The sequence below is a fragment of the Streptomyces sp. SM18 genome, assembly GCF_002910775.2.
GTDB lineage: Bacteria > Actinomycetota > Actinomycetes > Streptomycetales > Streptomycetaceae > Streptomyces > Streptomyces halstedii.
In genome coordinates, this window is the sequence record NZ_CP029342.1 from 2,862,131 (window position 1) to 2,919,801 (window position 57,671).

Annotated in this window: 46 protein-coding genes, 1 tRNA gene and 1 riboswitch (2 of these 48 running past the window's edge); of the genes, 12 read left to right on the forward strand and 35 right to left on the reverse strand. The window is 72.1% G+C overall.

Going from position 1 to position 57,671, the window contains the following annotated elements:
- The 4 genes from B9S64_RS12590 to B9S64_RS12605 all read right to left on the reverse strand — a co-directional run.
- Positions 1–101 carry the 5' end (the start) of a Bax inhibitor-1/YccA family protein gene (locus B9S64_RS12590; protein WP_103493479.1) on the reverse strand. The gene continues 760 nt to the left of window position 1, outside the view, so only the first 101 of its 861 coding nucleotides appear in the window; its start codon is at positions 99–101; its stop codon lies off the left edge, out of view.
- Between the two features lie 205 nt (positions 102–306).
- Positions 307–843 (reverse strand): hypothetical protein, encoded by a 537-nt coding sequence (locus tag B9S64_RS12595; RefSeq protein ID WP_103493478.1) that lies wholly within the window; start codon positions 841–843, stop codon positions 307–309.
- Positions 840–2,936, reverse strand: coding sequence for a hypothetical protein (locus B9S64_RS12600; RefSeq protein WP_103493477.1), 2,097 nt, complete (start codon positions 2,934–2,936; stop codon positions 840–842). The genes B9S64_RS12595 and B9S64_RS12600 overlap by 4 nt, the downstream gene beginning before the upstream one ends.
- Positions 2,936–3,388 (reverse strand): hypothetical protein, encoded by a 453-nt coding sequence (locus tag B9S64_RS12605; RefSeq protein WP_103493476.1) that lies wholly within the window; start codon positions 3,386–3,388, stop codon positions 2,936–2,938. The genes B9S64_RS12600 and B9S64_RS12605 overlap by 1 nt, the downstream gene beginning before the upstream one ends.
- Positions 3,389–3,823: 435 nt before the next feature.
- On the opposite strand from B9S64_RS12605, the gene B9S64_RS12615 reads away from it, so the two are divergent.
- The gene (locus tag B9S64_RS12615; RefSeq protein ID WP_103493475.1) at positions 3,824–4,837 is read left to right on the forward strand and encodes an NAD(P)H-dependent glycerol-3-phosphate dehydrogenase; all 1,014 of its coding nucleotides are present in this window, start codon (positions 3,824–3,826) and stop codon (positions 4,835–4,837) included.
- Between the two features lie 277 nt (positions 4,838–5,114).
- On the opposite strand, the gene B9S64_RS12620 is transcribed toward B9S64_RS12615, so the two are convergent.
- The 7 genes from B9S64_RS12620 to B9S64_RS12650 all read right to left on the reverse strand — a co-directional run bounded on the left by B9S64_RS12620 (position 5,115) and on the right by B9S64_RS12650 (position 13,477).
- Positions 5,115–5,198 (reverse strand) — tRNA-Leu (locus B9S64_RS12620).
- Positions 5,199–5,445: 247 nt separating this feature from the next.
- Complete coding sequence (locus B9S64_RS12625; protein WP_103493474.1) at positions 5,446–7,860, reverse strand: glycoside hydrolase family 2 TIM barrel-domain containing protein; 2,415 nt, start codon at positions 7,858–7,860, stop codon at positions 5,446–5,448.
- Positions 7,857–8,756 carry an ATP-binding cassette domain-containing protein gene (locus B9S64_RS12630; protein WP_103493526.1) on the reverse strand — a complete coding sequence of 300 codons (900 nt, stop codon included), beginning with the start codon at positions 8,754–8,756 and terminating at the stop codon, positions 7,857–7,859. The genes B9S64_RS12625 and B9S64_RS12630 overlap by 4 nt, the downstream gene beginning before the upstream one ends.
- A complete protein-coding gene (locus B9S64_RS12635; RefSeq protein ID WP_103493473.1) occupies positions 8,756–9,700 on the reverse strand; it encodes an ABC transporter ATP-binding protein in 945 nt (314 codons plus the stop codon). The genes B9S64_RS12630 and B9S64_RS12635 overlap by 1 nt, the downstream gene beginning before the upstream one ends.
- Positions 9,701–9,704: 4 nt before the next feature.
- Positions 9,705–10,658: an ABC transporter permease gene (locus B9S64_RS12640; protein WP_103493472.1), complete on the reverse strand. Its 954-nt coding sequence runs from the start codon at positions 10,656–10,658 to the stop codon at positions 9,705–9,707.
- Entirely contained in the window at positions 10,655–11,650 is a 996-nt protein-coding gene (locus B9S64_RS12645) for an ABC transporter permease (RefSeq protein WP_103493471.1), read from the reverse strand. Before B9S64_RS12645 ends, B9S64_RS12640 begins: the two co-directional genes overlap by 4 nt.
- A 93-nt stretch (positions 11,651–11,743) precedes the next feature.
- On the reverse strand, positions 11,744–13,477 hold the full coding sequence (locus B9S64_RS12650; protein WP_103493470.1) for an ABC transporter substrate-binding protein: 1,734 nt from the start codon (positions 13,475–13,477) through the stop codon (positions 11,744–11,746).
- A 231-nt stretch (positions 13,478–13,708) separates the two neighbouring features.
- Between B9S64_RS12650 and B9S64_RS12655 the strand changes: the two genes are divergently transcribed.
- From B9S64_RS12655 to B9S64_RS12665, 3 genes are all read left to right on the forward strand, one after another.
- Positions 13,709–14,728 (forward strand): LacI family DNA-binding transcriptional regulator, encoded by a 1,020-nt coding sequence (locus tag B9S64_RS12655; RefSeq protein ID WP_103493469.1) that lies wholly within the window; start codon positions 13,709–13,711, stop codon positions 14,726–14,728.
- 144 nt (positions 14,729–14,872) lie between these two features.
- Complete coding sequence (locus B9S64_RS12660; protein ID WP_264178187.1) at positions 14,873–15,700, forward strand: ABC transporter ATP-binding protein; 828 nt, start codon at positions 14,873–14,875, stop codon at positions 15,698–15,700.
- Between the two features lie 57 nt (positions 15,701–15,757).
- Entirely contained in the window at positions 15,758–18,286 is a 2,529-nt protein-coding gene (locus B9S64_RS12665) for an ABC transporter permease (protein WP_103493468.1), read from the forward strand.
- Positions 18,287–18,343: 57 nt separating this feature from the next.
- Here the strand turns inward: B9S64_RS12665 and B9S64_RS12670 are convergent, their stop codons facing one another.
- Together B9S64_RS12670 and B9S64_RS12675 are read right to left on the reverse strand one after the other, a co-directional pair.
- Positions 18,344–19,648: a cyclopropane-fatty-acyl-phospholipid synthase family protein gene (locus B9S64_RS12670; protein ID WP_103493467.1), complete on the reverse strand. Its 1,305-nt coding sequence runs from the start codon at positions 19,646–19,648 to the stop codon at positions 18,344–18,346.
- A 297-nt stretch (positions 19,649–19,945) separates the two neighbouring features.
- Positions 19,946–21,331, reverse strand: coding sequence for an NAD(P)/FAD-dependent oxidoreductase (locus tag B9S64_RS12675; protein ID WP_103493466.1), 1,386 nt, complete (start codon positions 21,329–21,331; stop codon positions 19,946–19,948).
- Between the two features lie 538 nt (positions 21,332–21,869).
- Here B9S64_RS12675 and B9S64_RS12680 point away from each other — a divergent pair.
- Both B9S64_RS12680 and B9S64_RS12685 read left to right on the forward strand, forming a co-directional pair.
- Positions 21,870–22,142, forward strand: coding sequence for a type II toxin-antitoxin system Phd/YefM family antitoxin (locus tag B9S64_RS12680; protein ID WP_103493465.1), 273 nt, complete (start codon positions 21,870–21,872; stop codon positions 22,140–22,142).
- A complete protein-coding gene (locus B9S64_RS12685; protein ID WP_103493464.1) occupies positions 22,139–22,408 on the forward strand; it encodes a type II toxin-antitoxin system RelE/ParE family toxin in 270 nt (89 codons plus the stop codon). The genes B9S64_RS12680 and B9S64_RS12685 overlap by 4 nt, the downstream gene beginning before the upstream one ends.
- Before the next feature lie 45 nt (positions 22,409–22,453).
- Here the strand turns inward: B9S64_RS12685 and B9S64_RS12690 are convergent, their stop codons facing one another.
- The 12 genes from B9S64_RS12690 to B9S64_RS12750 form a co-directional block, all read right to left on the reverse strand.
- Positions 22,454–23,395, reverse strand: coding sequence for a Ppx/GppA phosphatase family protein (locus B9S64_RS12690; protein WP_103493463.1), 942 nt, complete (start codon positions 23,393–23,395; stop codon positions 22,454–22,456).
- 103 nt (positions 23,396–23,498) lie between these two features.
- Complete coding sequence (locus tag B9S64_RS12695; RefSeq protein WP_028441298.1) at positions 23,499–24,032, reverse strand: DUF501 domain-containing protein; 534 nt, start codon at positions 24,030–24,032, stop codon at positions 23,499–23,501.
- A 58-nt stretch (positions 24,033–24,090) separates the two neighbouring features.
- Positions 24,091–24,561 (reverse strand): septum formation initiator family protein, encoded by a 471-nt coding sequence (locus B9S64_RS12700; protein WP_103493462.1) that lies wholly within the window; start codon positions 24,559–24,561, stop codon positions 24,091–24,093.
- 92 nt (positions 24,562–24,653) lie between these two features.
- Positions 24,654–25,940 carry a phosphopyruvate hydratase gene (gene eno / locus B9S64_RS12705; RefSeq protein ID WP_028441300.1) on the reverse strand — a complete coding sequence of 429 codons (1,287 nt, stop codon included), beginning with the start codon at positions 25,938–25,940 and terminating at the stop codon, positions 24,654–24,656.
- 478 nt (positions 25,941–26,418) lie between these two features.
- Positions 26,419–27,129, reverse strand: coding sequence for a transglycosylase family protein (locus B9S64_RS12715; RefSeq protein WP_093530810.1), 711 nt, complete (start codon positions 27,127–27,129; stop codon positions 26,419–26,421).
- Positions 27,130–27,298: riboswitch (cyclic di-AMP (ydaO/yuaA leader) on the reverse strand.
- A gap of 290 nt (positions 27,299–27,588) precedes the next feature.
- Positions 27,589–28,608, reverse strand: coding sequence for a transglycosylase family protein (locus B9S64_RS12720; RefSeq protein WP_103491825.1), 1,020 nt, complete (start codon positions 28,606–28,608; stop codon positions 27,589–27,591).
- Between the two features lie 106 nt (positions 28,609–28,714).
- Positions 28,715–30,106, reverse strand: coding sequence for a cytochrome P450 (locus tag B9S64_RS12725; RefSeq protein WP_258037904.1), 1,392 nt, complete (start codon positions 30,104–30,106; stop codon positions 28,715–28,717).
- On the reverse strand, positions 30,103–31,089 hold the full coding sequence (locus B9S64_RS12730) for a nucleoside triphosphate pyrophosphohydrolase (RefSeq protein WP_103491824.1): 987 nt from the start codon (positions 31,087–31,089) through the stop codon (positions 30,103–30,105). Before B9S64_RS12730 ends, B9S64_RS12725 begins: the two co-directional genes overlap by 4 nt.
- A gap of 53 nt (positions 31,090–31,142) precedes the next feature.
- Positions 31,143–31,799 carry a SurA N-terminal domain-containing protein gene (locus B9S64_RS12735; protein WP_103491823.1) on the reverse strand — a complete coding sequence of 219 codons (657 nt, stop codon included), beginning with the start codon at positions 31,797–31,799 and terminating at the stop codon, positions 31,143–31,145.
- Positions 31,800–31,960: 161 nt separating this feature from the next.
- A complete protein-coding gene (locus B9S64_RS12740) occupies positions 31,961–33,526 on the reverse strand; it encodes a serine/threonine-protein kinase (RefSeq protein WP_103491822.1) in 1,566 nt (521 codons plus the stop codon).
- Positions 33,523–34,131, reverse strand: coding sequence for a hypothetical protein (locus tag B9S64_RS12745; protein WP_103491821.1), 609 nt, complete (start codon positions 34,129–34,131; stop codon positions 33,523–33,525). Before B9S64_RS12745 ends, B9S64_RS12740 begins: the two co-directional genes overlap by 4 nt.
- Before the next feature lie 101 nt (positions 34,132–34,232).
- Positions 34,233–36,428, reverse strand: coding sequence for an N-6 DNA methylase (locus tag B9S64_RS12750; RefSeq protein WP_181387627.1), 2,196 nt, complete (start codon positions 36,426–36,428; stop codon positions 34,233–34,235).
- Between the two features lie 211 nt (positions 36,429–36,639).
- On the opposite strand from B9S64_RS12750, the gene B9S64_RS12755 reads away from it, so the two are divergent.
- On the forward strand, positions 36,640–37,473 hold the full coding sequence (locus tag B9S64_RS12755) for a DUF4352 domain-containing protein (RefSeq protein WP_103489734.1): 834 nt from the start codon (positions 36,640–36,642) through the stop codon (positions 37,471–37,473).
- A 224-nt stretch (positions 37,474–37,697) separates the two neighbouring features.
- Here B9S64_RS12755 and B9S64_RS12760 read toward each other — a convergent pair whose 3' ends face one another.
- Together B9S64_RS12760 and B9S64_RS12765 are read right to left on the reverse strand one after the other, a co-directional pair.
- Positions 37,698–38,453, reverse strand: coding sequence for an HNH endonuclease family protein (locus B9S64_RS12760; RefSeq protein ID WP_103489735.1), 756 nt, complete (start codon positions 38,451–38,453; stop codon positions 37,698–37,700).
- A gap of 197 nt (positions 38,454–38,650) precedes the next feature.
- Positions 38,651–39,517, reverse strand: a complete 867-nt coding sequence (locus tag B9S64_RS12765) for a hypothetical protein (RefSeq protein ID WP_109492046.1) — start codon at positions 39,515–39,517, stop codon at positions 38,651–38,653.
- Between the two features lie 109 nt (positions 39,518–39,626).
- Between B9S64_RS12765 and B9S64_RS12770 the strand changes: the two genes are divergently transcribed.
- Positions 39,627–40,208 carry a TetR/AcrR family transcriptional regulator gene (locus tag B9S64_RS12770; protein ID WP_103488977.1) on the forward strand — a complete coding sequence of 194 codons (582 nt, stop codon included), beginning with the start codon at positions 39,627–39,629 and terminating at the stop codon, positions 40,206–40,208.
- Positions 40,209–40,311: 103 nt separating this feature from the next.
- Here the strand turns inward: B9S64_RS12770 and B9S64_RS12775 are convergent, their stop codons facing one another.
- The 4 genes from B9S64_RS12775 to B9S64_RS12790 form a co-directional block, all read right to left on the reverse strand.
- Entirely contained in the window at positions 40,312–40,869 is a 558-nt protein-coding gene (locus B9S64_RS12775) for a UTRA domain-containing protein (RefSeq protein ID WP_103488979.1), read from the reverse strand.
- A 137-nt stretch (positions 40,870–41,006) separates the two neighbouring features.
- Positions 41,007–44,537 (reverse strand): transcription-repair coupling factor, encoded by a 3,531-nt coding sequence (gene mfd / locus B9S64_RS12780; RefSeq protein ID WP_103488976.1) that lies wholly within the window; start codon positions 44,535–44,537, stop codon positions 41,007–41,009.
- A 255-nt stretch (positions 44,538–44,792) separates the two neighbouring features.
- Positions 44,793–47,375, reverse strand: a complete 2,583-nt coding sequence (locus B9S64_RS12785) for an ABC transporter permease (protein ID WP_103488975.1) — start codon at positions 47,373–47,375, stop codon at positions 44,793–44,795.
- Positions 47,372–48,160 (reverse strand): ABC transporter ATP-binding protein, encoded by a 789-nt coding sequence (locus B9S64_RS12790; RefSeq protein WP_103488974.1) that lies wholly within the window; start codon positions 48,158–48,160, stop codon positions 47,372–47,374. The genes B9S64_RS12785 and B9S64_RS12790 overlap by 4 nt, the downstream gene beginning before the upstream one ends.
- 338 nt (positions 48,161–48,498) lie before the next feature.
- Between B9S64_RS12790 and B9S64_RS12795 the strand changes: the two genes are divergently transcribed.
- Positions 48,499–50,325 carry an MFS transporter gene (locus B9S64_RS12795; RefSeq protein WP_258037693.1) on the forward strand — a complete coding sequence of 609 codons (1,827 nt, stop codon included), beginning with the start codon at positions 48,499–48,501 and terminating at the stop codon, positions 50,323–50,325.
- An 81-nt stretch (positions 50,326–50,406) separates the two neighbouring features.
- Here the strand turns inward: B9S64_RS12795 and B9S64_RS12800 are convergent, their stop codons facing one another.
- The 3 genes from B9S64_RS12800 to B9S64_RS12810 form a co-directional block, all read right to left on the reverse strand.
- Positions 50,407–51,312 (reverse strand): cellulose-binding protein, encoded by a 906-nt coding sequence (locus tag B9S64_RS12800; RefSeq protein WP_103488973.1) that lies wholly within the window; start codon positions 51,310–51,312, stop codon positions 50,407–50,409.
- A 190-nt stretch (positions 51,313–51,502) separates the two neighbouring features.
- A complete protein-coding gene (locus tag B9S64_RS12805; RefSeq protein ID WP_109492047.1) occupies positions 51,503–53,995 on the reverse strand; it encodes an SUKH-4 family immunity protein in 2,493 nt (830 codons plus the stop codon).
- Between the two features lie 7 nt (positions 53,996–54,002).
- Entirely contained in the window at positions 54,003–54,980 is a 978-nt protein-coding gene (locus B9S64_RS12810; RefSeq protein ID WP_103488626.1) for an SMI1/KNR4 family protein, read from the reverse strand.
- 237 nt (positions 54,981–55,217) lie between these two features.
- Between B9S64_RS12810 and B9S64_RS12815 the strand changes: the two genes are divergently transcribed.
- The 3 genes from B9S64_RS12815 to B9S64_RS12825 all read left to right on the forward strand — a co-directional run bounded on the left by B9S64_RS12815 (position 55,218) and on the right by B9S64_RS12825 (position 57,167).
- A complete protein-coding gene (locus tag B9S64_RS12815) occupies positions 55,218–55,739 on the forward strand; it encodes a YwqJ-related putative deaminase (RefSeq protein WP_028441320.1) in 522 nt (173 codons plus the stop codon).
- A 10-nt stretch (positions 55,740–55,749) separates the two neighbouring features.
- On the forward strand, positions 55,750–56,271 hold the full coding sequence (locus B9S64_RS12820) for an SUKH-3 domain-containing protein (protein ID WP_103488627.1): 522 nt from the start codon (positions 55,750–55,752) through the stop codon (positions 56,269–56,271).
- A gap of 170 nt (positions 56,272–56,441) precedes the next feature.
- Positions 56,442–57,167 (forward strand): DUF981 family protein, encoded by a 726-nt coding sequence (locus B9S64_RS12825; protein WP_037877616.1) that lies wholly within the window; start codon positions 56,442–56,444, stop codon positions 57,165–57,167.
- 63 nt (positions 57,168–57,230) lie between these two features.
- On the opposite strand, the gene B9S64_RS12830 is transcribed toward B9S64_RS12825, so the two are convergent.
- Positions 57,231–57,671 carry the end of a sensor histidine kinase gene (locus tag B9S64_RS12830; RefSeq protein WP_103488628.1) on the reverse strand. Its footprint extends 885 nt past the window's final position, so only the last 441 of its 1,326 coding nucleotides appear in the window; the start codon falls outside the window, past its right edge; its stop codon occupies positions 57,231–57,233.

A 57,671-nucleotide genomic window follows, 5' to 3' on the forward strand; every position in this document is an offset into this window, starting at 1 on the left:
CCCACGGTGGCGGCCCCGGCCTGTGGCGCCGCGTTGAAGCCCGCGTAGCCGTTGTCGCGGCTGAACCCCCGTCGCGAGAAGACCGGGTTGCTGCTCCTCATCTCACTCCTCCATGGCCACCCTGCGCGGCCTTGCCACAAGGGTAATGGGTAGGCAAAACAATGACTCTACTGCCAGGGGAGGATCTTTGAGAGAAATTCCATCCACCGGCGGGCTGGGATTCCGGCATGACCCGTTCGGATTTGGGCATGATCCGTTCACATACGGCCACGCCTCGTTCGGATCCGTACATCCGTGCATCCGTGCTCAGGCTGTGCAGCCCATCTCCTTCTTGACCGAGGGAACGAAGGCGCGGGCGAACGCCTCCAGGTCGGACCTGCGCCTGTCCACGTCCTTCTCGGCCTTCTCCCCGACGCCGATGTTCACGACCAGGTGGCCGGCCTCGGGCGCGTCGCACCGGGCGGTGATCATGACGTGCTTGTCACCGGTCGCACCGGCGCCCTCGAAAGGCAGGTCGGCCGACTTCTCACGGTTCGTGAACCTGAATGCCTCGGACGCGTCCATCGGGTCGTAGAACTTCTCGACCTTCTCGACCTGGATGTCGACGGCCGGGTGGTCGTCCACCGAGACGCCGCACAGATTGGCCGAGGTGACCAGGGAGTCACCGGCCACGTCGAGCTTCTTGCCGTCGGGGAGCAGCGGGGACAGCTCTTTCTCCCCGACGGGCACGCCGCACAGCTCCTTCGGCATCGCATACTCCCGGCCGCCGCCGCACCCCGCCGCGAGCAGGGCGAGCGCGCAGAGCGCGAGCGGGGCCGCCGTCCGGAACGATCGCCTGGTCACTGGTCGCCCGCCACCCCTTCGGCCTTCTTGTTGCCGTCGTTGGCGGACGCGCCGATGGAGGAGTACACGCCGTGGTCCTTGGAGTACCCCTCGTGCGCCGGGTCCTCCGCCCAGTCCGAGTTCACCTTGTACCACTCGTCGGCCAGGGCCCGGAGCTGCCCGTTGCGCGCCTCGTAGGTCTCCTTGTGGTCGGCGCTCGCGGTGGCGTTGATCTCGTTGGTCTTGTCCTGGAGCCAGGCGGTCGTGATCGCGTCCACACCCCGCTGGAGCGGGTCACCGATGAGGCCGCCGCCGATCGGTGTGAGCACACCGCCGACGAGGTGGTACGTCCACGCCTTCTTCCACGACGCGTCGGTGATGTCCCCGTCCTTCTTGTCGTTGGTCGCCTGGTACCGGGCCTCCTCCAGGAACCCGACGGTGCGGCCGGCCTTGTCGAGGCTGTCCTCGGGGTGCTTCTGCTCGGTGAGGATGTCCGCCATCATCGCGTTGTTCATCTGCTCGGTGAGCAGGCCGTAGGTGTCCTTGTTCCGGGAGATCTGCTTGCTGACCTCCATGAGGTCGCCCGCGTCGAGTCCGTGGGAGCCGAGGGGGTCGCTCATCGCCTTGTGGACGGTCTCGCCGTGGTTGCCCATGGCCCTGGCCATGTCGTCGCGCATCTCGCTGGGGAAGTCGTTGCCCGTGGCCGCGAGGTACTTCAGCGAGCGCTTCATGGCCTCGTCCTGCTCCGGGGTGTGCTCGGCGAACTCGGCGCCCGGGGCATCGGGGTCACCCACGCCCGACACGGCCGCGAACATGGCCGCGCCGGTGGCCTCCAGCACCGGGCTGGGCCCGTCGCTCAGCGGGGTGTCGTCGAAGGAGGGGCGCTCCTTGAGGACCCATGCGGCGTTGTCCTGGGGCTCCTTGGCGTTGAAGAACTCGGTGGAGGCGTCGGGGCTGTTGGAGAGCGCCGTCATGAAGCCGGTCATCGGGTCGCGGCCGAAGTCGTCGCCGTCCATGAAGTTCATCTTCGGTACGTTCATGCCGCCGACGCCGGTCCAGTAGTTCCCCGGCAGCTTCATCTTCTTCTCGGTCTCGACCAGGGCGTTGCCGTACTTGTTGAGGAACTGGTCGTCGTAGTCCCCGGTCCGCATCAGGTTGCTCATCAGCTGGTACCCGTACACCCGCGTCCCGTGGGTCTGGTACTGCTCGCCCGCGAGCCGCACCATGTCGTTCTCCCACTGACGCATGGCGGGGCTGTCCGACTGGGTGGCCCCGGCCAGGGTCAGGCTGAGGTTCTTCTGGAAGTCGCCCAGCTGGTCCAGCTGGGTGCGCGCCAGGTCGTTCGGCGTCGACACGTCGGTGAGGTCCGCCCAGAAGTCCAGCACCCCCTTGGGACCGAGGGTCCTGGCGAACTGCTCCTGGAAGAGCGGGTCGTCCTTGTAGACGCGCAGCGTCTCGTTGAGCTTGCGGAACTCCTCGGGCGACATCTCGTCGCCCTTCTCCTTCATCAGCTTCGCCGCTTCCTCGGCCTTCTTCACCGCCTCGAACGCGGTGTCACGGTCCCGGTACGTCGCTCCGGAGAAGCCGAGCTCGGCCTGGTCCGCGATGGCCTTGAGCACGCGCGCGGCGCTCGAATCGCTCTCGCCCGCCCGGTTCAGGATGCGCTGCACGTCGTCACGGAGGTGGTCGACGTCCTGCTGGGAGTGGTCGGCGACCTCGGTGCCCTTGGCGGCGCGGTCGGGGTGGATGAGCATGGTGACGGTGAAGCCGCCCCCGCCGGTGGGCACCACCGTGATGTTCTTCTTCCGGCCCCGCTCAAGCGCCTGGTCCAGCTCCTCCTTGTAGCTCACCAGCTCGTCGCGGGTGTCTTTGAGGATGTTGTAGATCGTCGTCGCCTGCGTGTGGGCGTCGGCGAACTCACCCGCCGTCTTCGTGACGAACTCCCGGGTGATGGTGGCGTTGCTGCCGGCCCACTTCGCCTTGTCCGACTTGGCCTTGAGGTCGTCCCGGGCGTCCTGCTCCAGCGTCTCCAGTTTGCCGATCATCTCGTTCCAGGCGGTGAGGGCCGCACCGAGCTTGGCGAAGTCGCCGTTCCGCAGCGTTTCGAGTTCCATCAGCGCTGGGTCCTCTCGGTGAAGCCCTCGTCGAGAGCCGAGATGCTGCTCACGGTGGAGTAGATGTGGTACTCGTCCCCCGCGTGGGCGTTCTGCGTGAAGTCCATGTGGTTGGAGATGTGCGCGCAGGCGTCCAGAAGCGACTGCACCTGCTTCTCCCACCGCTCCTGCACATGGTCGAGCCCCCCGCCGAGCGCGAAGCCCTGCGTCGTCAGGTCCTTGGCCGCGGTCTGGCTGACGGACCAGGCGTCACGCCCGTGCCGGCCCAGGTTCTCGAAGAGCTTGAACGCGCTGTCCCCCACGTCGGCCAGATCCTGCTGGTTGACCGCGAGATCCCCCTGCGGCCCGGCACCCCCCGAACCCGCCTCGGCCGGCAGGCGGTTGAGGCGCATGGCCGTCGAACCCCGCTGTGCCGCCTCGCTCTTCAGCTGTTCCCACTCGTCCCATGCCATGATGCAGCCACCCCGTGCACAAGCGTCCGACAGTCCGAATCTCAACGTACCAACGGAGCCCGCACGGGAGTAGGACTCGACGGCACCCAGGTACGACACGGTTACGGGCTGGTTACGGGCTCCGCAGCGGCCCGGCGGGGGTGGCCGGAAAGGGCCCCGGGGACGGCCGGGCCTGCGCGGCATGTGGACGAGCGGCCCGGTGAGCCCGCCATATGGGAACGGCTCTACCGACTGTGGATCGCCCACGCCGACCAGTTGCGGCGCGAGCTCGGCGAGGCCCGGCGGAGCGCATGCTCGCCGAGGCGCAGCAGGTGCTCCCGACGCCGGCCGGCCGCAGGGCCGTCCTGCTGACGCTGCGGCGCGCCCGTCACCCGCCGCACAGGGCGACGGTGGTCGATACGATGCCCCCGCCCGCGCCCACCGAGAGGACCCGCAGTGACCCAGCACCACGCCGCCCGTGCGGCAGTGTTCTCGGCCGGGTCGTGGGGCACGGCTGTCGGGAAGATCCTGGCCGATGCCGGCTCCAGCGTGATCATGCACGCGCGGCGGCGGGAGATCGCCGCTGAGATCAACGTGAGCCACCACAACCCCGGGTACTTCCCGGACGTCGAACTTCCGAGTTCGCTGACGGCGACAACGGATCCGGCCACCGCACTGGATGGTGCGGACTTCCTGGTGCTGTCCGTCCCCGCGCAGGCCTTGCGGGAGAGCCTGGCCGCCTGGGCGCCGCTCATCGGCCCGGACACGGTGATCGTGTCGCTGATGAAGGGGATCGAGAGCGGCAGCGGGCTGCGCGCGAGCCAGGTCATCACCGAGGTGGCCGGTGTCCCCGAGAGCCGGGTCGCCGTGCTGTCGGGGCCGAACCTGGCCCGGGAGATCATGGACGGCCAGCCCGCCGCCGCCACAGTGGCCTGTCCTGACGAGGGTGCCGCCCACCGCATCCAGGCAGCGTGCCTCACTCCGTACTTCCGTCCCTACACCAGCACCGACGTGACCGGGTGCGAACTGGGCGGTGCCGTGAAGAACGTCATCGCGCTCGCGGTCGGGATCGCCTCCGGCATGGGCCTGGGCCACAACGCTCAAGCACTGTTGATCACCCGGGGGCTCGCGGAGACGACCCGGCTGGCCGTCGCGATGGGCGCGCACCCCGCCACGCTCTCCGGCCTGGCCGGTCTCGGCGACCTCATCGCGACCTGCTCCTCCCCACTGTCCAGGAACCGCACCTTCGGCAGCCACCTCGGCTCCGGTCTCAGCGTTGCCGAGGCCACCGCCGCCACCCGGCAGACCACCGAGGGCGTGAAGAGCGCACAGGCGATCCTCGCCCTGGCGCACGCCCACGACGTCGAGATGCCGATCACCGGCGTCGTCTCCGCCCTGCTGCACGAGGACGTCACGCTCGACGAGGCCGCGTCCGCGCTGATGCAGCGGCCCCCGAAGCCCGAGCGCTGACCACCACGGCGCGCCGGCCCACCGGTGGCGCCGCCTCACCTTCGCCCCTCACGGCACGGAGGTCTCACCCATGCCCGGATCTGTGCTGTCCGCTGTCCGGATCGGCGTCGTCGGCGCCCTTGCCGCCTGGCGGCCGTCACGTCCGCCCCGGGAGCCCCGATTCGCCTACGCACCGTGACCGCATTCGTTCACGCCGTGTTCACGTCACGCCTCGGGTGGGGCGGCGCCGCCGCGGCGGCGGTGGCGGTCGCCCGGCCCCCACACCGCACGGGGTGAGTGCCCGGAGCCGGACTCGAACCGGCACGCCCCCGAGGAGGCAGCGAGGTTTAAGCTCGCCGTGTCTGCATTCCACCACCCGGGCGTGGGCGCGCGGCACCGCGTTGGCACATGACCCTATCCGGGGCTGGCGCACCGTCAGACGGGCGCACCCTCGATGTTGTCTTATTTTATTGACCATGTGAGGGACCGTCAGACACTCGCCGACGCATCACCACATGCCCGGACGGGTAGGCGGTCACGAACCATGGCAAAGGGGAATGACGTAAAGTCGCCGCACCCGTACGGTGCATTCGCCAGGGCCGGGCCACCGTTCGCCGGGCCACGCCACCTCACGGGCCGACGACGTCGTTGACGCACCGCAGGACGGGCGCCCTTCCCAGCGCGTCCGGGTCCTCCAGGACCGCCCCCGTGACGTGGAAGACGGCGCTCTCCCCGGGCAGCAGTGTGACGAGCATGTCGTCCACCTCCGCCGCCCCGTCCAGCCGGTCGGGGAAGAGCGCGAGGTCCCGCAGCAGCGTCCGCGCGGTCACCGTCACCCGGTAGCCGGCGGCCGGATCGTCACCCTGGGCGACGACGGAGACATCGTACCGGGCCTCCGGCAGCGCGAGGCGGGTGTCCTCCTCGTAGAACTCCACCGCCCGCACGCCGTCCAGCTCGGCCACCAGCACCTCGCGGGTGCCGTCCTCCGGGGAGGCGAGGGACGCGGGCAGGGGGATCCGGGTGACGTCGCGGGGCGCCGTGGAGACCACCCTCTCCTCCTCGGCCAGCACCGTGCCGTCCAGGCCGCGCCGGGTCAGCCGCAGGGTGCCCTCCCAGGGGCCGGCCGCGTCGTTGACCAGGTGGAGGGAGCCGTCGCGTACGGCCATCAGCCGGTCCGCGTACACCTGGCGCAGCGCGTACCACAGGGGCTTGCGGCGGCCGTCGCCGTCCACCGCCGCCCAGGAGACCACCGGCCAGCAGTCGTTGAGCTGCCAGACGACCGACCCCATGCAGTACGGGGTGTGCGAGCGGAAGTGGCGGATGCCGAAGGCCACGGCGCGGGCCTGGTTGAGCTGGGTGAGCCAGTGCCAGTCGTCGAAGTCCCCCGGGCGTGGCTGGGGGAGGTGGTCGCCCAGGCCGCGCAGCAGCTTGGCGTCGCCGCCCTCGGCCTTCTGGTGGTGGGCGACCAGCGGCGACTCGGGGGACAGCGGGCCGCTGACGGCGCGGCGCAGGGTGGCGTACGCGGGCGGCCCCTGGAAGCCGAACTCCGCGACGAAGCGGTGGGCGGTGTCGGCGTAGTGGCGGTAGTCCACCCGGTTCCACACGTCCCAGAGGTGGACGGTGCCCCGGGACGGGTCCTGCGGGGGAAGTTCGGGGGAGCCGGAGTAGGGCGAGCCCGGCCAGTACGGGCGGGTGGGGTCGATCTCGGCGCAGAGGGCGGGCAGCAGGTCGTGGTAGTAGCCGTATCCCCAGGTGCGGCCCTGGAGCGTGTCCTGCCAGCCCCAGTCGGCGTGGCCCTCCAGGTTCTCGTTGTTGCCGCACCACAGGACCAGCGAGGGGTGCGGGGAGAGCCGGACCAGGTTCTCCCGGACCTCGGCGGCCACCTCGTCGTACAGCGGCTGCTCCTCCGGGTAGGCCGCGCACGCGAACGGGAAGTCCTGCCAGACCAACAGCCCCTTCTCGTCGCACAGTTCGTAGAAGTCGTCGCTCTCGTAGAGGCCGCCGCCCCAGACCCGGACCAGGTTGACGTGGGCGGCGACCGCCTGGTCCAGACGGTCGGAGATCCGCTGCCGGGTGAGCCGGGTGGGGAAGCAGTCGTCGGGGATCCAGTTCACCCCGCGTACGAAGACCGGCTCGCCGTTGACGGAGATCCGGAACGCCTCACGCTCCAGGGCGACGCCCCGGAAGCCGGTCCTGCCGTTCCAGGTGTCCTCGCCGAGGCGGACGGTGACGTCGTACAACGGCTGTGCGCCGTGGCTGTGCGGCCACCAGGGCTCGGCGTCGGGAACCGGGAGGGTGAACGAGAGCCGGTCCTCGTCCTCGGAGGCGACGAAGACGACGCAGCGGCCGACCACCGCGACCGAGCCCGACAGCGGCGCCGGACCGTCGCGCTCCACGTCCAGGGTGACGGACAGGCGCGGCACCCCGGCGTCGTCGAGGTCGCCCAGCACCGTGACGGCGGCGATGCGGTGGCCGGTCCAGGACTCCAGGGCGACCGGGCGTCCTATGCCGGAGGTGACGAGCGTCGGGCCCCAGTCCCAGCCGAAGTTGCACGCCATCTTGCGGATGAACGCGTACGGCTCGGCGTACGCGCCCGGCCGGTCGCCCAGCTTCTCGCGCAGCGCCTCGGCGTAGGTGTACGGCGCGGTGAAACGGACCTGGAGGGTGTTGGCGCCCTCGCGGAGCAGATGGCGGACCGGGAAGCGGTAACTCCGGTGCTGGTTGGCGGTGGAGCCGACCTCGGTGCCGTTGAGCAGGACGGTGGCGACGGTGTCGAGCCCGTCGAAGCACAGGTCGGTGGAGGTGTGTCCGTCCTCGGCCCAGTGGAAGTCGGTGCGGTAGGTCCAGTCGGTGCGGCCGATCCAGCCGAGCCGCGTCTCGTTGTCGTCCAGATAGGGATCGTCGATCAGTCCGGCGTCCAGCAGGTCGGTGTGGACGCAGCCGGGCACGGTCGCCGGCAGGCCCCCGGCGGGGAGCTCCACGGGGACGGGGCCGTCGGCGGTCAGGGTCCAGCCGTCGTTCAGGGGCGGGTGGCGCAGGCTCACGGTCGGGTCCTTCCGCAGTCGGGCAGGTGGGCGCAGGCGACGAAGTGGTCCGGCTCGGTCTCGTGCAGATCCTCCCCGGATCCGGCGGCCCCACCCGCGTGGTAGGCGCACGCGTCCACGGGGGCGGCCTCGGTCCAGGGTTGGCCGATCCGGGGCACGGCCGCCAGGAGCGTACGGGTGTAGGGGTGCAGCGGATTGCCGAACACCTTCTGGGTGTCGCCGCGTTCGACGACGCGGCCGCCACGCAGCACCACGGTCCGCTCGGCGAGGTAGGTGCCCAGCGAGAGGTCGTGGGTGATGTAGAGGACGCCGAGGCCGCGTTCCTTGAGGCCGGCGAGGAGGTTCAGCACATCGATGCGGGTGGAGGCGTCGAGCATGCTGGTGATCTCGTCGGCGACCAGGAAGCGCGGGTCGAGCAGGAGCGCGCGGGCGATCAGCAGGCGCTGGAGCTGGCCGCCGCTGAGCTGGTGCGGGTAGCGGCCCAGCACCTGGCCGGGGTCCAGGCGTACGTCCCGTACGGCCCGTTCGACGCGGTCCGCCCACTCCGTGTCCCCGACGCCCGGGTGGTAGGCGCGGCGGACGAGGGCGAAGACACGGTCGGCCTTGAAGACCGGGTTGTAGCAGCTGAACGGGTCCTGGAAGACGCCCTGGACGCGGCGGTAGAAGTCCTTGCCGGGCCGGACCCGCTCCCCGTCCAGGGTGAGACTGCCGGAGCTGACCGGGGTGAGGCCGAGCACCATACGGCCGATGGTGGACTTGCCGCTGCCGCTCTCCCCGATGAGGGAGACGAGTTCGCCGGGCGCCGCCGAGAAGGAGACCCGGTCGACGGCAGTGGTGGAGCCGCCGCCGAAGGCACCGGCCCGGAAGGTCTTGGTGACACGGTCGAGGGTGAGCATCAGGCCGCCTTCCAGCATGCGACGGTGTGGCGGGGGGCGACCTCGACGGCGGGCGGTTCCTCGGCGCACCGCGCGTCCGCGAGGGGGCAGCGGTCGCGGAAGCGGCAGCCGGCCGGAGGGTTCAGCAGGGAGGGCGGGGAGCCCTCGATGCCGCTGAGCGGCTTGTCCTTGTACCGGGCGCCCACCTGGGGCAGCGAGCCGATCAGCATCCGGGTGTACGGGTGGCGCGGCGCGGTCGTCAGCACCGTGGTGGGAGCCTTCTCGGCGAGCTTGCCCGCGTACATCACCATGATCGAGTCGGCGATGTGCGAGGTCAGCCCGAGGTCGTGGGTCACGAAGATCATGCTGGTGACCAGGCCCGTGTCGCGCAGCCCGGTGAGGGCGGAGACGACGGCCTGCTGGCTGGAGACGTCCAGGGCCGAGGTGACCTCGTCCGCGACGAGGACGGAGGGGTCCAGGAGCGTGGAGATCACCATGACGGTGCGCTGCTTCATGCCGCCGGACAGCTCGATCGGGTAGCGGTCCAGGACGTCGGGGGCGAGGCCCACCAGGCCGAGTCTGCGGTGCAGTTCGTCGGTGTCCACGCTCACCCCGCGCGAGGCGAGCAGTTCGCGGATCATGCGGCCGACGCGCCGGGTGGGGTTGAGGGCGCTCATCGAGTACTGCGGGACGAGCGAGATCCTGTGGAAGCGGTAGGCGTTCATCGCGCGGTCGTCGGCGAGCGGCAGTTCGTCTCCGTCCAGGGTGACGGTGCCGCCGGCGTGCCGCATCCGGCCGTCGAGCCGGATCAGGGACTTGCCGAGCGTGGTCTTGCCGCAGCCGGACTCGCCCGCCAGGCCCAGGATCTCGCCGTCCGCGAGGCCGAAGGTGACGCCGTCCAGGGCCCGGACCTCGCCCCGCAGGGTGCGGTAGTGGACCCGCAGGTCGTCGACGGTCAGGGTCATGGGTTCAGGACTCCCTCAGCTTCGGGTTGAAGACCTCGTCGAGGCCGACGTTGGCGACGTAGAGCGCGCCGACGATCGCGGTGATCCCGGCGCCCGGCGGGATGAACCACCACCACATGCCGAGTTGGAGCGCGCTCCACTGCTGGGCGCTCTGGAGCATCAGCCCGAGCGAGACGCCCTCGGTCGGGCCGAGCCCGATGAAGTCCAGCGAGGAGGCGATGAGCACGGCGCCGCCGAAGAGCAGGATGAACATCATGAAGAGGTACGAGCTCATGTTGGGCGCGATCTCGCGGAAGACGATCCGCCAGGTGCCGCTGCCGCTGAGCCGCGCCAGGTCCACGAACTCCCGGGTGCGCAGCGAGAAGGTCTGCGCCCGGATGGCACGCGCCGCCCAGGGCCACGAGGTGAGTCCGATGAACAGGCCCTGCACGGCCACGCCGCGTACCCCCATGTACGCGTTGATGATCAGCAGGACGGCGAGGGCGGGGATCACCAGGACGACGTTGGTGAGCATGGTGAGGACCTCGTCGACCAGGCCTCCCCGGTAGCCGGCCAGGAAGCCGACCAGCATCGCGATGACGGCGGCGATCGCCCCGCCGACGACGCCGACCAGGAAGGTGGCGCGTAGCCCGTGCACGAACTGCGCGTACACGTCCTGGCCGAAGGTGGTGGTGCCCATCCAGTACGTGCCGTCGGGCGGGGAGGCCTGCGGGCCGACGTACTCGTTGGGGTCGCCGTTGTCGAGCAGCACCGGGCCGATCAGGCCGGTCGCGAGCAGGACGAGGACGAGGAAGGAGCCGATGAGCAGCTTGGGGTTGCGCACGGCGTAGTGCAGCCACTCGCCGCCGGGCTTCGCGGCGGGCGCGGAAGGAGCGGAAGGAGCGGCGGGAGCGGTAGGGGTGGCGGGCCCGGGAGGGGCCGCGGCGGGCTCCGGCGCCGGTTCGGGCCGTGTGCTCATGACGTGCCTCCTGCCATACCCGTACGGGTGCGGGGGTCGACGACGACGTACACGACGTCGATGAGGAAGTTGGCGATCAGTACGCCGATGACGATGAACAGGAACGCGCCCTGGAGCAGGAAGAAGTCCTGGTTCTGGATCGAGGCCAGGATGAGTGAGCCGAGCCCCGGGTAGGCGAAGACGATCTCGGTGACGAGCGCTCCGGCGACCAGCACGCCCAGTTGCAGCGCGAGTCCGGTGATCTGGGGGAGGACGGCGTTGCGGAAGGCGTAGCGCCGGATGAGCCGTTGCGGTGCGCCCAGCGCGGCCAGATAGGAGGAGTAGTCGGACTCCAGTTCGTAGATGATCATGTTGCGCATCCCGATCGCCCAGCCGCCGAGCGCGACCAGGAAGAGGGAGAGGAACGGCAGCACCCAGTGGTGGAGGGCGTCCAGCGCGAAGGTGGTGTTCCATCCCGGCTGGATGTCCAGGCTGTAACCGCCCGACAGCGGGAACCATCCGGCCTGCCCGCCGAGCGCCCAGGCGAGGATCACGGCGATCCACATGTACGGCATCGCGGTCAGCAGGTAGCCGACCGGCAGCACGGTGTTGTCCAGCACCTTCCGGCGGGCGGAGAGCGCGCCGATCCAGTTGCCCACGAACCAGCTGAGCAGCACGGACGGGATCATCAGCCCCAGGGTGTACGGCAGCGCGTCGAGCAGGACATCACCGACGGGGGTGGGGAAGACCCAGATCGAGATCCCGAAGTCGCCCTGGAGGAGCGCTCCCCAGAAGTGCAGGTACTGCTGCCACAGGGGTTCGTCGAAGCCGAACAGGTTGTTGTAGTAGGTGCGCATCGCCTCGGCGGCCTCGGGCTGCGAGACGCGGGCCCGCGCCACCATGGCCGCCACCGGGTCGCCGGGCATGAAGCGCGGGATCATCCAGTTGACGGTGACGGCGACGACGAAGGTCAGTGCGTAGACGAGTAGTTTGCGGGCGAAGTAGCGGCGCAAGGGAGCCCCCGGGAGTGGAGGGCCCCGCCGTGCGCGCGCCGGTCAGGCCGGCACGTGCGCGGCGGGGCGGTCATGGAGTCGGCGACGGCCGTGTCACGGGGCGGGCTTGATCTGGGTGAGCGTCTCGAAGCCGCCCATCTCCAGCCAGTTGCGCCACAGGGCCGGTGCGCTCTTGGGGGCTCCGGCGGCGTCCGAGGGCCAGTTGGTCCAGCTCCCGGTGGTGGACTGGGCCCACAGGCCGTTGTACCAGAGCGGGATGAGGGGCATCTCGGTGAGCTGGATGTCCTGGATCTGGGAGATCACGCTCTTCATGCCCGCGGTGTCGTCGGTCCTGACGCCGCCGAGCTTCTGCACCAGCTTCCAGGCGTCCTCGTTCTCGTACCGCCCGAAGTTCACCGTGTTCTGCTGCTTCTGGACGGGCAGCTGGAAGATGTACTCGTAGTACGTCCACGGGGTGTTGGACAGCTGGCGCTCGTTGTTGACGACCAGGTCGAAGTCGCCCTTGGCGCGCTGCTCGTTGAGGGCGTTCTGGTCGGGGAACTCCGTGATGATCTTGATGCCGACGTCCTTGGCACCCGCGGCGACGACCTTGGCCGCCTCCATCCAGTCGGTCCAGCCCGAGGGCACCGCCAGCTTCAGGCTGAGGGGCTTGCCGTCCTTGTTCTCGACGAAGCCGTCGCCGTCCTCGTCCCGGTAGCCGGCGTCGGCCAGTTCCTTCTTCGCGGCGGCGACATCGTGCGTGAAGCCCTTCTCGGCGATCAGGGCCTGGTCGTCGAACTGCTCCCACTGCGGCAGCAGACCGGTCGGGGAGGCCGGCTTGACCAGGTCGCCGTACACGCCCTTGACGATCTTCTCGGTGTCCACGGAGGCCGCCAGCGCCCTGCGGAAGGCGGCGTCGTCCATCGGCTTCCTGGTGGTGTTGGGCACCAGCCAGGCGGTGTTGGCGGAGAGCATGTACGGGGCCTCGTCGTAGTACGACACGACCTTCTTGCTCTTGATCAGCGAGGAGGCGCCTGGCAGGAAGTTGTTGCTGAGGTCCAGCTGCCCCTGGCCGAGCTGGCCGATGACCACCTCGTTGCTCGGGTTGGAGACGTCCACGATGTAGCGCGGGGCGGGCGTCATGCTCAGCGCCTTCGTGCCCCACCAGTCGTCGCGCCGCTCCCAGACGACCCGGTCCTGGGTCTTGCTCTTGAGCGTGTACGCCCCGGTGCCCACCGGCTTGTCGTTGACGCCGTTGAGGATGTCCTCCTCGGTGCGCGAGCCCCAGATGTGCTCCGGCACGACGGGCTGGCCGAAGAGGGTGTAGTCCCACTCCTGGTAGCGCGCCTCCTTGAAGGTGAAGCGGACGGTCGTGTCGTCCACCGCCTTCGCGTCCGCCAGCCAGCTCCACAGCGAGTGGAAGGAGGAGGCCTCGATCTTGCCGAGCCCGTAGGAGTACGCCACGTCCTTCGCGGTCAGCGGCTCGCCGTCGGCCCAGGTGATGCCCGCGCGCAGCTTCACGTCGTAGGTCGTGTCCCCGGTCCAGTCGCCCGACTCGGCGAGCCAGGGCGTCAGTTCGCCCTTGTCCGGGTCGAAGTGGAACAGCGTCTCGTAGACCAGGCCCTTGGTGCCCGTCGCGTGGTCCCAGTTGCGCAGCGGGTTGTAGTTGGCGGGCGGGCCCCACTGGGTGCCGGTCGTGTAGAGCGTCTCGTGACGCGGGAGCGAACCGCCCTTGCCGCCGGCCCCGGTGGAACCGCCCGACGCCGAACCGCCCCCCGTGCACGCGGTCGCGGCGAGTCCGAACACGGCGAGCGCCGCGGTGATCCGCACCCGGGTACGCGTACCCATAGCCCCTCCTTCTCCCCCGCCGTCCCTGCCGAGCGGAGTTACTGAACCGGGTAAGTGCCGTGAAGGTATGGGCGCCCAGAGACGCTGTCAAGAGAACGGGAGCGCTCCCATCCACCTTCCCCCGAGCCTGCCGCAAGGGTCTGGACCACCGGGGCGACAGCGAGCAGTACGGGAAGACGCAGGTCTGGCGTTAGGATCTCCGAGGTAGAGGAACCGGTTAAGCGAGGTCGCATGTCCAAACACCGCCCCACGATCGCCGACATCGCGCGCCGCGCCGGGGTCTCCAAGGTCGCGGTGTCGTACGCGCTCAACGACCGGCCCGGCGTCTCCCCCGCGACCCGCGCCTCCGTCAAGGCCATCGCGCGGGAGATCGGCTGGCGGCCCAACAGCGCCGCCCGTGCCCTGACGCGCGCCCGCGCGGACACCGTGGGCCTGACCCTGTGCCGGCCGGCCCGGATGCTCGGCGCCGAACCGTTCTTCATGGAGCTGATCAGCGGCATCGAGACCGAACTGGCCACCCGCGGCTGCGCACTCCTCCTCCAGGTCGTCACCGACCCCGCCCAGGAGTTGGAGGTGTACGAGCGGTGGTGGGGCGAGGGACGGGTCGACGGGGTCTTCCTCGCCGACGTGCGCTCCCCCGACCCGCGCGTCGAGGGCGTCGCCGGACTGGGCATGCCGGCCGTGGTCATCGGCCACCCCTCGGCCGCCGGCTCCCTCACCCCCGTGTGGTCCGACGACTCCGCCGCGCTGCGGGACACCCTGACGTATCTGGCCGCGCTCGGCCACCGCTCCGTCGCCCGGGTCGCGGGCCTGCCCGAGCTGATCCACACCCAGCTGCGCGACCGGGCCCAGCGGGAGATCAGCGCCGAACTCGGCCTGGACGAACCGGTGGTGATCCACACCGACTACTCGGGCGAGGAGGGCGCACACGCCACCCGCAGGCTCGTCAGCGCGAGCGGCCGGCCGACCGCCGTCATCTACGACAACGACATCATGGCCGTCGCCGGGCTCTCCGTCGCCCAGGAGATGGGCCTGGACGTGCCCGCCGACCTCTCGCTCGTCGCCTGGGACGACTCCCAGCTGTCCCGTGTCGTCAGGCCCGCGCTGACGGCGCTGAGCCGGGACATCCCGGCGTACGGGACGCACGCCGCCCGCACCCTGCTGGCGATGGTGGACGACGGGTCGGCGCCCGGCTTCCAGGACGCCACCGCCCGGCTGGTGCCCCGCGGATCCACCGCGCCGCCCCGCTGAGGGCCGCGCGGACCCCCCGGGGAGGGACGGTCCTCAGGGTCGCTCTCCTACCCGAGACGTACGCCGCGGCCATGACCATGCGACTCAAGAGGGCCCCGGGAACGGGTACGGGGGCTGACGACCGGAGGGAAAACGGCCGGGAGGATGGAGGAGTTCCCGATCGGGCCCCGCACCGCCCGAAGCCTTCCGACCCAGGAGAAACCCGTGACCACCACCACCGTCCGCCGCACCACCGCGGCCGCCGCCCGAGCCACGGAGCTGTCGAAGGTCTACGGCCAGGGTGAGACCCAGGTGGTCGCCCTGGACCGGGTGACCGTGGACTTCCCGCAGGGCGAGTTCACCGCGATCATGGGTCCGTCCGGCTCCGGCAAGTCCACGCTGATGCACTGCGTGGCCGGGCTCGACAGCTTCAGCAGCGGCTCGGTCCGCATCGGCGACACGGAGCTCGGGACGCTGAAGGACAAGCAGCTCACCCAGCTGCGCCGGGACAAGATCGGCTTCATCTTCCAGGCCTTCAACCTGCTGCCCACCCTGACGGCGCTGGAGAACATCACCCTGCCCATGGACATCGCCGGCCGTAAGCCGGACGCCGCCTGGCTCCAGAAGGTGATCGACATGGTGGGCCTCTCCGAGCGCCTGAAGCACCGCCCCACCGAGCTCTCCGGAGGCCAGCAGCAGCGCGTCGCGGTGGCCCGCGCCCTGGCCGCCCAGCCGGAGATCATCTTCGGTGACGAGCCGACCGGCAACCTCGACTCCCGCTCCGGCGCCGAAGTGCTCGGCTTCCTGCGCAACTCGGTGCGCGAGCTGGGCCAGACCGTGGTGATGGTGACCCACGACGCGGTCGCCGCCTCCTACGCGGACCGCGTGATCTTCCTGGCGGACGGCGCGATCGTCGACCAGATGATCGACCCCACCGCCGACGGGGTCTTCGACCGGATGAAGGCGTTCGACGCCAAGGGCCGCACCAGCTGACCGGTCGGCCGGTGCTCCCGCCCTCCGTCCCCCGCACACCCTCCAGGAATTGACGACATGCTCCGTACCGCTGTGCGCAACGTCCTCGCGCACAAGGCCAGGCTCCTGATGACCGTGCTCGCCGTGATGCTCGGCGTCGCCTTCGTCTCCGGCACCCTGGTCTTCACCGACACCCTCGGCAACGCCTTCCGCAACCAGTTCAAGAAGAGCTACGACCAGGTCGCCGTCGCCGTCACGACCTGGGCCGAGCGGGGCGACGAGGAGACCTCCGCCGTCGACGAGGCCACCCTGAAGAAGATCCGGGACCTCGACGGCGTGGCGGACGCCACCGGCCGGGTCTCCGGATTCGCCGGCGTCGCCGACCCCGACGGCAAGCTCATCGGCAACGGCTGGTCCAACACCGGGGCCAACTTCGCGCCCGGCGCCGACGGCAAGGACCGCCAGTACGCCTTCACCGACGGCCGCGGCCCGGCCGAGGACGGACAGGTCGCCCTCGACCAGGAGACCGCCAACCGGGGCAAGTACCGCGTCGGGGACCCGGTGCGGGTCGCCACCACCGGGCCGGTGAAGGAGTACACCCTCTCCGGCGTCTTCACCACCGAGGACGGCGCGGTCAACGCGGGCGGCAGCCTGGTCCTCTTCGACACCGGGACCGCCCAGCAGCTCTTCCTGCGCCCCGGCCAGTACAGGGACGTCACCGTCACCGCCGAGGCCGGCGCCTCCGACCAGCAGCTGCTGGACGCCGTGAAGCCCCTGCTGCCCGAGAACGCCGAGGCCCAGACGGGCGCGGCGCTCGCGGACGAGGAGGCCAAGCAGACCGAGGCCGGGCTCAAGGGCCTCAACACGATCCTGCTGGTCTTCGCCGGCATCGCGCTCTTCGTCGGCGTCTTCCTGATCGCCAACACCTTCACCATGCTGGTCGCCCAGCGCACCCGGGAACTCGCCCTCATGCGTGCCGTCGGCGCCTCCCGCCGGCAGGTCAAGTGGGCCGTCCTGATGGAGGCCGGTGTGGTCGGCCTGATCGCCTCGGTGGTCGGCTTCGTCATCGGCGTGGGCCTCGCCGTCGGACTGCGCTCCGCGATGGGCGCGTTCGGCGGGAAGATCCCGGCCGGACCGCTGGTCGTCTCCCCCACCGCGGTCATCTCCGCGTTCGCCGTCGGCGTGCTGATCACCGTGCTCGCCGCGTGGCTGCCGGCCCGCCGTGCCGCGAAGATCGCGCCGGTGGCGGCGATGAGCAGCGTCCACGCGGTGGCCACCACCAAGTCGCTGGTCGTACGGAACTCGATCGGCGGCGCGCTCACCCTGTTCGGCGCCGCGGCGATCGTCGGAGGTGCCGTACAGGGCACGGAGAACGGCAGGTGGCTCATCGGGGCCGGCGCGTTCCTGGCGCTGATCGGTGTCATCGTGCTGATCCCACTGCTCTCGCGGCCGGTGATCTCCCTGGTACGCCCGCTGCTGCACAGGCTGTTCGGCGTGTCCGGCAAGCTGGCCGCGCAGAACGCGGTCCGCAACCCGCGGCGCACCGGGGCCACCGCCTCCGCCCTGGCGATCGGGCTCACCCTGGTCACGGGCATCTCGGTCCTGGGCATCTCGCTCGGCCAGGCCATCGACAAGATGACCACGGACAACATCAAGGCCGACTACATGGTCTCGATGGCCAGCGGGCGCCTGCTCGACGAGTCGGCGCTGACGGCCCTGGAGAAGGCGGACGGCGTCACCGCCGTCTCCCCCCAGCAGTCCACCTGGCTGACGGTGGACGGCGAGGGTGTCTCGACCTCCGCGGTCACCCCGGGTGACGTGGAGAAGGTCTTCACGCTGAAGGCGGTCTCCGGCTCACTGGACTCCCTGGGCAAGGGCCAGCTCGCCGTCGACCGGAAGACCGCGACGTCGCGTGGCTGGAAGGCCGGGGACAGTGTCAAGGTCGAGTTCGGGGACGAGAAGACGCAGACCCTGAAGGTCGGCGCGGTCTACGAGGGCAACGAGCTGCTGTCCTCGGTCCTGATCTCCAAGGCCGTCTCCGACCCGCACGAGAGCGTCCCCGGCATCCAGGACGTCTGGCTGACCATGGACGGCGGCCAGACGAAGGCCAACGAGCAGGCCCTGGTCGACGCGCTCGGCGACAACCCGGCGATGAGCATCGTGGACCGCCAGGGCATCCGGGACATGTTCGGCGGCTTCGTGAACACGGCGCTGAACATCATGTACGCCCTGCTGGCGATGGCCCTGCTCATCGCGGTCCTCGGCGTCGTGAACACCCTGGCGATGTCGGTGTTCGAGCGTCAGCAGGAGATCGGCATGCTCCGGGCGATCGGCCTGGACCGGCGCCGGGTCAAGCGCATGATCCGGCTGGAGGCCGTGGTCATCTCGCTCTTCGGAGCGGTGGTCGGTGTCGCCCTCGGTACGTTCCTGGGCTGGGCGATCGGGGAGTCCCTCTCCGACGACGTGGCGGGGTACGCCCTGGTCGTCCCGTGGGACCGGCTCGCCGTCTTCCTGGTGCTCGCGGGCCTGGTGGGGGTGCTGGCCTCACTGTGGCCGGCCCGCAGCGGCGCGAAGCTGAACATGCTGACGGCCATCAAGACCGAGTAGGCATGACGACGCGTCAGGGCCGGTACCCGTGGGTACCGGCCCTGACGCGTTCCCGGGTCAGCCGGGCGCCGACGCCGTCCAGTCGCGGGAGCGCAGCGGCATACCGGCCCGGCCGCCCTCGCCGGGGCGGACCGCGAGGATCTGGTTGACGCCGATCTTGTTGTGCTCGAAGGAGAGCGCGGAGGCGGCCATGTACAGCCGCCAGACCCGGGCGCGGCCGGGCGAGGTGGCCCGGACCGCCTCCTTCCAGTGCCGTTCCAGGTTGGTCACCCACTGCCGGAGCGTCAGGGCGTAGTGCTCGCGGATCGCCTCGACGTCCCGGGTCTCGAAGCCGGCCTGCTCCAGGGTGGACACCGTGCGTCCCACCGGGGCGAGTTCGCCGTCGGGGAAGACGTAGGCGTCGATGAACTCGTCGATCCGGTAGGCCGACTCGTCCTTCTCGGGGCGGCGGGCGATCTGGTGGTTGAGCAGCCGGCCGCCGGGCTTCAGGAGGGCGTAGAGGTCGTCCGCGTACTCACGGAAGCGCACGCTGCCGACGTGCTCGGCCATCCCGATGGACGAGATCGCGTCGTACGGCCCGTCGCGGACGTCCCGGTAGTCCTGGACCCGGATCTCGATCCGGTCGGTCAGGCCCTCCTCGGCGATGCGCTTGCGGGCGAAGGCGGCCTGCTCGGTGGAGAGGGTGACGCCGGTGACGCGGGCGCCGTACTCACGGGCGGCGTGGACGGCCATGGAGCCCCAGCCGCAGCCGACGTCCAGCAGGCGGTCGCCCTCCTTGAGGGCGAGCTTGCGGCAGACGAGGTCGAGCTTGTCGCGCTGGGCCTCCTCCAGGGTGGAGCCCTCCTGCCAGTAGGCGCAGGAGTAGACCATGGAGGGGCCGAGGACCATCGCGTAGAAGTCGTTGCCCACGTCGTAGTGGTGGCTGATGGCCTCCTTGTCCCGGCGCCTGGTGTGCAGGGCGCCGGCGCGGCGGCGTACCTCCTCGGCGGGCGGGGGCGGCGGCGGCAGCGGGCCGGCCATCCGGAGCAGGCCGCGGGCGAACGCCCGTACCCTGGGGTCGCGGACCGGGTGCCGGGCGCCCTCGGCGTCGTCACCGCGCTCCCAGAGCAGCGAGGCCAGCGCGTCCAGGAGTGCGTACAGGTCGCCCTCGACGTCGATCTCACCGGCCACCCAGGCGCGGGCCAGGCCCAGTTCGCCCGGCTTCCAGAGCAGCCTGCGCAGGGCGCGGCGGTGGCGCAGGACGAGCACGGGGGCGCCCGGGGGCCCTGACTCGCTGCCGTCCCAGGCCCGGATCCGGACCGACAGGGGTTCTCCCAGCAACTCTTCGGCGAGAGCGGTCAGCCGCGACGCGGCGTCTGCCATGGCGCACACCTCCATGGTGGTGTTTCCCAACATGCCTAAATTCGCATAAACATGCTCAAACATCGCCGCGACACCTCGGTGCCGCGACGAGCTGCCTTGATGTCAACGTCATCCTGCCCCTGAGCCATCCCGCACGCACGCAACGGAACGGCAAAATACCTGCACGCACCACCTAGTTCGGTGCCGGAGCACGCCGAAGGGGCCGTCCGCACCACGGATGGCGGACGGCCCCTTCGACGCGTACGGGACCTGCGGGTGGCGGCCGGACCGGGCGGGGGCCCGGCCGGGACGCCCGGGTCAGGAGGCCTTGGCCTTCTCACCCTCGGGCTTGGCGGCGGCCGGCGCGGGGCTCGGCTTGGCCGCCTCGTAGAACTCCTCGCGGGGCGTCTCCATGGCACCGAGCGAGACGACCTCGCGCTTGAGGAACATCGCCAGCGTCCAGTCGGCGAAGATCCGGATCTTGCGGTTCCAGGTCGGCATCGCCATGCCGTGGTAGCCACGGTGCATGTACCAGGCGAGGCGGCCCTTGACCTTGATCTTCATCTTGCCGACGACGATCATCGCGACGCCCTTGTGCAGGCCGAGACCGGCGACCGCACCCTTGTTGGCGTGGCTGTACTCCTTCTGCGGGAAGCCCCGCATGCCGGAGATGACGTTGTCACCGAGGACCTTGGCCTGGCGCAGCGCGTGCTGGGCGTTCGGCGGGCACCAGGCGTTCGGGTTGCCCGCGCGGCGGCCGACCATGTCCGGAACCTGGGCATTGTCGCCCGCGGCCCAGATGTAGTCGGTGCCCTGCACCTGGAGCTTCTCGGAGGTGTCCACGTGACCGCGGGGGCCGAGCGGCAGACCGAAGCGGGCCAGCGCCGGGTTCGGCTTCACGCCGGCCGTCCAGACGATGGTGTCGGAGTCGACCTCCAGGCCGTTCTTGAGCACCACGTGGCCGTCCACACAGGAGTCCATCGAGGTGGAGAGGTAGACCTCCACCCCACGGCTCTCCAGGTGCTCCTTGCCGTAGGCGCCCAGCTTCGGGCCGACCTCGGGGAGGATCTTGTCGGCGGCGTCGACCAGGATGAAGCGCATGTCCTCGCGCTTCACGCTGGAGTAGTACACGGCCGCGTCGCGGGCCATGTCCTCGACCTCACCGATGGTCTCGGCACCCGCGAACCCGCCGCCCACGAAGACGAAGGTCAGCGCCTTGCGGCGGACCTCCTCGTCGGTCGTGGAGTCGGCCTTGTCCAGCTGCTCCAGGACGTGGTTGCGCAGCCCGATGGACTCCTCGATGCCCTTCATACCGATGCCCTGCTCGGCGAGGCCGGGGATCGGGAAGGTGCGGGAGACCGCGCCCATCGCGATGACCAGGTAGTCGAAGGGCAGCTCGTACGCCTCGCCGACGAGCGGCGCGACGGTGGCGACCTTGCGGTCCTGGTCGATGGTCGTGACACGGCCGGTGAGGACCTCGGCCTTCGGCAGGACGCGTCGCAGCGGGACGACGACATGCCTGGGCGAGATGCTGCCGGCAGCAGCTTCGGGGAGGAAGGGCTGGTACGTCATGTACGAGCGCGGGTCGACGACCGTGACGGTCGCTTCCCCGTACCGCATCTTCTTCAGAATGCGACGAGCTGCGTACAGGCCTACGTACCCACCGCCTACAACGAGGATCCTGGGACGCTCCGTGGTGCTCATGCCATCGAGTATCCACCCCCCTGGAGGGCAGTGCTCGTGAGCCCCTTCACAAGGTAGTGGCCCCCCTCTGCTACACTTCGCCGCCCCCGTGACCCATGTCATGATCCCTTTGGGGAACCCGGACGCCGCCGCGCACGTTGTTCACCGCTGTGAGCTGGCCCTTGATCCTCCGGGACGGGTGAACCGGCCCTCCGGGACACACCCGCGCCACACCCTCGAAACCTTCCCGCCGCACCGGCGTACACCCTTCGCGGGGACCCGGGCGGGCGCCCGGGGGCAGAACTTCGCCCAGAGGGGCCGATTCTCTTGTGAAGAAGTTCACGAACTTGCCCGCGGCGCCTCGCGCAAGCCCTCCCCGAAGGGCCCCACAGGGGGCCCGGCGGGCTCAAAGGTGCAGGCGGGAGTGCGCATGAGCACACCCCCGCACCCCGCCCCGGCACACGCGCCGGCCAGGCCAGGGACCAGGCGCTCCCGTCGGGTACCGCCTCCAGAACCGGACCTCCCGACGCGTGTACACAAACACGCGTACACTTCCCTCATGGCCGAGAACACGGTGACCGTACGAGAAGCCCGCGCACACCTGGCGGACCACATCAACCGCGCCGAGGAGGGCACTCCCACGGTGATCACCCGCAACGGCCAACCCGTCGCGGCCGTGGTGCCGATCGCGGATTTCGACGCGCTGGAGGACGCGGCCGACGTACTGCTGGCCCGGGAGGCCGAGGCGGTCCTGGCCCAGGGAGGCCCGACGGTGACCATGGCCGAGCTGCTGGCGGACCTGTTCACCGAGCGCCCCGACAGCGCGGCATGAAGTACGCGTTCCGGTTCACCGCGGCGGCACAGCGGCAGCTTCGAGCCATCGACCGGCCTGCCGCCATGCGCATCCTGGCGGCGCTGACCGCTCTCGGGGACGATCCGTACCGCGAGGACGCCGACATCAAGAAGCTCACCGGCCCTTCGGGCCTCTACCGGCTCCGGGTCGGCAGCTACCGGGTCGCCTACCAGGTCGAAGACGGCGAGCTCATCGTGCTCGTCGTCAAGGTCGGCGACCGGCGCGACGTCTACCGCAGCATCTGAGGGGCGGGCGGCCCGGAGCCTCCGCACCCTCTGTCCACGCGCCGGTCAGGCCAGGGACCAGGCGATTCCGTCGAGGATGTCGTGCTCGCTGACGACGACCTCGCGGGCGCCCGTGCGTTCCATCACCGCGAGCAGGACCAGCGCACCCGAGGCGATCACATCGACCCGGCCGGGGTGCATCGCGGGGATCGCCGCCCGCTCCTCGTGCGTCGAGGCGCACAGCCGCGTGGTGATCTCCCGTACCCGCTCCAGGGACACCCGGGAGTGGTGGATCGCCTCGCTGTCGTATTCCTGGAGGCCGAGCGCGATGGCGGCGACCGTGGTGACCGTCCCGGCGAGGCCCACGAGCGTCGCCGCGTCCGCGAGGGGCACCGTCTCCCCGGCCAGGTCCAGGGCCGCGGCGATGTCCGCGCGGACCGCGTCGATCCGGTCGGGCGCGGGCGGATCGGACACGGCCCCGTCCACCACGAGGTGACGTTCCGTCATACGGACGCAGCCCATGTCCACGGACCGGGCCGCGCGGACCGTGTCGTCGCCGAGGACGAACTCGGTGGAGCCGCCGCCGATGTCCACGACGAGGAAGGGCCGTTCCAGGCGGTCGCTGCCCGCCAGCTCCTTGGTGGCGCCGTCGAAGGAGAGCTGGGCCTCCTGGTCACCGCTGACGACCTCGGGCACGACGCCGAGGATGTCGCGGACCCCCTGGACGAACGTGTCGCTGTTCTCCGCGTCGCGGGTGGCGGAGGTGGCGACGAACCGCACCTTCCCGGCGCCCAGCTCCTCGATCACGGCGGCGTACTCACGGCAGACGGCGAGGGTGCGCTCCAGCGCCTCCGGGGCGAGCCGCCCGGTGCGGTCGACGCCCTGGCCGAGCCGGACGATCTCCATCCGGCGGTCCAGGTCGGTGAGGTGCCCGGTGGCCGGATCGACGTCGGCGACGAGCAGGCGGATGGAGTTGGTACCGCAGTCGATGGCGGCAACGCGGGTCATGGGGCTGGCTCCTGTGGTGGTACGGACGACGCCGGGACGCTCGGGGAGGAACCCGCGAGCGGGGCGGTGCGGCCGGGGAGGCGTCCCGGCCGCACCGGTCCGGTCAGGACGGTTCCCTCTCGCCGCACGGGGTGACGCAGGGGCCCTTGGCCCACCACTCGGGCAGCATCGCGATCGCCTCGTCGCCCAGCGGGTTGACCCCGGGACCGGCCGCCAGCGAGTGGCCGACCAGGACGTGCAGGCACTTGACGCGGTCCGGCATACCGCCCGCGCTCGGGAAGCCCTCCAGCACCTCGATGGCGTCCCGGCGCGCGAGGTAGTCCTCGTGCGCCGCGCGGTAGGCGGCCGCCAACTCCGGGTCGGTGGCCAGGCGCTCGGTCATCTCCTTCATGACGCCGTTCGCCTCCAGCGTGCCGATCGCGGAGGCGGCACGCGGACACGTCAGGTAGTACGTCGTCGGGAACGGCGTGCCGTCCTCCAGACGGGGCTGCGTCTCGACCACGTCCGGGTTGCCGCACGGGCAGCGGTGCGCGATCGCGCGCAGACCGCGCGGCGGCCGGCCGAGCTGCTGCTCGAACGCGGCGACGTCCGCAGCGGTGGGCGCGGTGGGTTCGGTCTGCGGAGGGGGCGTGTCCATGCCTGCCTTGAATGTCATCGTTCGGTCGTCATGTGTCGGTGTGCGTACGGGGACGGGGTCAGTCGCGGTCCGCGCTGTCGATGCCGTCCCAGAGGTTGGAGTGCCAGGGCTTGCCGCCCGCGCCCGGTCCGCCTCGGCGGGCGTCGGCCGCGTCCGGGTCGATCACCGTGTAACTCGTCTCCCCGGGCATCACGTAGTGCAGGTGCTCACGCGCGAGACGGCGGATGTAGGCGTCGTCCTTGAGGCGCGCCTTCTCGTCCCGCAGCTCCTCGGTACGCGCCCGCGCGTCCCGCGCGAGCCGCTGCTGCTCGGCGATCTGGTCGCCCTGGGAGATGTACTGCCGCATCGGGTACGCGAGGACGACCACCAGCGAGCAGACGACCAGCGCCAGGAACGCGGCCCGGCCGGTGAGCCGGGAGCGGCGTGCCTGGCGGCGGTTCTGGGAGCGGTAGACGCGGGCCGCGGTCTGCTCGCCGAGCAGGCGCAGCCTGGTCGTGGTGGAGAACCGGTCGCGGTCCTTCACGGCCATCTCTCACGCCTCCCCGTTACGCACGTCCGTCCCCGCACACGGTACGGGACCGAGTGCGGGGACGGACGGAGGCTGCGGCTCCGGGCCGGCTGTCAGCCCTCGTGGCGGAAGCGCGGGAACGCCGAACGGCCCGCGTAGACCGCGGCGTCGTCGAGGATCTCCTCGATGCGCAGCAGCTGGTTGTACTTGGCGACGCGGTCCGAGCGGGCCGGGGCGCCGGTCTTGATCTGACCGCAGTTCACGGCGACGGCGAGGTCCGCGATGGTGACGTCCTCGGTCTCACCGGAGCGGTGCGACATCATGCACTTGAAGCCGTTGCGCTGGGCCAGCTCGACGGCGTCCAGGGTCTCGGTCAGCGAACCGATCTGGTTGACCTTGACGAGCAGGGCGTTGGCGGAGCCCTCCTCGATGCCGCGCGAGAGGCGCTCGGGGTTGGTGACGAACAGGTCGTCACCGACGATCTGCACCTTGGCGCCGAGCCGGTCGGTGATGACCTTCCAGCCCGCCCAGTCGTCCTCGTACAGCGGGTCCTCGATGGAGACCAGCGGGTACGCGGAGACCAGCTCCTCGTAGTACTCGGTCATCTCGGCGGCCGAGCGGGACTTGCCCTCGAACTCGTAGACGCCGTCCTTGTAGAACTCGGACGCGGCGACGTCGAGCGCGAGCGCCACGTCACGGCCCGGGACGTAGCCCGCCTCCTTGACGGCCTCGAGGATGAGGTCGAGGGCGGCGCGGTTGGACTCCAGGTTCGGGGCGAAGCCGCCCTCGTCACCGAGGCCGGTGGACAGGCCCTTGGTCTTGAGGACCTTCTTCAGCGTGTGGTAGATCTCCGCACCCCAGCGCAGGGCCTCGGAGAACGACTCGGCGCCGATCGGCGCGATCATGAACTCCTGGATGTCCACGTTGGAGTCGGCGTGCGAGCCGCCGTTGAGGATGTTCATCATCGGAACGGGCAGCAGGTGCGCGTTCGGGCCGCCGAGGTAGCGGAAGAGCGGGAGGTCGGAGGCCTCGGACGCGGCGTGCGCCACGGCCAGCGAGACGCCGAGGATGGCGTTGGCGCCGAGCGAGCCCTTGTTCTCGGTGGCGTCCAGGTCGAACATCGCCTGGTCGATGAGGCGCTGCTCGGTGGCGTCGTACCCGACGAGCTCCGGGCCGATCTGCTCGATCACGGCGAGGACGGCCTTCTCGACGCCCTTGCCCTGGTAGCGGTTGGGGTCGCCGTCACGAAGCTCGATGGCCTCGAACGCACCGGTGGAGGCGCCGGACGGAACAGCAGCACGTCCCGTGCTGCCGTCGTCGAGACCAACCTCGACCTCGACCGTGGGGTTACCCCGGGAGTCGAGGATTTCCCTGGCTACGACGACGTCGATGGACGGCACGAGGCATCTCCTTCTGGGATCTGACACTGGTTGGGCAGGGTCACTGTGGCCTTGCGACACGAGCCTAACCGGCCTGGCCCGCTGCGTCGGCCCGCCGCCCGTCCCCTGGGACGAAAAAGGACCCAAGGGCCCGCATTACGGGCAAAGCTTCAGAATTTTACTGACTGGTAACCACAAGTGTTGAACACGCGCACCCCTGGCGCGCCTCGGGAGGCGCCCCCGGACCGGCCGCCGGACACGCCCCCGGCCCGGCGCGCACGGGGGCGGCGCGCCGGGCCGGGGGCGTGTTTCGAAAGTAGCGCCGTCCGCCCGGAGGGCGGGGCCCGCGGCGTCCGGTGCGTGCGATCGCAAGGCGGAGGATCACCCTCGTACTGGACGTACTGGGGCGACTCCGACAATGCGGCGAGCGTGCGTGCCGGGCGTCGCGGGCCAGGCGGGACTTTCGAAACACGCCCTTGGGGGGAGGAGGGTCCCAGGACTACTTCAGGTGGAGCTGCTGACCCGGGAAGATCAGGTCGGCGTCCTTGACGATGTCGTCGTTCAGCTCGAACAGCTTCTGCCAGCCGCCCTTGACGTGCTCGGCCTCGGCGATCTTGCTGAGGGTGTCGCCGGCCTCGACCTTGTACTCGCCGTCGCCCTTCTCGACCTTCTGGCCGGTCGGGGTGGTGACGGTCCCGGTGGGGGCCGTGCGCTTCTCGCTGCGGGTGGTGGGCTGCTCGGCCTTGCGCTCCGGCTGGGCCGCCGGGGCGGAGTCGCCGTTCTTGCCGGTGGTGGAGGCGGAGGCGGAGCCGGTGTCCACGCCCGGGTCCACACCGTCGTTGCTCAGGCCGCCGGCACCGGCGCAGGCCCAGGCACCCGGCCCCTGGAGCGCGAGCAGCTTCTCGGCGGTGGCTATCTGCTGTTCCTTGGTGGCCAGGTCGGCGCGGGCCGCGTACTGCGTGCCGCCGGCGGCCGCCCAGCTGGACTGCGAGAACTGGAGGCCACCGTAGTAGCCGTTGCCGGTGTTGATGGACCAGTTGCCACCGGACTCGCACTGCGCGACGGCGTCCCAGGTGGCGACGGACGCGGCGGAGGCGTTGGACGCGCCCATCAGCGGGACGACGACGGCGGCACCGGCGACACCGGCCAGGGTGGCGACCCGGACGGCCTTGGAGGGACGGCGGTGCTTGCCCTTGCTCGAAAGCAGCATGGTTCTCCTCACCGACGCCTACGAGGTGAGCTGTCGGGTTCGGGCTGTGAGTCGCCCGGCCACTCGCACTCGCGAGCGGCTTCACCCCGAGCCGGCCCCGCCCGTCCATGGACGGCCTGGTCCGGCACTTACCTGGGTCCCCCGCTCCTGCCTACGGCGCTTTACGCGTCTGTGCCCTTCGGCCGACGGCAGGATTCGGCGTGACGGTCGAAGGGGCCCGCGGTGCGAGCGGCTTAGACCGTAAACACACCCAACCCCGACATTCAAAGATGGACATAACGAACAATCAGCGCTTACCGGTGCGGCGGGGTGGATCGTTTCCGCAGGTCGGAGCCGATGCGGGCGAACCGGAGGGCCGGGACCCGCCGGTCACAGCAAAGAGACCCATGTCTCACTTACGCATAAGTGGACATAGGCCTCTGAACTACCCTTGATTTCGGGGTGTTTTCCCGCTTTTGATCACTCGCCGGTGACGGCCGCCGCCCCGGACGACGCGGCGCCCGCCGCCGTGCCGGACGGCTGCGTCAGGTCGAGGTTCAGGCCGGGGAGGATCAGGTCCGGGTCGGCGCCCACCTCGGCCTTGTTGGCCTCGTAGAGCGCGGGCCAGCCGCCGGGCAACTCCCGCTCCTCGGCGATCGACCAGAGGTTGTCGCCCTCCTGGACGGTGTACGTGCCGTCCGCGTCCGCCGGGGCGCCCTCGCGCACGGTGGAGTCGCCCCGGGAGGCGTGCCTGCCGGACTCGCGCCCGTCCGGCCCGGTCGTGCCCGCGCTCTCCTCGGGCGCGGGGGCTCCCCGGTGCTTCCCGCCCTCGGCGCCCTGCGAGGCGCCGGGCGTCCGCGAGGTCTCCGACGAGGGGGTGGCGGAGGGCGAGGAGGACGTCCCGTCCGTGCCCGGGGTCGCGCCGCTCCGGCCCGGGGTGTCCGCACCGGCGCTCGGGGAACCGGCGTCCGGGGAGCCCGTGGCGTCGTCGGCCGGCTTCTTCGTCGTCTTGCCCGCGGCGTCGTCCGACGCCTCGTCGGACGCGCCCTCGGTGGCCTCCGGCGAGGGCGTGGCCGTCTCGTCGGCCGCCGGGTCGCCGCCCGGGTCGACGCCCGGCAGCACCCCGTCCACCGCGAGCCCGGATATCACCGCGCAGCTGGGCCAGGCCTGGGGGCCCTTGGCGTCCAGCACCTTCTCGGCGACGGCGATCTGCTGCGACCGGCTGGCGAGGTCGGCACGGTCCGCGTACGCCGTACCGCCGTAGGCCTTCCAGGTGTCCTGCGAGAACTGGAGGCCACCGTAGGAGCCGTTGCCGAGGTCGGCGCTCCACATGCCCCCGCTCTCGCACTCGGCGACCCGGTCCCAGGTCGAGGCGTCTGCGGCGTGCGCACCCGTCGCGCCGAGCAGCGGGATGGCGATGGCCGATCCCGTCACACCGGCGGTGACGACGATGGCGGGTGCCTGACGAGGCCGGCGGTGTCTGCCGTTCGCGGAGCCCATGGGCATTGCCTTCCGTGTGACTGACAGATGTCGAGTGGGTCGAACGGTGAACCTAGCGGGACTCGAACGTGTGTCACAAGTCGATGCAGCGGAGATCACGCGAAAGTCACAGAGTTGACGGAGTGTCACCTTCGGCGGGCGCCCGTCCGGGACCGAACTCCACGGGAAGGGTCCGCAGTCCCCGCATGATGAGCCCGCCGCGCCGGCGCAATTCACCCGGTTCCACGGCCAGGCGCAGGTCAGGAAGGCGCCCCAGCAGTGTAGCCAAGGCGGTCTGCCCCTCCAGCCGGGCCAGCGGCGCGCCCAGGCAGTAGTGGATGCCGTGCCCGTACCCGAGGTGCTGATTGTCACTCCGCGCAAGGTCCAGACGGTCCGGGTCCGGGAACCGTTCCGGGTCGCGGTCGGCTGCCGCGAGGACCACCAGGACGGGGTCCCCGGCGCCGATCTCCTCCCCGCCCAGCGTCAGGGGCACGGTCGCGTAGCGCCAGGTCGCGAGCTCCACCGGACCGTCGTAGCGCAGCAACTCCTCGATCCCGGTGGCCAGCAGTCCGCTCTCACCGGCCGCGAGGGAACGCTGGAGCCTCTCGCGCTGCTCCGGGTGGCACAGCAGGGCGTACACGCCGTTGCCGATGAGGTTGACGGTGGTCTCGAATCCGGCGAACAGGAGGATGAAGGCCATCGCGGCGGCCTCGTTCTCGGTGAGGTGCTCGCCGTGGTCGCTCGCCCGGATCAGGTCGGAGATCAGGTCGTCGCCCGGGTTCTCCCGTTTGCGGTGGATGAGTTCGGCGAGGTAGCCGCGCATCTTCTTCACCGACCGGGCCACCCCGCCGTGCGGGCCGCCGCCGTGCCGGATCATCATCCCGGCCCAGTCCCGGAAGTCGTCCTGGTCCTCCTCCGGCACCCCGAGCAGGTCGCAGATGGCGTAGATGGGGAGCGGGAACGCGAAGTCGTGGATGAGGTCGGCCTCCCCCCGGTCGGCGAAGCCGTCGATGAGACGGTCCGTCAACTCCTGCACGCGGGGCGCGAACGCGGCGACCCGGCGCGGGGTGAACGCCTTCGACACGAGCCGGCGCAGCCGGGTGTGGTCGGGCGGGTCGATGTTCAGCAGATGGGTCGTCAGCTCCGCCTTGCGCTCCCCCGGGATGCCCGTCTTCCCCTTGGCGTCGGACGGACCGGCGTGGTGCGCCGGGTCCTTGGAGAGCCTGGCGTCGGCGAGCGCCTGCCGGGCGTCCTCGTACCGGGTCACCAGCCAGGCCTCGACCCCGCTGGGCAGCGTGGTGCGGTGCACGGGGCTGTGCGCACGGAGCCAGGCGTACGCGGGGTACGGATCGGTGGCGAACTCCCAGGTGAAGAGCGCGGGGGCGGCTCCGGGGTCCGTCTCAGCGGCGCGGTGGCCGGAAGTGCTCCCTCCGGTTCCGTCCGGGGCGGGGCCGGCGTCGGCTGCGGCACGGGCGGGGCAGTCGCCCCCGGCTGAGGGGTGGGCGGGGCTGTCGTTCACCCCTCGACGGTATCCGGAGCGGTGTCGAGGCCCTCCGCCGCCCGGATCGCGTTCCGGTAGGCGCGGGCGGCGGCGCGCAGCGCGGCCTCCGGGTCGGTGCCGTCCGCCTCCGCCCGTACGGCCAGGGCGAGCAGCCGGTGGCCGAGGGAGTCACCGGCCGGGAGCGGTACGTCCACCCCGGCCTGCCGGGCCCGGCCGCCGAGCTTCGCCGCCAGGGCCAGCGCCGGCTGTCCCAGTGGCACCCCGTCGGTGGCCGAATCACGCCGCTTCTCGACGGCCTTGGTGCGCAGCCAGTGCGCGTGGACGTCCTCCGGGGTCGCGGCGGTCTCGTCGCCGAAGACGTGGGGGTGGCGGCGGATCAGCTTGTCCACGATGGTGGCCGCGACGTCGTCCACGGCGAAGGGCTCGTCCGGGTCCTCCTCGGCGATCCGGGCGTGGAAGACCACCTGGAGCAGGACGTCCCCGAGCTCTTCCCGCAGTTCCTCGCGGTCCCCGGCCTCGATGGCCTCGACCAGCTCGTACGCCTCCTCGATGGCGTACTTCGCGAGACCCCGGTGTGTCTTGCCCGAGGTCCACGGGCATTCCGTGCGGACCCGGTCCATGACCTGGACCAGGTCCAGGAACCGGGCGCCCGGCAGGTCGTACGAACCGGGCAGCAGCTCCAGATCGGGCATCCGCACCCGGCCGGACCCGCCGAGCCGGGACAGTCCGTCGGTGAGCGGCCTGTTGCCCTCGCCGCCGACCAGCACCACGACCGTCCGGCCGCCCGCGCAGTCGTCCACCAGCTCCTCGGCCGTCGGCGCGGTGTGCTCGACCGCGACGCCCGCCTCCCGCAGGTACGGCAGCTGCGGATGGTCCCGCTCGGCGCACAGCACCCGGTCGGCGGCGTGCAGCGTCTGCCAGGCGGGCCAGGACAGCAGGCCGGGCGCGACCCGGTGGCTGGCGGTGAGCAGGACGACGCGGCCGGGATCTTCAGCGTTCACCCACCGAACCTACCGCGACCGGCCCCGTCGCCGCCGCGCGTCCCGGACCGGGCTCAGGCGCCCGCCTCGGCCTCCTCGGGCCGCACCGCGGTGACCTGGCTGATCCACGGCGCCTGGTAGGTGCTGAGCTGCACCTTCGCGTCGTCCCAGGTGCCGTAGCGCGGGTTGACGTCGATGTGCAGGGCCTTCGACGCCTTGGTGAGCGCGTCCCCGACGACCTGCTGGCCCTCGGGGCTCTGGAGGTCCGCGCCGAGCGCCTGGGCCAGCTTGGGCAGCTGGACCTCCTTGCGCAGGTCCTCCTCGATCTGGCCGGGGGCGACCCAGCGCTGCTCCAGCATCACGGTCCGCAGCCCCTCGTCACCGCCGGACTGCGCGGTGGCGGCCGTACGGACCTGCTGGATCTCCTTGCGGCTGACGCTCACCCCGGCGTCCTTCGCGGCCCGGTCCAGGACCTGCCCGAAGATCAGGCCGTGCAGCTTGGCCCGGGTGAGCTGCCCGGACTTCTTCACCAGCTCCTCGGAGTGCTCGGAGTCCCGCTGGGCGCTCCGCACGTCCGCCGTCTGCGCCTGGACGGTCGAGACCTCGATCCGCTCACCGCCGACCACGGCCGCGGCCCCTGGATGCGCCTCCCCACCGCACGCGGTCAGGAGCGGCGCCGCGACGAGCGATACGGCGGTGACGGCGAGCGCGGTACGACGGCGGCGGTGCAAAGGAGCCTCCCGGAAAGAGATTGTGCATCGGTGCACAAGGCCTTGCGTTGATCGATGTTAGGCAGTGGAGGTGGCTGGGGCCACCGATTCGACCAACGATTCGGGAGGAGTTGGGGATGCGGGGCCCCGGACACCCGGTACCGGGCACCCCGGGACCCGGGTCACCCGCCCCGGACGACCTGTTGGTGGCTGAGCTGCCTGCGCAGTTCCACCGGCAGCGGGTGGTGCGGCCCGTAGGCCCGCTCCGTGTCGTACAGCAGGGCCTGCAACTGGGCGCGGCCCGCCGCGTGGTCCCCGACCGCGAGCAGCAGGTGGCCGATGCGGTGGCGGATGTCGAAGGCGCGCTGGGGGTCGTTCGCCGGTGCGGCGTAGGCGTTCTCGTAGAAGGGGAGGACCGCCCGGTACTCGGCGAGGGCGGCGGCCGCCTCGCCCAGTTGCTCAAGGCACTGCGCGGCGTCGTAGCGGAAGCGCAGGGTCTGGGTGTCGGCCGGTCCGGCCTCGGCGCCGCGGTCGTCGGCGAGGCGGCGCAGCTCGGGCAGCGCCCGGCGGTACTGGCCGTCGTCCATCAGCGTCGCGGCGTACTGCTTGCGCAGGATCCGCACCACCGGGGAGCGCTCACCGTGCTCGGCGGCGGCCGCCGGCAGGATGCCGCCCAGGATGTCCACGGCCTGGGTGATCCGGCCCTCGCTCAGGAGCCGCTTGACCTCGTCGACCGCCTTCGCGACGTCGGGCTTGGCGGGCGGCGTGGACGTCTGCCGGCTCTCGTCGGCGCGCGGCGCGGGCACCGGCGGGCCGGGGTGGGGCGTGCTCGCCCGGTCCGGCCAGGGCGCCTGCGGGCGCAGGAAGGGGCGGGTCGGGTCGAGCGGCCCGGCCGGATCCCCCTGGGCGGGCAGCAGCGGGCGCAGCGCCTCGTACACCTCCTGGGCGGAGGCCGGGCGGTGCTGGGGATCCTTGGCGAGCAGCCGCAGCACGAGGGCTTCGAGCGCCTCGGGGACCTCCGGCCTGAGGTGGCGGACCGGGATCGGCGGTTCGTAGAGGTGGCGGTGGAGGACGCCGAGCGCGGTGGACCCGGCGAACGGCACGTCACCGCTGAGCAGTTCGTGCAGGAGCACCCCGAGCGCGTACAGGTCGGTGTACGGGCCGACCGCGCCGCCCATCGCCTGCTCCGGGGCCATGTAGGCCGGGGAGCCGATCGGTGAGCCGGTGTGGGTGAGCCGGGTGGTGTCGGAGTCCAGGACGGAGGCGACCCCCAGGTCGAGCACGGTGACCGTGCCGTCCGGCCGGACCATGGCGTTGCGCGGCTTCAGGTCGCGGTGGACGATCGGCACCGCGTGCACGGCGGAGAGCACGGCGCAGAGCTGGGCGGCGATCGCGACGGCCCAGGGCCACGGGTAGGGGAGGTGTTCGGCGAGGTGGTCGGCGAGGTCGGCGCCCTCGACGTACTGCATGACGAGGTACAGGTCGTCGCCGTCACCGCCCGCGTCGTGCACGGTGACCAGGCCCGGGTGGTCCACCTGGGCGGTGACCCGGCACTCCCGGACGAACCTGCGGCGCAGCTCCTCGGCGGCGTCACCGCCGGTGGGGCCCGCGACCCGGTCGGGGCGCAGGAGCTTCACCGCGACCCGCCGGTCGAGCCGCCGGTCGTACGCCGTCCAGACCTGTCCCATGCCGCCCTGGCCGAGGAGGGTCGCCAGCTCGTACCGCTCGGCGATGACCCGCCCGTTCACCGGTCACCGCCCTCCTTGCGGAGGTAGTCGCTCAGCTCGTCCAGCTCGGCCCGCACCTCGTCCAGGCGTTGCGAGGTGGCGGGCTGCGGAACCGGCGGACCGGTGGGCGTGGGCCGGGGCGCGGGCGAGTGGTGCGGCGCGGGCGTGTGGTGCGGCGCGGAGGCCGGGCCGGGCGGGTACCCGTACCCGGGGACGGGGGCCGAAGCCGGTGGCACGGGCCCGGCGTACGGCACCGGGTCGTGGGCCCCGGGGCCCCGGCCGAAGTGCCGGATCTCCGCCCACAGGTAGTAGGCGGTCGCGCCCCCGAGCGAGCAGACCATCCAGACGAGGAAGACGATCGCCTGTCCGTCCGTCAGCTCCTCCTGGCTGTCGGGCGTGCTGACGATGTAGGCGAACATCGCCCCGTTGGCCACGAAGGCCACCGCCAGCAGGACCCAGTCCCGCGTCCGGCGGGTGACGACGGCCAGCCGCAACAGGGCGGCCCAGGAGAGGAAACCGCAGCTCAGCACGGTCAACGCAACGAAGAGCACGCGCAGAAGGGTGAGGGTCGTGGTGGTCGGGCGGCGCGTCGGTTGCTGCTGCGGCGGGTAGCCGTAGCCGTGCATGTGCTGCTCCTGGGGAGGGCGTGGGGCCGGATGTGTGCTGTGAGCGTATACACCCACGCGGACAACCGTTCCCCCCTTGTGCACAACCGTTGTGCGACCCGTCACTCCGGGGCGACGGTTCCGTCCGTGAGCCCGTCGTGCAGGCCTTGGACCAGCTGCCCGCCGAGCCGCCCGGCCGTGCGCAGGGCGTCCTCGAACTCAGCGAGGGCCCTGAACCGCTCCCCGTAACCCCGTTGTTCGTCCAGGGGCAGCCGGGGCAGCTGGAGCCGGCGGGCGTCCAGCCGGGTCGCGGTCGAGGCGTAACTGCTGGCCTGCCGGTTGTTGGCGGTGCCCCGCAGGAACCCGGCGAGGAACCAGGGGTCCAGGGCGGCCGGGTCCGGGCGCAGCAGTTGGAGGTTGCGGCCGAGCACGGCACCGGCGGTCGCCTCGTCCACGACCCGGGTGACGGTCACTCCGCCGAGTACCGGCACGACGACGTCGCCGGGTTCCAGCAGCAGCGGCTCCTCCCCCGGAGCGGGCGCACCGGCCGGCGCGCCGCTGGGCGCGGTGCCGGCCAGGACGTCGTGCTCGGTGAGGACGGGGGCGGAACCACCGCCCGCCCCGGTGCCGGTACGCAGGCGCAGCGCCCCGGAACGGGCCAGCTCGCCGACCGTGGTCAGGGTGCGCCGGGAGGGCTCCCGGGGGGCGGCCGGCGGCGGGGTGAGGCGGGCGGTCAGCTTGAGGGTGTCGTCCAGCCGCTCCCGTACGCCGGCGAGTTCGGCGGCGCCGCCGCCCGTGGCGGGGGACGGCAGATGGCGGGCGGGGGCCAGGTCCACGTCGTCGTCGAGCAGTTCGATGACGGGGACGGCGCGGCTGACGCCGGGCCGGTCCACGGGTGCCTCCACCCGGTCCGTGCCGGGGGCGCGGAGCGTCCGGGCGGCGTCCTCGCCGTCGGGGCCGCCCGCCCGGTCGAAGGCGTGCCAGGCGTCGAGCGCGGTGGCCCGTACGGCCGTCCAGTCGATCCGGTCGCGGCCGCCCGCCGCCGGGGACGCCTCGGGGGACTCGGCGGTGTCCACGACGAGGAGTTCGGGCGCGGGGTGCCGGCCGGCCCCGGGCTTGCGCAGCACCCAGAGGTGGAGCGGGATGCCGTACGGGGGCGCGGCACCGGCCGGGAGCGCGATCACGGCACGCAGGGCGCCCCGGCGCAGCAGGTCGGCCCTGATCCGGCGGCCGGAGCGGCGGGAGGCGGCGGCCGGCGGCATCAGCAGGACGGCGGTGCCGCCCTCGCGCAGACGGGCCAAGGCGTGCTGCACCCAGGCGAGTTCGGACTCGGTGCGGGCCGGGACCCCGTACTCCCAGCGCGGGTCGTAGGCCAGCTCGTCGTGGCCCCAGTTGCGCTCGTTGAACGGCGGGTGGCAGAGCACCGTGTCCACGGCGAGCCGGGGGAAGGCGTCGGTCCGCAGGGTGTCCCCGGCCCGTACCGTGATCGCGCCCCGGGCCGGGCCGTCGGCGGGGGGCGCCGCGGGCTCCCCGGCCGCGTTCTCCGCGTGCAGCGCGAGGCGGAGCGCGACGAGGGCGGCGAGGTCGGGGTCGGCCTCCTGGGCGTACAGGGCCGCGGGGCCGCCGACCGCGCGCAGCAGGGCGCCCGTCCCGGCGGCGGGGTCCAGGACGGTGCGGACGGCGGTCCGCCCCGCGCCCGCCGCCCCCGGCCGCGGGGCGTCCGGCTCGGCCAGGGCGGCCATCAGGGCGGCGAGGTCCGGCGGGGTCGGCGTGTACTGGCGGGGGTTGGCGTCGAGCCGGCGGACGAACAGGAACTCGAAGGCCTTGCGGGCCCCCGTCTCCGCCGCCAGCTCGGCGGTGCCGCGCAGCAGCGGGACGGAGGGCAGCAGCTCCGGGCCGGTCGGGGTGTGTACCGGGCGCCCGGGGCCCAGGCGCGCGGTGAGCGCCTCGTCCAGGGCGGCCGGCAGGACCTCGGCCATCCGGGCGTCCGACACGGCGGTGATCTCCAGCCACGCCGTGGGCCGGTCCCGGACCACCAGCAGCGCGCACCCCGCGTGGATCAGCGCGGTGACGGCTCCGGCCGGATGCCCGGCCACCTGCTGCCAGACCCGTTCACGGAGGGGTACCTCGGCCAGTTTCCCCTGGTCACGGAGCCACTGCTCGATCTCGGGCAGCGCGAAGGACGGGCTGGTGTCCGTACCGCCGACGGGGCGGGGGAAGTCGGGGTGGCGCCGGCGCCAGTTGCTGACGGCCGCGCGTCCCACGCCCGCGAGGCGGGCGATCCCGGCGGCGGTCACCTCGGTCGAGTTCTCCGGCACTGACTGTCTCCCCAGTAGATCCGTCGTGAGATCCGTCGTGCCGGTGAGCATACCGACTGGCACGACGACACCGGTTCACAGCCGAGCGCATCCACTTCCTCGTGAACCGTGTTGACTCGATTCACAAGCTCTGCTGTGATTGACCCGTCACCGCAGCATTCGGTGCATCTCACCGCTCACAGTTCCCCGTTGCTCTTCGGAGGGCACACCCATGTCCCAGTACACGCAGCCGCCGCAGCCCCAGCAGCCCTACGCCCCGCCGCACACCCCGGGGACGCGCCCCGCCCGTAACGGCCTCGGCATCGCCGCCCTCGTCCTGGGCATCATCGGGACCCTCTCGGGGCTGGTCCCGCTCCTCTTCTGGCTCGCCGGCATCCTCGGCCTCATCGCCCTGATCCTGGGCCTGTCGGGCCGTGGCCGCGTCAAGCGCGGCGAGGCGACGAACAAGGGGGTGACCACCTTCGGCGCCGTGCTGGGGCTGGTCGCGCTGGTCCTGTCGGTGGTCGGCGCGGTGATCATGTTCAAGGCCGTGGACGACGTGGTGAAGGACATCGACAAGGAGCTGTCGGGCAGTTCGGCCTCGGCGAAGCCGGGCGGCTCCGGGGACTCCCCGAAGGACTCCGGGAAGGACGACGGGAAGGACAAGGGGGCGGCCGACACCCTGGAGGGGCGGGACACCGCCGCGTACGACGACGGCCTGGAGGTCACGGTCAGCAACGCCGCCGCGTACACACCCGACGCCTACGCGGCGGGACACACCAAGGGCAACCGCGCCTACAAGGTCTCCGTCGTCATCGAGAACAAGACGAAGAAGAAGTACGACAGCGTGCTCGCCAGTGTCGACGCGCGGGCCGGCGCGGACGGGGTGAACGCCGAGCAGATCTTCGACGGGACGGTCGGCGAAGGGTTCACGGGCACGGTCCTGCCGGGCAAGAAGGTCACCGTGCAGTACGCCTTCGACGCCCCGGCCGACGCGAAGAACCTCACCGTCGAGGTCAGCCCCGGCTTCGACTGGGACGCCAGCCAGTGGGACCTGAAGCTCTGACGGCCGGGGGGCCGCCCCACCGGCCCCTTCCCACCGCCCCGCCGGGCCACTGGAGCCGCTCCGGCCACCACCGCTTCACCGCTTCACCGCTTCACCGCCGATCGACGCCGTCGCCGACCGGTGGGGCCGCTCCCGGACACCGGACCCGGCCCGCACCACGCGACGGGCGCCGGGCCGAGGAGAGTCCCCCGGCACCGGCGCCCGTCGTCCACCCGCCCGCCCGCTCAACGGGTGGGCGCCTCCGTGGGGTTGCCGCCGGTGGGAAGCTCCTGGTCGGGGCAGCCCGCCAGCACGTCCGTCATCGCCTTCCGCTCGGCAGACGTCACCCACAGCTCGTACTTCTGCTTGACGGCCACCTGCCCCGCCACATACGTGCAGTGGTACGCCTCGTTCGGCGGCAGCCAGGTCGAGGTGTCCCCGTCGCCCTTGCGGCGGTTGGCGGACGCGTCGGCCGCCACCAGGTTGAGCGGGTCGTTCGCGAAGGCCCGGCGCTTGGCGTCATTCCACTTCTGGGCGCCCTTCTGCCAGGCGTCGGACAGGGCGACGAGGTGGTCTATGTCTATCTTGCTGCGCCCGCGCTGGAACGGTATGCGGGTCCCGGTGTACGGGTCGGGGTCCAGGACGCCGCTGAGCACCTTGCAGCCGTCGGCATCCCGGTCGAGGTCGTCGAGCTGGGCGGCGAGTATGTCGTCGCGGGTGCCGCAGCCGTTACGGTCGGTGTCCAGCCAGGCGGACCCGAACGCGTTCCGCTCGTAACCGTCCTTGGACGCGGCGCCCTTCACGGGCAGGCCCTCGGCGGCCCGCAACGCGGAGCCGGACGCCGCGGGGCCGGCCGGAGACGGCGTGGACTCCAGCGCACTGCCCAGCTCGTCGCACCCGGTCAGGGCGAGCGTGCCCGCGAGGGCCAGTGTCAGAAACGGAAGAGCGCGGCGTCGGGGGCTCAACGGGGCGCGGCGGCGTACGGCTTGAGGAGGCGTCACAGCCGACCAGCGTAAACGGCCCGAAATCCGGCCGTACAGGGGGTGTTACCGGCGCACGCGGGGACGGCGGGCGCGCCGCCCGGTACGGGGCGCCACGGCGCACGACCCGCCCGTACGCCAGGACCGCCCGGGAGCGGTCTCCCCGCCTGGGGGCCACCCGCCCCACGCGCGGTCAACCGCCTGCCCCACCGGAGCCGTTACACCTTCCCGATGCCCAGCGTCGTCTCGCCCGGCAGGAGCCCCGAGCCGATCGCCGCCACCCAGAACGGCCCGAGCAACTCGGCGAGCCGCTCCCGGCCCTTCTCGCCCAGCGCCTCCCAGGGGCCCGCCGCGCTCTCGTCCGTACGCCGCTCCACCTCCGCGCGCAGCGCCCGTCCGGCGTCCGTGGCCGTCCCGTCGGCCTCCAGCAGCCCCCGCGCGGCGAGGCGTTCGCGGGCGGCGCCCCACTCGGCCGCGCTCCACCCCCGGCTCGCGAACACCTCCGGGCGGGCCGCGCCGACCGCCGCGAACGACACGAGGGACTCCACCGGGTCGAGGCCCGCCCCGGTCAGCGCCGCGATGTGGCCGTCACCCCGGTGCTCCCGCAGGACCGTGGCGGCCTGCCAGAGCACCAGATGCGGCGCCTCGGGCCACGGCAGGGCCGCGTTGGCCCCGGCCAGCGGGCGTCCGGTGACGTCGGCGGCCTCGGCGGCGCGCCGGGCGAGGGCGGCGGCCTCGGCCAGTTCCGGGCCGTCCACGCGGTCCCCGAACAGCGCCCGGTACGCCCGGTCGACCGCCCGGGTCCGGGCGTCCAGCACCGCCGGTGGCCCCGCCACCTCCCAGCCGGCCGGAAGGTGCCTGCCGACCGTCGCGGGGCTGAAGCTGTGAAAGGCGGCGGTCGCCTCCTCCGCCCCCACCGGCCCGAGCGGCGCAGCGCGCCACACGAAGTAGCTCGGCCACCGCTCGTCCGTGGCGTACCCGAGGGCGGCGGCCTCCTCGAACACCTCCGGCGCGTAGTAGAAGACGGCGTGCAGCGGCTCCAGCAGGTGCCACATCCGGCGCACCTGACCCAGTTCGTCGGACATCCCGGTCTCCCTCGTCGCACCATCTTGACGTTGACTAGATCGTTCAGGCCCCAGAGTGCGCCCCCCTCCACATCTTGTCAATGGCTAGATGCCGCGTACGGTGGGGCCCATGACCAGCGAGCGCACCTACCACCACGGCGACCTGCGGCGGGCCCTGCTCACCGCCGCCCTCGACGTCGTCGCGGCGGACGGCCCCGACGCCCTGTCCCTCCGCGACCTGGCCCGCCGCGCGGGCGTCTCGCACGCCGCGCCGGCCCACCACTTCAAGGACCGCGCCGGGCTGCTCACCGCCGTCGCCGCCGAGGGGTACGCGCTCTTCGCGGACGCCCTGGCCGGCGCCCCCGACCTCCGCGAACGGGGCGTGGCCTACGTACGGTTCGCAGCCCGGCACCCGGCGCACTTCCAGGTGATGTTCCGCCCCGAGCTGTACCGCGCCGACGACCCCGCCCTGCTCACCGCCAAGGCGCGCGCCACCGAAGCCCTCCGCGCCGGGGTCAGCACCCTGCCCGACGTGGCCCACGGCGAGGACCCCCGGCTCACGGGCGTCGCCGCCTGGTCCCTCGCCCACGGCTTCGCCACCCTGCTCCTGACGGGCAACCTCTCGGACGCCCTGGAAGGCCGCGCCCCGGAAGACGCCTTCCGCGCACTCGCCGGGCTGGTCTTCGCACCGGGGCCCACCGAGGGGCCGTGACGGGAGGGACCGCGACGGGACGGCCGCGACGACGTGACCGCCGGTCAGGCCCGGAGGCGCGCGCGTACGGCGCCTGGCGCCTCCTCCTCGGGTCCGGCCACGGTCACCCGGTCACGGTCCCGGGCCCGATACCGATCTCGTAGCGCAGCCGCCGGGCGCGCGGCGGCATGACCATGAGGTCAGCCTGGACCGGCCTGCCGTCCGCGCCGAGCGTGAGCCGGAACAGCTCCAGGACCGGTTCGCCCTCGTCCAGTTCCAGGGCCTCCCGCTCCCCTTCGCTGGGCAGCCGGGCGGCCACGTCCTCCTGGGCCCTGACGCCCACGTGACCGAGCTCTGCCAGGAGCCGCACGGCACCTCCGCGGATCTTGGCGGTCCCGGCGAGCGCCGTGCCCCGTGCGATCTCCAGCGGGTAGTAGGTATCGGTCAACTCGCTGGGCACACCGTCGAGGTACATGATCCTGCGCCGTTCGACGACCCGTGCGCCCCGGCCCAGGCCGAGCGTCTCGGCCACCCGGTCGGGAGCGTCCGCCTCTCCCGCCCGCACGATCCTCTGCGTTCCGTGGCGCCCGTCGGCCGCCGCCTCGGCCGCCCAGGCGTCACCGGCTCCGGGCCCGGACGCCAGGTAGCGGGCGGACGTGCTGACCGGTTCTCCCTGGGCCATGGTTCCCGCCATGGTTCCTCCTCGAAGTCGCCGCCACGGACCGTGCCGGGCCCACGGTAAGGGCTGTCCCCCGTACCGAAGACGCGTCGGCCCCGCCCGGACGGACCGGCGGGGCCGACGCACGACGGGATCCGGGGCTACGACCCCAGGATCGTCGTCAGGAACTCGCCCGTCCACGCCAGCAGTTCCCGGCCCACCACCGGCTTGCCGCCGATGCGGCCCGTCGTCGGGCGCGGGACGAGGATCTGGTGGGCCGCCGGCTTGATCACCGTCTTCGGGTGCAGCCGCTTCAGCCGGAGCTCCTGCGACTCGCGCAGCTCCACCGGGGCGAACCGGATGTTCGGCCCCTGGAGCACGATCTCGCCCACCCCGCACGCGCGGGCCAGCATCCGCAGGCCCGCCACCAGCAGCAGGTTCTCCACCGGCTCCGGCAGCTTGCCGTAGCGGTCGGTCAGCTCCTCGCGCACCGCGCGGATGTCGTCCTCGGTGTTCGCCGAGGCGATGGACCGGTACGCCTGGAGGCGCAGCCGCTCGCCCGGGGCGTAGTCGTGCGGGACGTGCGCGTCGACCGGCAGCTCGATCTTGACCTCCAGCGGCGGTTCCTCCTCCACCCCGCCGTCCACCGCGGCCCGGTAGTCCGCGACCGCCTCACCGACCATCCGGATGTACAGGTCGAAGCCGACCCCGGCGATGTGCCCGGACTGCTCGCCGCCGAGCAGGTTGCCCGCGCCGCGGATCTCCAGGTCCTTCATCGCCACGTACATGCCCGCGCCCATCTCCGTGTGCTGGGCGATCGTCGCCAGGCGCTCGTGCGCGGTCTCGGTGAGCGGCTTCTCCGGCGGGTACAGGAAGTAGGCGTACCCCCGGTCCCGGCCACGGCCCACCCGGCCACGCAGCTGGTGCAGCTGCGAGAGCCCGAAGTTGTCACCGCGCTCCACGATCAGCGTGTTGGCGTTGGAGATGTCGATGCCCGACTCCACGATCGTCGTGGAGACCAGCACGTCGAACTTCTTCTCCCAGAAGTCCACGACGACCTGCTCCAGCGCGCCCTCGCTCATCTGCCCGTGCGCCGTCGCGATCCGCGCCTCGGGGACGATCTCCCGCAGCCGCGCCGCCGCCCGGTCGATCGACTCGACCCGGTTGTGGATGTAGAAGACCTGGCCCTCACGCAGGAGTTCGCGCCGTACCGCCGCGCCGATCTGCTTCTCCTCGTACGGCCCGACGAACGTCAGGACCGGGTGCCGCTCCTCCGGGGGCGTCGTGATCGTGGACATCTCGCGGATGCCCGTGACCGCCATCTCCAGGGTGCGCGGGATCGGCGTCGCCGACATGGTCAGGACGTCCACGTTGGCCCGGAGCTTCTTCAGCTGCTCCTTGTGCTCCACGCCGAAGCGCTGCTCCTCGTCCACGATGACCAGACCGAGGTCCTTGAACTTCGTCTCCGACGAGAACAGCCGGTGCGTGCCGATGACCAGGTCCACCGAACCCTCCCGCAGCCCCTCCAGCGTCGCCTTCGACTCGGTGTCCGACTGGAAACGGCTCAGCGACCGCACGTTGACGGGGAACTGGGCGTACCGCTCGGTGAACGTGCCGTGGTGCTGCTGCACCAGCAGGGTCGTCGGCACCAGGACCGCGACCTGCTTGCCGTCCTGGACCGCCTTGAACGCCGCGCGGACCGCGATCTCCGTCTTGCCGTACCCCACGTCGCCGCAGATCAGGCGGTCCATCGGGACCGACTTCTCCATGTCCTCCTTGACCTCGGCGATCGTGGACAGCTGGTCGGGCGTCTCCGCGTACGGGAACGCGTCCTCCAGCTCCCGCTGCCACGGGGTGTCCGGGCCGAAGGTGTGCCCCGGGGCCGCCATCCGCGCCGAGTACAGCTTGATCAGGTCGGCGGCGATCTCCTTGACCGCCTTCTTGGCGCGCTGCTTCGTCTTCGTCCAGTCCGCGCCGCCCAGCCGGTGCAGGGTGGGGGCCTCGCCACCGACGTACTTGGTGACCTGCTCCAGCTGGTCCGTGGGGATGTACAGCCGGTCACCGGGCTGGCCGCGCTTGGCCGGGGCGTACTCCACGAGCAGGTACTCGCGGGTCGCCCCCTGCACGGTGCGCTGCACCATCTCGATGTACCGGCCCACCCCGTGCTGCTCGTGCACGATGTAGTCGCCAGCCTGGAGGGTCAGCGGGTCGATCGACTTGCGGCGGCGGGCCGGCATCCTCCCCAGGTCCTTGCTGGCGGTGCGCTGCCCGGTCAGGTCCGTCTCGGTCAGTACGGCGAGCTTCAGGCCCGGGTCCACGAAGCCGTGGTCCACCGCCCCGCACGCCACGTGCACGAGCGACGGCCCGATCTCCCCCAGCTCCGTCTCGACCCGCGCGGCGATGCCCTCCCCGCTCAGCACCCCGGCGATACGGGACGCCGTCCCGTGCCCCTCCGTGACGTACACCGTGCGCCAGCCGTCGGCCAGCCAGCCCTTGGTGTCGGCCAGGGCCCGCGCGGTGTCGCCCCGGTACGCCTCCGGGGCGCGCATCCCGAGCTTCAGGGTGTCCTCGGCCACCTCCTCGTCGGCGGTGAACGGGGACGTGGACCACCACATCATGCCCAGCTCACGGGCCCGGTCCCGGACGTCCGCGATGCCCCGGAGCGAGGCCGCGCCGACGTCGATGGGGGCGTCGCCGCCGGTCGCCGTGGCCGCCCAGGACGCCTGGAGGAACTCCTGGCTGGTGGCGACCAGGTCGGCCGCCCGGGTCCGCACCCGCTCCGGGTCGCAGACCAGCGCCATCGAGCCCTTCGGCAGGACGTCCAGGAGCAGTTCCATCTCGTCCACGAGGACCGGGGCCAGGGACTCCATGCCCTCCACCGCGATCCCCTCGGCGATCTTGCCCAGCAGTTCGCCCAGCTCGGGGTGGGCCTCGGCGAGGGCGGCCGCCCGCCGGCGCACGTCCTCGGTGAGCAGCAGCTCACGGCAGGGCGGCGCCCACAGCCCGTGGGCGGCGACCTCCAGCGACCGCTGGTCGGCGATCTTGAAGTAGCGGATCTCCTCGACGTCGTCGCCCCAGAACTCCACCCGAAGGGGGTGTTCCTCGGTCGGCGGGAAGACGTCCAGGATGCCGCCGCGCACGGCGAACTCGCCGCGCTTCTCGACCAGCTCCACCCGGGCGTACGCGGCCGCCGCGAGGGCGTCCACGACCTCGCCGAGATCAGCGGTCTGCCCGGTGCTCAGCGCCACGGGCTCCAGGTCCCCGAGCCCCTTGACCTGCGGCTGGAGCACCGAGCGGATCGGGGCGACGACCACGCTGACCGGTCCGGTCTCCGGGTCGTCCGCACGGGGGTGCGCGAGGCGCCGCAGCACCGCCAGGCGCCGTCCCACGGTGTCCGAGCGGGGCGACAGCCGCTCGTGCGGCAGGGTCTCCCAGGAGGGGAACTCGGCGATCGTGTCCGGCGGCAGCAGCGTACGCAGCCCGGCCGCCAGGTCCTCCGCCTCGCGCCCCGTGGCGGTGACGGCGAGGACCGTCCGCCCCGCGTCACGGGCCAGGGCGGCCACCGCGAAGGGGCGGGCGGCGGGCGGGCCGACCAGGTCCACATGCGAGCGGTGACCGTCGGCGGCGGCCTTCACCGCTTCGGCGAGCGCCGGATCGGTGACGACGACATCCAGCAGACCGTGCAGGCTCATGAAGGGGCTTCCGTCCGGTGAGGCAAGGGGTAAACGGGCAGGGGAACAACGCGAAGGACCCGACACGTAGGACGGGCCGGGGTATCCAGCGTACGACTTCGGTCTGTCACCCGCGCGAGGGAACGTCGATGCCCGGACAGCGGTACGGGAGCCGCCGCACCACCACGCGAACCGGCCCCGGGGCGTTTGGAGGAACGTCCCGGGGCCGGATCAGTCATCCTACGGCGCGCGCCCCCGCCCGCCCGTGGTGCTCGCTCACCCGTCGGTGGCGATCGCGTTCAGGACGTTCATCCGGCCCGCCCGGAAGGCCGGGACCAGCGCGGCGAACAGTCCGACGAAGGCCGAGGCGACGAAGACGGTGACGATCGTCGGCCACGGGATCTCCAGGACCCCCAGGCCCTCCAGGGCCAGCAGCTTCTGGGCCGAGGTGCCCCAGCCCATGCCCAGCCCGAGCCCGAGCAGCGCGCCGAACAGGGCGATGACCACGGACTCCAGCCGGATCATCCGGCGCAGCTGGCGGCGGGAGAGGCCGATCGCCCGCATCAGACCGATCTCCCGGGTCCGCTCGACCACCGACAGCGCCAGGGTGTTCACCACACCCAGCACCGCGACGATGATCGCCAGGGCGAGCAGGCCGTACACGATGTTGAGCAGCTGGCCGATCTGGTCCTTCAGGTCCTGCTTGAAGTCGGCCTGGTTCTGGACCTTGTACTGCGGGTAGGGCGCCAGCGCGGCCTTGAGGTCGGCGTACGCCTCCTTCTCCTTGCCGTCCTCCGCCATGGCGAACATGATCATGTTGCCGGGCATCCGGTCGGCGGAGACGTACGTCCCGGCCGTCGCGATGCTCGTGTACATCGCGCCCTGGTCCACGCTGGTGTCGTCCGAGGTGATCGCCCGGACGGTCAGCTTCGCCGTCTTCCCCGCCTTGAACGCGACGGTCAGCTCGTCCCCGACCTCGATCCCGTGCTGGGCGGCGTAGTCCGAGCCGACCGACATGGACGTCTCGCCGTATGCCTTCGCCAGGTCACCGGCGACGGTGGTGCGCCGCAGGTCCTTCGGGTACGTCGGGTCGGCGGCGGTGACGTGCCGCTCCTCCGTCGTACCGTCGGGGTTGGTGAGCTTCGCGGCGAGCACCTTGTACTCGGTGACCCGCTCGATGCCGGGCACCTTCTTGACCGCTTCGGCGGCCTGCGGCACCACCAGCTGGCCGGTGTTCGACTGCACGATGTAGTCCGTACCGACCGACCTGTCCAGCTCGTCGGTGGCCGAGGCGACCATGGACGAGCCGACGACGGAGAGGCACGCCACCAGGGCCAGGCCGATCATCAGGGCCGCGCCGGTCGCTCCGGTACGGCGGGGGTTGCGCAGCGCGTTGCGCTCCGCGAGCCGTCCGACCGGGCCGAACAGCCTGAGGACGACGACGCCGAGCCCCCGCACGACCACTCCGGCGAGCAGCGGGCCGATCACCACGAAGCCGATCAGGGTGAGGACCACGCCCAGGCCGAGGTAGAGCGAGCCCTCGCTCGCCTTGTCCACCCGGGTCGTCGCCCACAGCCCGGCGGCGCCGCTGCCGGTGAGCACCAGGCCGAGGCCGGCCCGCACCCAGCCGGACTTCGCGTCGGCCGGGGTCCCGGCATCCCGCAGGGCCGCCATCGGGGACACCTTGCCGGCCCGGCGCGCCGGGATGTACGCGGCGAGGACGGTGACGACGACGCCGAGCACCAGTCCGGTCACCGGGGTCGTCCAGGCGATGGTGAGGTCCCCGGTGGACAGCTCCATGCCGACGGCGCCCATGAGCTTCATCAGCCCGACGGCGAGCCCGATCCCGGCCGCCACACCGAGCACCGACCCGACGACGCCCAGGAGCACCGCCTCGATCAGCACGGACCGGTTGACCTGCTTGCGGCTGGACCCGATGGCCCGCATCAGGCCGATCTCCCGGGTGCGCTGCGCGACCAGCATCGAGAAGGTGTTGACGATCAGGAAGATCCCGACGAGGAAGGCGATCCCGGCGAAGCCGAGCAGCGCGTACTTCATGACGTCCAGGAAGGAGCCCATGGAGTCCTTGTTCGCGTCGGCCGCCTCCTTCTGCGTCTGGAGCTTGTACGCGCCCGTGTCGCCCAGGGCGGCGGCGACGTTCTTCTTCAGCTCGGTGTCCTCGACGCCGGGCCGGGCCGTCACGTTGACGTGGGTGAACACGTCGGGGGCGCCGAGCAGCGTCCGCTGGGCGGTGGCGGTGTCGAGGAAGACGACCGCCGCGCCCGGGTTGGTGACGGTGAAGGAGGCGATGCCGCTGATCTTCGCCTTGACGTCACCGGTGACCGCGACGGTCCGCAGCTCGTCACCGATCTTCAGGTGGTGCTTGTCGGCGGTGTCGGCGTCGACCATGACCTCGGTCGGGCCGCGCGGGGCGTGACCGGAGCTGATCTCCATGGAACGCAGGTCGTTGCGCGTCCAGTTGGCGGCGATGGTGGGGGCGCCGGTCTCGGAGCCCATGTTGGTGTTGTTCCGGTCCACGACCGTGACGGACATGCTGGAGACGGCGCCCTCGACGTCCTTCACCCCGTCGGCCTTGGCCACCTGGGCGAGGACGGAGGCGGGCAGCGACTCGGGCCGGCCGTTCTCCGGCATCTCGTCGGCGCCCTCGGCGCTCTTCGGGCCGACGGTCACATCGGCCGAGGTCGCCGCGAAGAGCTTGTCGAAGGTGGTGTTCATCGTGTCGGTGAAGACGAGCGTGCCGCACACGAACGCCACCGAGAGCAGGACCGCGACGGCGGAGAGCGCCATGCGTCCCTTGTGCGCGAGGAAGTTGCGCACCGAGGTCTTCCACACGGTCATGACGTCCGCCCGCGCGCGTCGAAGTCCTTCATGCGGTCGAGGACCTGCTCGGCGGTCGGATCGCGCATCTCGTCCACGAGGGACCCGTCGGCGAGGTAGAGCACCCGGTCCGCGTAGGAGGCGGCGACCGGGTCGTGGGTGACCATGACGATGGTCTGGCCGAGCTCGTCGACCGACCTGCGCAGGAACGACAGCACCTCGGCCCCGGCCCGCGAGTCGAGGTTCCCGGTGGGCTCGTCACCGAAGATGATCTCGGGGCGGGCGGCCAGCGCCCGCGCCACCGCGACGCGCTGCTGCTGACCGCCGGAGAGCTGGGTGGGCCGGTGCTTCAGCCGCCCGGCGAGACCCACGGTCTCGACGACCTGGTCCAGCCAGCCCGCGTCCGGCTTACGGCCCGCGATGTCCATCGGCAGCGTGATGTTCTCCAGCGCGTTGAGCGTCGGGAGCAGGTTGAACGCCTGGAAGATGAAGCCGATCCGGTCCCGGCGCAGCTGGGTGAGCTTCTTGTCCTTGAGCCCGGTGATCTCGGTGTCGGCGAGGTGGATCTGACCGGACGTCACCGTGTCCAGGCCGGCCAGGCAGTGCATCAGGGTGGACTTGCCGGAGCCGGACGGGCCCATGATCGCCGTGAACTGCCCGCGAACGATGTCCACATCGACATGGTCCAGGGCGACGACCCGGGTCTCGCCCGCACCGTACGCCTTGACGACCTGCCGGGCTCGCGCAGCTACGGCCGTACGCCCTCCAGTGTCCCCGCGCCTGGGAATGGTCACAGCCGTTGTCACGGTAATTCTCCTATGTCGGTCGATCCTCGGACGTCTCTGTGTACGTTCCGAGTCTCGGGTCAAAGAGGGGTCCGGCGCGCTGGTGCCCGGCGCAGTCTTCGGGTGGGGTTTTCCCCACCCCGTTCTCTGCGGGCAGCCGCAACGGCGGTGTGAGAACACGCTAAGGAACGGGCCCGCCCCGGCACGTCCTCCGCCGGGAGGAACGCGCCCCAGGCCGAAATGCGGTGCCACCCCTAGGGGAAGCGGCCCCCTCGGACCGTCCCGCGTAAGGGGTCCCGATCTTCGGGCTCCGCCTCCCGTCCGGCGGCTCCCGGTGAGACAGTGAACCGGAAAACCGCATGCATAGGGAAGGAATGACGGTGGGCGGCGCGGACGGCACCAAGGCCGCGGGGACGGCCGGCACCCCGGGGCACACCCCCGTGGAGCGCGGCGCGGACCCGGCGGAGACCGGTGAGGCGTCAGGGACCGGAGACATACCGAGCGGCCGAAAAGCCACGGTGGCCACGGGCGGTACGGGCGGCTCGGCCACGCCGGACATCCCGGATATCGCTGACACTCCGGACACTCCGGGCACCTCTGACACCGGGGCCGGGGACGGGGCCGGAGGCACCCCGGTACCCGGAGCCGGGGGCGACGCGGTGGCCGCGGCGCGGGCCGACCGGGCCCGGCGCCCCGTGGTCGCCGCGCTCATGCTCGGCATGGGCCTGGCGGCCATCGACGGCACCATCGTCGCCACCGCCGTCCCGCAGATCGTCGGAGACCTCGGCGGGTTCGCCGTGTTCTCGTGGCTGTTCTCCGGCTATCTGCTCGCGGTGACCGTCACCCTGCCCGTGTACGGGAAGCTCTCCGACACCTTCGGCCGCAAGCCCGTCCTGGTCGCGGGCATCGTCCTCTTCCTGGCCGGCTCCCTGCTCTGCGCCACCGCCTGGAACATGGCCGCCCTGATCGCGTTCCGCGTGGTGCAGGGCCTCGGCGGCGGCGCCCTCCAGGGCACCGTGCAGACCATCGCCGCCGACCTGTACCCGCTGAAGGAACGCCCGAAGATCCAGGCCAAGTTGTCCACCGTGTGGGCCACCTCCTCGGTGGCCGGGCCCGCGCTGGGCGGACTGCTCGCCACGTACGCCGACTGGCGCTGGATCTTCCTCGTCAACCTTCCGGTCGGCGCGGTCGCCCTGTGGCTGGTGGTCCGCCACCTCCACGAACCGGCCCGCCCCCGCCCCGCCACCCGCCCGCGCGTCGACTGGGCGGGTGCCCTCACCGTGTTCGCCACCGGCGCGCTCCTGCTGACGGCGCTCGTCCAGGGCGGGGTCGCCTGGCCCTGGCTCTCGGCCCCCTCCCTCACCCTGCTCGGGGCGAGCGGCGCCCTCGCGGCCCTGACCGTCGTCGTCGAACGGCGCGCGGCCGAACCCGTCATCCCCGGCTGGGTCTGGCGCCGCCGCCCCATCGCCTCGGTCAACCTCGCCCTGGGAGCGATGGGGCTGCTGATGGTCGCCCCCACCGTCTTCCTGCCGACCTACGCCCAGTCGGTGCTGGGACTCGGCCCGGTCGCCGCCGGTCTGGTCCTCTCCGTCATGACGCTCAGCTGGCCGGTCGCGGCGGCGCTCTCCGACCGCGTCTACAACCGCGTCGGTTTCCGGAACACCGCGATCACCGGCATGAGCGCCGCGCTCCTGGCCCTGCTCGCCTTCCCGCTGCTGCCCTTCCCGGGGGCCGCCTGGCAGCCCGCCCTGCTGATGCTGCTGCTGGGCGCGGCCCTCGGCCTCTTCCAACTGCCCCTGATCGTGGGCGTCCAGTCCACCGTCGGCTGGTCGGAGCGGGGCACGACGACGGCCTCCGTACTGTTCTGCCGGCAGGTCGGCCAGAGCCTCGGCGCGGCCCTGTTCGGTGCCGTCGCCAACGCGACCCTCGCCTCCCGGCTGGCCGGTGCCCCGATGCCGGGACTGCCCGGCGACCTCGACGGCGTCTCCCGCGCCCTCCAGTCCCCCGCCGCCCTCCCGTCCGCCACGACCGACTACCTGCGCCGCGCCGTCGCCACGGCCACGGACCATGTCTTCGTCGGTGCGGCAGCGGCCGCCGTACTCGCGCTGCTGGTGCTCCTCGTCATGGCGCCGCGCCGCTTCCCGGTCCTCGACGACGGCACCCGGGGGCGCCCGGACGGCACGTGAGCCGCCCGCCCCGGCGGACCGTACGGGGACGAACCGGTCTCCGCCGAACGCCCCGGCCCGCAGGACGGGTTCACACCTCCGTCACCCTCCGGCCGGCTCCCGGTCCGACAGGGTGCGGCCCGTCAGCGCCGCCAGGGCCGTCCGCACGTGCGCCATGTGCGAGCGCAAATCCTCGCGGGCCTCCTCGTGCTCCCGCAGCACCCGGTCCGTCTCCCGGCCGACCCGCTCCTCGGCCACCCGCGCCTCGGCGAGCATCCCCGCCGCCTGCGCCTCCGTGTCCTCCTGGCGGTGCCGGGCGGCCTCCTCGGCCTCCGACAGTTCCCGGCGCGCCCGTGCGAGCAACGCCTCGCCCCGCTCCGCCAGCTCCGCCTCACGGGCCGCGACCCGGGCCACCGCCACGGCGGTCTCCTCCTCGGCCGCCTTGCCCCGCTCCGTGTGCTCCCGCTCCTGATGCGCCAGCACACCCGCCGTACGACGACGGGTCTCGGCCATGTCCGCGTCGGCCTCCCCACGGATCCGGCCGGCCTCCTCCAGCGCCTCCCGCACCACCGTCCCGGCCGCGTCACGGGCCGCTTCCAGCAGCGTCCCGGCCGCCTCCTCCGCGGCGGCCCGCACCGACCCGGCCTCCGCGAGGGCCGCCTCCTTCGCCTCCCGGCCCGCCGCCTCGGCCCCGTCCAGGAGTGCCTGCGCCTCCTCGGCCGCCGCAGCGCGGACCGCCTCGGCCTCGGCCTCCGCCAGTGCGAGGATCCGCTGGGCCCGCTCCCCCAGCGACGCGTACGTCTGGGGTGCCAGCGACGCGACCACCTCGCGCAGCCGCGCCGACTCCGCCGAGCGCTCCTCCGCCAGGGTCCTCAGCCGGGACAGCTGGTCCAGAGCCCCGTCCAGCTCACCGAGGAGCGCGGCAACGGTCCGGTCCACCTGCTCCGGACGGTAACCCCGCCCCCGCATGCCGACGACGTCGAACGCGGACACCGGTCCACCACTCATCCCTGAAGCCCCATTCCCGCTCGTCGACGCCCCGGTCACCCAGCAATACGTCAAGGATGCGGCAAATGATGCCGGAAGTCGGAATCGATCAGCTGTTTTCAAGACGGAAGCGATCGGCATCACAGAACGCACAAAAAGGAACGCGCCCGGACCACAACGGGTCCGGGCGCCACTCCTTCGACGGGTCAGATCACAACAGCCCATCCCACATCTGCTCCAGCAGAACCGACCACCAGCTCTCCGGCGACGCCAGCGCCGCCGGGTCCAGCGCCGCCAACTGCGCCTGGAAATCGACGGTCCAACGGCCCGCCTGCTCCGGATTCAGCCCGTACCGCAGCCGCCACATCCGGCCCAGCAACGCCATCGACCGTACGAACTCGGCCAGTCCGGTGTTGACGAACTGCGGCGGCACCGGCTGCCCGCCGGGACCCGCCTCGACCGGCACGGCCACGATGTTCGCCGTGCCGTACTGCACACAGACCGCCCGGCCGAAGTCCGACCCCATCACGAGGTACGAACCCGCGTCGGACGCCGCCGGCACCTGCCGCTGCGCGGCCAGCTCACCCAGCGTCGGCACCACCGGCTGCCCCGGCTGCCCCCAGAAGAACGGCCCGAAATCGGCGGGCAGCCCCGCCCACACCAGGGTCCGCGCCACGCTCTCCGGCACGCCCTGACGCGACACCGCCCGCTGGTCGAAGCGGAGTACGCCCTGCGGGCCGAACGCGCCGAGCATCTCCTCGGCCAGCGCCTCCGGCGGCAGCGGCGGCGCGGGCGCCACCTGCGGCAGCGGCGCCCGCACCGGGGCCGGCCGCGCCGGACCGTCCGCCACCTGGTGCAGCTCGCCCTGATGCGTCAGCAGAGCGCGCATGCCCTGCTGCCGGCTCGCGTGGTCCGTGCCGTACGGGGCGACGCTCGTGATCCGGACCTGCGGCCACATCTCCCGGATCATCCGCGCGCAGTACGCGCCCGGCAGCTCACACGACTCCAGCTCCGTGTGCAGCTCGATGACCTGCTGCGGCGGCACGTTCATCGCCCGCAGCTCGTGCAGCATCTGCCACTCCGGGTGCGGGGTGCCCGGCGCGGACCGGCGGATCAACCGCTGCTCGCTGCCGTCGGGCGCCCGGAACCTCAGCACCGCCTGGTAGCCGGGGCCCACCGTCGGCTGCCCGGCCGGCTGCTGCGGATAGCCGTACGCCGGGGGCGGCGGTGTGTGCGGACCCGCCGGAGCACCGGGCGGACCCGGAGGGCGCGGCAGGTTCGGACCGCCGATACTCGCGTCCGCGAACACCGTCGCGGCATGGTGCACCCCGCCACCGGGCGGCGTCGCACCAGGAGGAGCGGGCGGACCGGGCGGCGGGGTCGCACCCGGAGCACCGGGCGGACCCGGAGGACGCGGCAGGTTCGGGCCACCGATGCTCGCGTCCGCGAACACCGTCGCGGCGTGATGCACCCCGCCACCGGGCGGCGTCGCACCAGGAGGAGCGGGCGGGCCGGGCGGCGGGGTCGCCCCGGGAGGAGGGGGCGGGCCCGCGGGCGTCGGCGCACCCGGGGCGGGGGTGGCGCCGGGCGGACCCGTCTGCGGCACCAACTGCGTCGGTACGTAACCCCCAGGAGCGCCCGGAGCGCCCGGCACACCCGGGGCTCCCGGCGGGGGCACGGCGCCCCCCGGCGTACCGGGCGCGCCCGGTGGCGGCGGGGTCGTCGGCCCCGTCCCGCGCGCGCCACGCGGCGACACGGTCGCCTTGCTGGTGGCCGCGTCCGCGATGTCCGCGGCCGAGGAACCCGAAGTCCCGGACGAGGCCGGGCCCGTCGGCACCCCGGGAGCGGCAGGCGCACCGGGACCGGCGGGCGTCCCGGAGGGCGGGGTGCCCGGTCCGGACTGCGGGTCGAGCCCCGGGACGACCGCCGTCCTGGGCAGCTGGCTCCCGCCCGACATCAGCGCGGTCGGCGCCTCCGCCGACACACCCGGGGGCGGGGTGTCGTCGTCGTCCGACCCGGACAGCGGCGGTGCGAACACCGTCGCCGGCAGCCCCACCTCGCCCTCGTCCGAGCCCGCGTTGGTGTCCGTGCCCGCCCACGGGGTGGCCCCGGCCGGCACCCCGTCCGACGCCGTCGGCTCGTGGTCCTCCTCGCCACCGGCGGCCGGCCAACCACCCGAGGACGACCCCGTGCCCGACGCCGCCGTACCGGACGGCACCGCGTCGGACGGCTCCGGGCGGGCGGCCCCCTGAGCGGGAACGCCCCCCGAGGGGGCGCCGCCGGTGCCGCCCGAAGACGCCCCCTCGGGCGCCGGCTCCGCACGCCGGTCCGGGATGCCCAGCTTGTCCGCCGCCTCCTGGAGCCACTCCGGCGGAGTCAGCAGGAACGACGTCTGATTCAGATCGATGCGCTGCGGCGGCTCCGGAGCGGCCGGGGCCGTGCCACGCGCCCCGTACTCCTCCTCGTACCGCCGGATCACCTCACCCACCGGCAGCCCCGGCCACAGCGTGGCCTCACCGCTGTCCCGGGCGATCACCAACCGCTGGCGGCCCCCGTCCGACACCGGACCGTCCGGCCGGTCCTCGGCCCACACCACGAACCCGAGTTCGAACTCACGGACCCGCACCTCACGGTGCTGATACGCGGGCACGTCACCGTTGACCCACTCGTCCGCCCGCTCCTGCGCCTGCGCGAACGTCACCATCCCGCGCTCACCCCTCCACCGGGACGGCCCGCGCGAAGCCGCCGTCCACCATCAGGTTCGCCACCGTCTCCAACTCCGGCGGGTTGCCCGCCAGACGCTGGAGGAAGGCGTCGAAGTCCGCACCGCACGGCAGCAGAAGCCGCTCCACCCGCTCCCCCACGCTCCAGCCGTCCTGGTCCCGGGCGTCGTCGTACGCGCAGAACCACACCGACCCCACGTCACCGCCCCGCACCTTCACGGCGACAATCCCGCCCTGGACGAAACCGACGCCCAGATAGTCCTTGGTGAAGTGGTCCCGCAGACACTTGTTGACGTACACCAGGTCGTTCACGGCGGCCTCCTCGCGCACCGTGAAGAACGGCTGGTCCACCAGCAGACCCAGCTCCGCGTCCAGCGCCACGCCCACCGGGGCACAGCCGCCGGCCGCCTTGAGGAAGGAACGGTAGGCGCCCGGAAGCCGGTACCCCAGATCCTCCTCGACGCCCAGGATCTGCTGCTCGGCCACCGCCACCGAAGCCTTCGGCAGCCCGAAGTGCGCCGGCCGGGTCTCCTGCAACGGGCGCGTACCCCGCCGGGTCTGGTCCACCGACGCCGTCGCCAGACCACCGTGGTGGCGCAGCAGCGCCTTCACCTCGACCGGGACCAGCTCCATCCGGCGGCCACCCGCCACGTGGTGCCAGGTCCAGCCGTGCGGAGTGGCCACCGGAGCGATCGTGTCCCACAGCTCGTGACCCGCCGCCGCCATCGCCGCGTTCGCCGACACCACGTCCGTCAGCCGCAGCTCGTCGATGCCGAACCCCGGCGGCGGCTCGGCGATCTCCGCGACCGCACGGGCGTACGGCGAGAAGTCCGGGCGGCCGTGCTCGTCCACGCGCACACCCCTGGGGTGACGGGACGCCCGGACGGGGTCCGGGAAGTGCACGACCTGCCCGGCATAGGCCGCGTTCGGTGGCGCGGCTTGCTGCCCGAGCCGACCTGTCGTCATGGCGGTTGCCCCCTGCTGCGTCTGGTGTTCCGCACAGCCTATGCGGTGGCACGACGGCCACCCCCGCCCCGGAACCAGGCGTCACGCAGCGTCACCATCAGGTGACGGCTACACCACACCACCGCCACAAATCCGCGACACGCAGACACGTTTCCCCCACCCAGCTTTCCCACCACGCTGCACATTTGGCAGGCTGTGCTCCGCAACTCGGGGGATTGCGGGAGGGAAGTCCACAACATGCACCCTGCACAAACAGTCACGTCCGGAGATCCGCGACTCAGCTGGAGCAGCACCGAACCGAGCCGCACACCTCAGCTCCACCACCGCCGCGACGGCATCCTGCCCGCCGTGGCCGCAGCCCTGTCCGTACGCGGCGAAACACTCACCTGCACCGCCGGCAAGGGCGACCAGCCACCCGTCCTGCACCCGCTCGTCCAGGACTTCCTCGACACCCTCACCAGCAACCAGCGCGAACGCTTCACCGGGCGCTGCCCCGAGGCGATACTGCTCTCCCGTCAGCTCACCGCCGCCGACAGCAGCCGCTCCAAGCGGGCCCAGCGCAAGCCCCTCACCAACGGCGAGGCCCGCCGCGCCCTCAAGCACGCCCGGATCACCGCCCGGCACATCCGCGAGGACGGCGACCCGCTCCACGGCGGCTACGCGCCCCCCTGCCGCTCCTGCGCGGTGATGCTCGCCCACTTCGGCGTACGCCCCGTCGACCTCACCACCGGCGCGGCGACCGCCGCCGAGAAGAGCTGAGCCGCCAGCCATGCGCGAACGAAGCGACATCCCCGCCCAGCAGGGCCACGCCCCCTCGGCACGCTTCCCGGGCCCCGTCGAGGCCGCCCTGCGGGAGGCGGGCTGGGAACCGGGGCGCTGGGACATCCGCCAGGCCGAGGAGTGGGCCGACGCCCTGCGCTCCCACACCTCACCCGCCGGACACCAGCACGCCGTCTTCCCGGCCGCCGTCGAGGCCTGGGCCGAATTCGGCCGGCTCCGCGTCACGGCCTCCGCGCCCGGCCGGCAGATCGCCCCCGCCGTCCTGCGCGTCGACCCCCTGCGGGGACTCCACCTGGCCCGCACCCTCGGCGACCTCGGCCGCGCACTGGAGACCGAGGTCGCCCCGCTCGGCGAGGAGGGCGACGGCCAGGCCGTCCTCGCCATCGACAGCGAAGGACGGGTCTACTCCATCGACCACACCGGCGACTGGTACCTCGGCTCCGACATCGACCGGGCCCTGGGCACCCTGATCACCGGCGTCCAGCCCACCCGCCTCAGCCAGACCGCCTGACGTCCGGGGAAGACCGGCCGGGACCGGGCGGAACCCGGCCCACCCGCCGACCGGCCGGGACCGGCCCATCCGCCCGGTTCACCCGCCCCGGCACCCCCGAACAGCCGTAAAACGCCCGCACGCGCACCGCATTACGCCGATTCACCCCCGTACGCCCCTACGCTCCGCGCATGATCAGCCACACCCTGCCCCTCGCGGCATCAGGTCTCAAGATCGACTGGACCAAGATGCCCACGTACAACACGATCATGTCCCTGGCCGCCGGAGCCGGGCTCATCCTCGTCGTCGCCCTCGGCTACCGGCTCCTGCGGCCCGCCGGCACCGTCAACCTCGACGGCTGGGTACTCGCCTTCGGCGCACTCGGCTTCATCCTCGTCACCACCGGCCTCCACATGACCCTCACCTGGCCACTCGCCGGACAGGGCTTCCCCTTCGACAACATCATCTTCGGCGAGCCCGCCCTCGGCTTCGGCACACTCCTCGCCTTCGCCGCCTTCTACCTCTGGAAACGCGGCGACACCCTCCTCGCCGCCCCCGACCGCACCCGCCGCATCGCCCACATCGCCTCCCCCGTCTCCGTCCTGGTCTTCGGACTCGGACTCGCCTGCTTCGGCATCGCCGCCGCCGGCTGGAAGTACACCCTCTTCGCCGCACCGCCCGAAGAACCCATCTCCGGCGAGTTCGCGGACATGCCCATGCTCGAAGCCAGCTTCATGTCCAGCCTCTACGTGCTCGTCGGCATCGGAGCGCTGCTCTTCCCCTTCGCGCTCCACCGCCCCCGGAGCCCCCTGACCCTCGTCGTCGGCGCCGTCTGGGCCCTGGCCGGAGTGATCTTCCTCTTCTTCGGAGGCCTCAACTACTTCACCCACATCGGCCTCATCGTCAACACCATGTGACACCGAGACGTCAACACCACGTGACACCAGGACCGGTGGCCCCACCGCCGGACCACCCGGGACTCACACCGCGGTCCCGCCCTCCGGCAGCACCGCGGACACCCGGAACCCGCCCGCGTCGGTCGGCCCCGACACGAACACACCCCCCAGCGCCAGCACCCGCTCCCGCATCCCCACCAGCCCGTTGCCCCCACTGGGCAGACCCGCGTCCGCGGTGGCACCGTCCGCCGGACCGTTCTCCACCTGCATCGCCACCTCCGCGCCCCGGTGCGCCAGCCGGACCCACGTCTTCGCACCCGCCGCGTGCTTGTGCGCGTTCGTCAACGCCTCCTGCACCACCCGGTACGCCGTCTGCTCCACCTCCGGCGCGTACGCACGCGTCTCCCCGTCCACCGACAGCTCCACCGCCATCCCCGCGTCCCGGGACTGCGCCACCAACGCCTCCACCTCGCACAGCCGGGGACCGTCCTCCACGACCACCACCGCCGCCTCGGCCGCCACCCG

Excerpts from the sequence above, each read along its gene's own strand:
- B9S64_RS12600 (WP_103493477.1), bottom strand. The coding sequence starts at position 2,936 with ATGGAACTCGAAACGCTGCGGAACGGCGACTTCGCCAAGCTCGGTGCG.
- B9S64_RS12605 (WP_103493476.1), bottom strand. The coding sequence starts at position 3,388 with ATGGCATGGGACGAGTGGGAACAGCTGAAGAGCGAGGCGGCACAGCGG.
- B9S64_RS12630 (WP_103493526.1), bottom strand. The coding sequence starts at position 8,756 with ATGCTCACCCTCGACCGTGTCACCAAGACCTTCCGGGCCGGTGCCTTC.
- B9S64_RS12635 (WP_103493473.1), bottom strand. The coding sequence starts at position 9,700 with ATGACCCTGACCGTCGACGACCTGCGGGTCCACTACCGCACCCTGCGG.
- B9S64_RS12640 (WP_103493472.1), bottom strand. The coding sequence starts at position 10,658 with ATGAGCACACGGCCCGAACCGGCGCCGGAGCCCGCCGCGGCCCCTCCC.
- B9S64_RS12650 (WP_103493470.1), bottom strand. The coding sequence starts at position 13,477 with ATGGGTACGCGTACCCGGGTGCGGATCACCGCGGCGCTCGCCGTGTTC.
- B9S64_RS12655 (WP_103493469.1), top strand. The coding sequence starts at position 13,709 with ATGTCCAAACACCGCCCCACGATCGCCGACATCGCGCGCCGCGCCGGG.
- B9S64_RS12660 (WP_264178187.1), top strand. The coding sequence starts at position 14,873 with ATGGAGGAGTTCCCGATCGGGCCCCGCACCGCCCGAAGCCTTCCGACC.
- B9S64_RS12665 (WP_103493468.1), top strand. The coding sequence starts at position 15,758 with ATGCTCCGTACCGCTGTGCGCAACGTCCTCGCGCACAAGGCCAGGCTC.
- B9S64_RS12670 (WP_103493467.1), bottom strand. The coding sequence starts at position 19,648 with ATGGCAGACGCCGCGTCGCGGCTGACCGCTCTCGCCGAAGAGTTGCTG.
- B9S64_RS12675 (WP_103493466.1), bottom strand. The coding sequence starts at position 21,331 with ATGAGCACCACGGAGCGTCCCAGGATCCTCGTTGTAGGCGGTGGGTAC.
- B9S64_RS12680 (WP_103493465.1), top strand. The coding sequence starts at position 21,870 with ATGGCCGAGAACACGGTGACCGTACGAGAAGCCCGCGCACACCTGGCG.
- B9S64_RS12685 (WP_103493464.1), top strand. The coding sequence starts at position 22,139 with ATGAAGTACGCGTTCCGGTTCACCGCGGCGGCACAGCGGCAGCTTCGA.
- B9S64_RS12690 (WP_103493463.1), bottom strand. The coding sequence starts at position 23,395 with ATGACCCGCGTTGCCGCCATCGACTGCGGTACCAACTCCATCCGCCTG.
- B9S64_RS12695 (WP_028441298.1), bottom strand. The coding sequence starts at position 24,032 with ATGGACACGCCCCCTCCGCAGACCGAACCCACCGCGCCCACCGCTGCG.
- B9S64_RS12700 (WP_103493462.1), bottom strand. The coding sequence starts at position 24,561 with ATGGCCGTGAAGGACCGCGACCGGTTCTCCACCACGACCAGGCTGCGC.
- B9S64_RS12715 (WP_093530810.1), bottom strand. The coding sequence starts at position 27,129 with ATGCTGCTTTCGAGCAAGGGCAAGCACCGCCGTCCCTCCAAGGCCGTC.
- B9S64_RS12720 (WP_103491825.1), bottom strand. The coding sequence starts at position 28,608 with ATGGGCTCCGCGAACGGCAGACACCGCCGGCCTCGTCAGGCACCCGCC.
- B9S64_RS12745 (WP_103491821.1), bottom strand. The coding sequence starts at position 34,131 with ATGCACGGCTACGGCTACCCGCCGCAGCAGCAACCGACGCGCCGCCCG.
- B9S64_RS12755 (WP_103489734.1), top strand. The coding sequence starts at position 36,640 with ATGTCCCAGTACACGCAGCCGCCGCAGCCCCAGCAGCCCTACGCCCCG.
- B9S64_RS12765 (WP_109492046.1), bottom strand. The coding sequence starts at position 39,517 with ATGTCCGACGAACTGGGTCAGGTGCGCCGGATGTGGCACCTGCTGGAG.
- B9S64_RS12770 (WP_103488977.1), top strand. The coding sequence starts at position 39,627 with ATGACCAGCGAGCGCACCTACCACCACGGCGACCTGCGGCGGGCCCTG.
- B9S64_RS12775 (WP_103488979.1), bottom strand. The coding sequence starts at position 40,869 with ATGGCCCAGGGAGAACCGGTCAGCACGTCCGCCCGCTACCTGGCGTCC.
- mfd (WP_103488976.1), bottom strand. The coding sequence starts at position 44,537 with ATGAGCCTGCACGGTCTGCTGGATGTCGTCGTCACCGATCCGGCGCTC.
- B9S64_RS12785 (WP_103488975.1), bottom strand. The coding sequence starts at position 47,375 with ATGACCGTGTGGAAGACCTCGGTGCGCAACTTCCTCGCGCACAAGGGA.
- B9S64_RS12795 (WP_258037693.1), top strand. The coding sequence starts at position 48,499 with ATGCATAGGGAAGGAATGACGGTGGGCGGCGCGGACGGCACCAAGGCC.
- B9S64_RS12800 (WP_103488973.1), bottom strand. The coding sequence starts at position 51,312 with ATGAGTGGTGGACCGGTGTCCGCGTTCGACGTCGTCGGCATGCGGGGG.
- B9S64_RS12805 (WP_109492047.1), bottom strand. The coding sequence starts at position 53,995 with ATGGTGACGTTCGCGCAGGCGCAGGAGCGGGCGGACGAGTGGGTCAAC.
- B9S64_RS12810 (WP_103488626.1), bottom strand. The coding sequence starts at position 54,980 with ATGACGACAGGTCGGCTCGGGCAGCAAGCCGCGCCACCGAACGCGGCC.
- B9S64_RS12815 (WP_028441320.1), top strand. The coding sequence starts at position 55,218 with ATGCACCCTGCACAAACAGTCACGTCCGGAGATCCGCGACTCAGCTGG.
- B9S64_RS12820 (WP_103488627.1), top strand. The coding sequence starts at position 55,750 with ATGCGCGAACGAAGCGACATCCCCGCCCAGCAGGGCCACGCCCCCTCG.
- B9S64_RS12825 (WP_037877616.1), top strand. The coding sequence starts at position 56,442 with ATGATCAGCCACACCCTGCCCCTCGCGGCATCAGGTCTCAAGATCGAC.